We start from the raw sequence: 57,671 nt of genomic DNA on the forward strand, positions 1-57,671 counted from the left end.
ACGTTGTATGTGGATCGGCCTTCGTCGCATGTGGACTGGGACGCGGGGCAGGTCCGTCTGCTGACGGAGTCGCGGGTGTGGCTGCGTGGGGAGCGCGCGCGGCGGGCGGGTGTCTCGGCGTTCGGGATCAGTGGAACCAACGCCCACGTCATCCTCGAAGAAGCCCCGGCTGAAGAAGCCGCGAAGCCCGCATCCGATGCTCAGCTCCCGCTCGTCCCCTGGCTGTTGTCCGGACGTGACGCCGACAGTCTTCGCGCGCAGGCGGGCCGCCTCGCCGCGCACCTGCTCGCGAACCCGGCATCCCCGGCATCCCCGGCCGACCTCGGCCGCTCGCTCGCCACCACCCGTGCCGTGCTGCCCTACCGAGCCGTCGTCCTCGGACCCGGCCTCGACGAGCTGAGCCGAGGCGTCCGTGCCCTGGCGGATGGCGAGCAGCACCCGGCGGTCGTCACCGGGCAGGCCCTCAAGGGGCGTACGGCATGGGCGTTCACCGGGCAGGGCAGCCAGCGCCCGGGCATGGGGCGCGAACTCCACGACCGGTTCCCGGAGTTCCGTCGCGCGCTGGACGAGGTCTGCGACCTCCTGGACGCCGAGCTCGGCGCGGACGAACCCGGCCACCTTCCCCTGCGCGAGATCATGTTCACCGGTGAACCGGAGACCCTGGCCCGCACCGGCCACGCCCAACCCGCCCTGTTCGCCCTGCAAGTGGCCCTCATCGCCCTCCTGCGGTCCTGGGGCATGCGACCGGACTGCGTGCTGGGCCACTCGGTCGGCGAGTTCGCGGCTGCGTATGCGGCCGGGGTCTTCGAACTCCCCGATGCGGTACGGCTGGTGGCGGCTCGGGCGAGGTTGATGCAGGCCCTTCCCGAGGGCGGCGCGATGGCCGCGATCGAGGCCTCCGAGGAGGAAGTCGCCCGGGTGCTGGACGGGGACGTGGCGATCGCCGCCGTGAACGGGCCGCGGTCCGTCGTGGTGTCGGGTGCGGAAAGCGCCGTCGAAGCCGTGCTCGCCACGTTCCACGACCGTGGCTGCCGTACGAAGCGACTGCGGGTCAGCCACGCCTTCCACTCGCCCCTGATGGAACCGATGCTCGCCGAGTACACCACCGTGGCGGCCGGTGTCACCTACCGCACGCCGACCGTGCCCGCCGTCAGCACCCTCACCGGCGCGGTCCTCGGGGACGTGGACTGGACGACTCCGACGTACTGGATCGAACAGGTCCGCCGGCCCGTACGGTTCCACGACGCGCTCACCACCGTCACCGGCCCCCAGGGAGCCGTCCGGCTCCTGGAGATCGGCCCCGACCCCGTCCTCACCGCGCTCGCCCGGGAGGCCGGACACGCCGCGGTGGCCACCCTGCGCGGTGGACAGCCGGAGCCGCAGGCCCTCCTGACCGCCGTCGCCGACCTGTACGTCCGTGGCGCCGACGTCCGTTGGGCCCCGCTCTTCGAGGGCACGGGCGCGCGGCGGGTGGACCTGCCCACCTACGCGTTCAGCCGCGAGCGGTACTGGCTGCCCGACCACGCCGTAGCGGAGAGGGGCACGGAAACCGGCCCCGACGGAGTCGAGGCACGCTTCTGGGATCTCGTGGAGCGGGGCGAGGCCGACGCACTCGCCGAGCGGCTGGGCGTGTCCGGCGACGAAGCCCTCGACACCCTCGTCCCCGCGCTGTCCGCCTGGCGCCGGCAAGGCCGCCGGGACCTGGAACAGGCGGCCCGCCGCTACCGCGTCCGCTGGCGGCCCGCCCGCCTCGACGCCGACCCGGCCGCCCTGCCGGGCCGCTGGCTGGTGGCCACGGCCGACCCGGCCGGTGAGGACATCGCGGCAGCCCTGCGCCAGGCCGGCGCCGAGGCCGACCTGATCAACGTCGCCGCCACCGACACCCGTGCCGACCTCGCGGACCGTATCCGCGCCACCGGACACGAGCCCACCCATGCCCTGGTCCTGGTGCCGTCGCCGGGTGCCGTGCTCGCCCTGTGGCAGGCCCTCTCGGACAGCGCCCCGGCCGCCCGCCTGTGGTGCGCCACTCGGTCCGCGCAGTCGGTGGGCGCGGGAGACACCCCGGCCCGGCCCGACGAGGCCGCCGTCTGGGGCCTGGGCCGCACGCTCGCCCTCGAACAGCCCGACCGCTGGGGCGGCCTGCTCGACCTGTCCGCGCAACCGCACGACGACGAGCCGCAGCGCCTCGCGCGGCTGCTGGCCGCGCCCGGCGACGAGGACCAACTCGCCCTGCGCCCCACCGGAATCCTCGCGGCACGCCTCGTACGCGACACCAGCGCGAGCGGACAGCCCGCCACACCGGGCGGACAACCGCACAGCACCCGCTTCCACGGCACAGCCCTCGTCACCGGAGGCACCGGCGCGCTCGGCCGCCATATCGCCCACTGGCTCGTCGACCAGGGCATCGAGCACGTCGTCCTGGTCTCGCGGCGCGGCGCCGACGCCCCCGGCGCCGGGGAACTGCGTGATGAGCTGAGCGCACGTGACGCCGACGTCACGCTCGCCGCCTGCGACGTGGCCGACCGCACCGCCCTCGCCGGCCTCCTGGACGCCCACCCGCCCACCGTCGTCGTCCACGCCGCGGGCATCCTCGACGACGGCCTCGCCGCCGACCTCACCCCCGAGCGGCTGGCGCGTGTCCTCGCCGCGAAGGCCGGTGCCGCCCGGCACCTGCACGAACTCACTGCCGACCGCGACCTCGACGCCTTCGTCCTGTTCTCGTCCACGGCCGGCGTCACCGGCAACGCGGGCCAGGCCGCCTACGCCGCCGCCAACGCCCACCTCGACGCGCTCGCCCAGCACCGCCGGGCTCTCGGCCTGCCGGCCACGTCCGTCGCCTGGGGCCCCTGGGCGGGCGACGGCATGGCCGCCGACCCCGTTGTCACCACACACCTGGCCCGACTCGGCATCCGCCCGCTCACCCCCGATACCGCCCTCGACGCGCTCGCCCGCATCCTCGACGACGACCGCACCTGCGCCACCGTCCTCGACGCCGACTGGGCCCGCTTCGCCGAGACCACCGCCTACGCCCGCCACGGCTCACTCCTGCGCGAACTCACCGCGCCCGCCCAGCAGAACGCCCGCGCCGCCCAGGGCCCCGAGCACGCCACGGCAGGCGGCGGCGAACTCGCCACCGCCCTGCACGGCCGCGCGCCCGCGGAACGGGAACGGCTCGTCCTCGCCCACGTACGGGCCACCGTCGCCGAGGTCCTCGGGCACAGCTCCGCCGCCGCGATCGCCGCCGACCGCCCCTTCAACGACCTGGGCTTCGACTCCCTCACCTCGGTGGAACTGCGCAATCGCCTCGGCGCCGCGACCAGGCTGCGGCTGCCCGCCACCCTCGTCTACGACCACCCGACCCCCGCCGCCCTCGCGGCCCACCTCCGCGCCCAACTCCCCGGCGACGACGCAGACATCGCGTCGCACGAGACCGCCCCGGGCTCCGACACCGCAGACGCCCTCGACGACGACGCCGTCGCGATTGTGGGGATGGCCTGTCGTTTCCCCGGTGGTGTGTCGTCTCCGGAGGAGCTGTGGGAGATGCTCGCGGCCGGCCGTGACGGTGTGTCCTCGTTTCCCGAGGACCGTGGCTGGGACATCGAGCGCCTTTACCACCCCGACCCCGAGCATTCCGGGACTTCCTATGTGAATGCGGGTGGGTTTGTGTCGGGTGTGGCGGATTTTGATGCGGGGTTGTTTGGTATTTCGCCGCGTGAGGCGTTGGCGATGGATCCGCAGCAGCGGTTGTTGTTGGAGGTGTCGTGGGAGGCGTTGGAGCGGGCTGGTGTGGATCCGGTGTCGGTGCGGGGGTCGGTGTCGGGTGTGTTTGTGGGGACGAATGGTCAGGATTATTTGTTGGCGTCGGGGGGTGGTTTTGGTGGGGTTGAGGGGTTTGTGGGGACGGGGTCTGCGGCGAGTGTGATGTCGGGGCGGGTGGCGTATGCGTTGGGGTTGGAGGGTCCGGCGGTGACGGTGGACACGGCGTGTTCGTCGGCGTTGGTGGCGCTTCATCTGGCGGTGGGTGCGTTGCGTTCGGGTGAGTGTGGGGTGGCGTTGGCGGGTGGGGTGACGGTGATGTCGTCGCCTGCTGCGTTTGTTGAGTTTTCGCGTCAGCGTGGTCTTGCGGTGGATGGTCGGTGCAAGGCGTTCGGTGAGGGTGCGGATGGGACGGTGTGGGGTGAGGGCGCCGGGATTCTGGTTCTGGAGCGGCTTTCCGATGCGCGCCGCAATGGGCATTCGGTGTTGGCGGTGGTGCGGGGTTCGGCCGTCAACCAGGATGGTGCGTCGAATGGGCTGACGGCGCCGAATGGCCCTTCCCAGCAGCGCGTCATCCGCCAGGCATTGAAGACCGCCCGAATCTCCGCCGCCGACGTCGACGTTGTCGAGGCGCACGGCACGGGTACGGCGCTCGGCGACCCGATCGAGGCGCAGGCCTTGCTCGCCACCTACGGTCAGGAACGCACGGACGGGCCGTTGTGGCTGGGGTCGGTGAAGTCGAATCTCGGGCACACGCAGGCTGCGGCCGGTGTTGCCGGGGTGATGAAGATGGTGCTGGCGATGCAGCGGGAGTCCCTGCCCGCCACGCTCCACGTGGACCGGCCTTCCTCGCACGTGGACTGGGACGCGGGGCAGGTCCGTCTGCTGACGGAGTCGCGGGTGTGGCCGCGTGGGGAGCGGCCGAGGCGGGCGGGTGTCTCGGCGTTCGGGATCAGCGGAACCAACGCCCACGTCATCCTCGAAGAAGCCCCTGAGCCGGAGCAGTCGGAGCTGCCCGCATCCGACTCCTCGCTCCGGCCGGTCCCCTGGGTGCTGTCCGCCCACCGACCCGAGTCGCTGACCCAGCAGGCCGCCCGCCTCGCCGCAGCGCTCACCGATGACCACTCGGCACAGGACATCGGCTACTCGCTGGCCACCACCCGTGCCGACCTGACCCACCGAGCCGTTGCCCTCGGCCCCGACACCCGAACGCTGGCCGCCGCCCTCACCTCTTTCAGCGCCGGGACGCCGACCCCGGACATCATCAGCGGCACCGTCACCGAGGGTGGCACGGCGTGGTTGTTCACCGGCCAGGGCAGTCAACGCCCGGGAATGGGAAGGGAGTTGTACGCCCGGTTCCCCGTGTTCGCCAGGACCTTCGACGAGGTGTGCGCGCACCTCGACGGGGAGTTCGACGGTGCCGCCGGCTTCACCACGGGCGTACGGGCCGCGGTCTTCGCGCCGGAGGACTCGACGCAGGCCGCGCTGCTGGACCGTACGGGCTATGCGCAGGCGGCACTCTTCGCCGTACAGGTGTCCCTGGTGGAGCTGCTGCGCTCCTGGGGGACCGAGCCCGACTGCGTCGTCGGCCACTCGGTGGGCGAGTTTGCGGCTGCGTATGCGGCCGGGGTCTTCGAACTCCCTGATGCGGTACGGCTGGTGGCGGCTCGGGCGCGGTTGATGCAGGCCCTTCCCGAGGGTGGCGCGATGGCCGCGATCGAGGCCGCCGAGGAGGAAGTCGCCCCGGTGTTGGGCGGGGAGGTGGCGATCGCCGCCGTGAACGGGCCGCGGTCAGTCGTGGTGTCGGGTGCGGAAAGCGCCGTCGAAGCCGTGCTCGCCACGTTCCACGACCGTGGCTGCCGTACGAAACGGCTCCGCGTCAGCCATGCCTTCCACTCGCCCCTGATGAAGCCGGTCCTGGACGACTTCGCCTCCGTGGCCGACGGCATCGCCTACCGCACGGCGACCGTGCCCGCCGTCAGCACCGTCACCGGGCAGGCGCTGCGGGACGGTGACTGGACCACCGCGCGCTATTGGACGGACCAGATCGTCAAGCCCGTGCGCTTCCATGACGCGATCACCACCGCCACCGCCGGCCAAGGGGTCGGTCGGCTGTTGGAGATCGGCCCGGATCCGGTCCTCAGCGCTCAGGCGCCGGTCGAGGCCACCGTCGCAGTGAGCGTGTTGCGCCGCGACCGGGCGGAGGTCGCAGCGCTGCTCACCGCCCTCGCCGAGATCTTCGTCCACGGCACGGACGTGGACTGGGGGGCCGTGTTCGCCGGGACCGGCGCGCGCCGGGTGGACCTGCCGACGTACGCCTTCCGGCGCCGGCGTTACTGGCTGCCCGACCGTGCCGGTGAGAACGGCGCGATGAGCTTCCTCGGCATCCCTGAGGCCCCGCGGGAGGCGGCCTCGCCCGCCGGTCCCGAGTCCCTGTCCACCTTCGAACCCGAGGCGTCGTCCCTCTCCTCGCCCGCCGACCGCCTCCGCCGGATGCCCCCGGCCGAGCGCGAGAGCGCCGTCCTTGAGCTCGTCCTCGCCCAGGTGGCCCAGGTCCTCGGGCACACCGACACCGATGAGGTCGGCGGGACGCAGCGGTTCCTCGAACTCGGCTTCACATCCCTGTCGCTCGCCGACCTCGGCAACCGTGTCAGCCGCGCCGGCGGTGTGCGGCTGCCGACCTCCGCCCTCTACGAGCACGCCACAGCACGCGCCCTCGCCGCCCACCTCGTGGATGAACTGGCCGTCGGGCAGGGGCAGTCGGCCGTACCCACCGACTCGGTGACCGCGCTGGTGCGGTACGCCTTCGAGCGGGAGCAGTACGACAAGGGGCTGGACGTGCTGCACCTCGCGGCCGCGATGCGGCCGGGGTTCGGCCTGCCGGACACCTCGTCCGGCCGGGCGGTCGGCCCGGACGCGCGGCCCGGCGCGACGGCCCCCGGACCCCGGCCGGTCCGGCTCGCCACCGGCACCGAGGGCGAGGCCCTGCTGTGTCTGCCGTCCCTGGTCGCACCCGCCACCGCGTATCAGTACTCCCGGTTCGCCGCCGCCCTGCACGGCACCCGCGACGTCTGGGTGCTGCCCGCGCCGGGCTACGCGCCCGGCGAGCCCCTGCCCGACAGCCCTGAAGCCGCCGCCGCCCGGCAGGCGGAGGCCGTCCTCGACGCCTTCGGGGACAAGCCGCTCACCCTCGTCGGCTACTCCTCCGGCGGCTGGCAGGCCCACCTCCTGGCCGCAGTGCTGGCCGAGGCGGGCGCGGCGCCGCGGGCCGTGGTGCTGCTCGACTCGCCGGAGACGCCCGACGAGAACCTCGCGCTCGCCATGGTCGCCACCTCCTGCCGGCTCATGCGCGACTTCCCCGACGTCCCGGTCGACGCCGACCAGCTCACCGCGACCGCCCACTACGGCCGCCTGTTCGACCGCTGGCGGCCCGCGCCGGCCGCCGACACGCCGAGCACCCTGTTCGTGGCCGCCGCCGAACACGACCCCGCCCTGCTGCTGGGCGCCGACCGGCCGACCTGGCCGCTGCCGCACGAGGCGGTGGAGGTACCCGGCACCCACGTCAGCCTGCTGGACCGCGACGTCGACACCACGGCTCGCGCCGTGCACGCCTGGCTGCTGGAGCGCTGAACACGCCGAGGGCCGCCACGCGGTGTGCGCGGCGGCCCTCGGCGTTCGACCGGCAGACCCGGGTGTGCCCGGTCAGTCGTCGAGCAGGCGGATCGGGTCCTCCTGCTCGTACCAGCCGAGGAACGGCGGGCACAGGCCCCAGCCCAGCAGCCGCTGGAGCTCCTCGGGATACTCACGGACGATCTCCCGCGGCACGGCCAGATACTGGTTCTCCTCCTGGCGCAGATTGCCGCGCACCAGCGCGAGCGTGAGGCCCGTGCGAGCGTCGTCGGCGAGGTTCGCGCCACCGCCGTGGAACAGACCGCCGACCCAGATCAGGCAGGACCCCGGGTCCATCTCCGCCTGCACGGCCTCCTCCGGGCGCGGCGCACGCTCCGCCTCCCACAGATGGCTGCCCGGGTAGACCATCGTGGCGCCGTTCTCCTCGGTGAACTCGCTCATCGCCAGCATGAGCTGCACCCGGTTCGTCGGGCCGGGGCTGGGCAGCAGGTGCGCGATGTCGTCGCGGTGCGGCGGCTGCGCGGTCTCGCCGGGCCAGATCTGGATCACCTGGGTGATGCTGACCTGGACGTTCGGGGCGAGATCGGTGCGCTGCCGGCCGAACCAGTTCGTCGAGGGACGTTCGATCAGGTCCCGGGCGGTGCCCAGGTACAGCGGGTCGAGCGCGATCCGCTCCATGTGCCGGGAACGGGCGAACAGTGAGCTGAGCCGCTTGGTGCGCTGTCCGGTGAACGAGCTGTCCCCGTAGCCGACGGCGTCGAGCGCGGGACCGAGGTCGCCCCACAGCCCCTTCAGGGTCGTCTCGTCGACGAGGTTCTCGACGATCACACCGCCGTCGCGTTCCAGGACGGCGGTGACGTCGGACACCGGTGCGGAGGCGGGAAGCCGGGTCAGGTCTGCGGGCATGCGGAATCCTGGTTCTGTGGGTTCGGGTCGGCAAAGCGGTGCAGCGGCCGGCCGGTCACCAGCGCACCGGGAGTTCGGCGAGCCCGTACAGCACGCCGTAGTCCTTGTGGCGCAGGTCCTCGACGGCGCAGTCGAGCCGGATGCCGGGCAGCCGCTCGAAGAGGACGCGGTAGGCCAGTTCCATCTCGACGCGCACGAGATGCTGGCCGAGGCACTTGTGCCGGCCGTGCCCGAAGGCGACGTGGCCCTGCGCCGAGCGGCCCGGGTCGAAGGCGTGCGGGCAGGCGAACCTGCCGTCGTCGAAGTTGGCGGCGGCCACCAGCGGTGCCACGCCCTCGCCCGCCCTGATCAGCTGGCCGCCGATCTCCACGTCCGCCACGGCCACCCGCAACGGCACCAGGTCGGCGACGGAGTAGAACCGCAGCAGTTCGTCCACGATGCCCGGGTCGCCGATCCACTCCGGGTGCGTCATGAGGGGTACGGCGCCCAGGGCGATGTTGTTGGCGGTGGTCTCCTGGCCGGCGATGAGCAGCAGCAGGGCGGCTCCGCCGACCTCCATCGGGGCCAGGTCCCCGGAGGCGATCATCGTGCTGATCATGTCCTCACCGGGCCGGTGCCGCTTGATGGTGACCATCCGGCCCAGATAGCGCAGGAGTTCCGTGGTCGCCTGGTCCCGCTCCTCGTCGGTGGCGGACAGGGTGACCAGTACCGAGATACGGGACTCGAAGAACGCCCGGTCGGCATTGGGCACGCCCAGCAGCTCGCAGATCACCAGCGACGGAATCGGCACCGCGTAGTCCGCGACCAGGTCGGCCGGACTGCCCTTGGCGACCAGCGACTCCACGCAGTCCTCGACGACCTTCTCGATGCGGGGGCGCAGTTCCTTCATCCGCCGTGCGGTGAAGTCCTGCATGAGGATCTTGCGGTAGCGGTCGTGCTCGGGCGGGTCGAGGGTGGCGAACCAGCCGGGGATCTGGGTCTGCGCGGGCGGCCCGCCCGTACGTCCTGGGGTGGGGAACCCCTCGTTGCGGGAGTCCGAGCTGAGATGCGGGTGGAGCAGGGCCTCGCGCACGTCCTCGAACCGGGTCAGCAGCCAGACCCGCTGGCCGCCCGGCATCATGGACCACGCCAGCCCGTCGCGCCCCCGCAACTCGGCGTAGCCGGGCGGGGGGAAGGGTTCGCCGGGCCGGCGGAACGGGAAGTCGACCTGCCGTGCGGCGTCGTCCTTCATGTCTGTCGCTGTCACGTGCCGTCCCCTCTCACCGGGCGGTGCACCGGGACTTCGTGACCCCGATGCGAGAGGAAGGATGGGCCGCCCACGGCGGGCAAATCCCTAGTCCTGGCACGGGATCCGAAGTCCCAGGAGGCGGTCCCGGCAGGCGGTGCGGGGTTGTGCCGGGACCGAAGCTCCGGCAGGCGAAACGGGGATGTGCCGGCAACGCCGCGCTACCACCGCACCGGCAGCTCCGCAGGTCCGCCGACGAGGCGCCCGGCACTGGTCATGAGCTCCTCGTGCGCGACCGTCGGACGCAGCCCCGGCATGCGCTCGAACAGTGCGGTGAATGCCTCCGCCAGCTCGATACGGGCCAGTGAGGCGCCGAGGCAGTGCCAGATGCCGTGCCCGAACGACAGATGCGGGTTGGGCGCACGGCGCGGGTCGAACTCCCCGGCCTCCTCGAAGACGCGCTCGTCGTGGTTGGCCAGCGCGAAGTCCAGCAGCACCAGGTCGCCGGCCCGGATGGTCACCCCGGCGATCTCGATGTCGGCGGCGGCGTAGCGGGGCAGGACGGAGCCGGACTGCTTGCCGTTGCGCAGAATCTCCTCCACCAGCGCGGACATCGCCTCCGGGTCGCCGAGCGCCGTCCGCTGCCGCTCGGGGTGGCGGGTGAGCAGTGCGACGCCGAGGGTGATGAAACTCGCCACGCTCTCCAGGCCCGCCATCAGCAGCGTCGCGGCGAGCGCGGCGGCCTGCTCGGTGGGGACGTCGGCGGCGACGAGCCGGGACAGGACGTCGTCCAGCGGTTCGGCCCGCTTGGCCTCGGCGAGCGCGCCGAACAGGGCGAACAGCGGTCCCGGGCCCGGCGCGGCCTGCCCGTCCTTGCCGACCCGGCCGATGTCGGCGAGCAGTTGCGCGGCGCGTTCGCGCTGCTCGGCGGGCACACCGATCAGCTCGTGCAGGATGCTCAGGGAGTACGGCAGGGCGAAGTGCCCGTGCAGATCGGCGGGTTGCTCACGGTCCGCGAAGTCCGCGGCGAGCGCCCGCGCGGCGGCGGCGACGCGGGGCCTCAGCTCCTGCATGCGGCGCGCCGCGAACTGCGGGCCGAGGAGGGCACGGACCTGGCGGTGCATCTCGCGGGCCGTGTCGGCGTCGTCGATGATCAGCATCTCGACGAGCGGGCTGTCGACGTACTTGGGTGCGGTGGCGGGGCTGGGATGGAAACGGCCCAGCCGCTGGTCGTGGAGGAGTGCCTTCGTCTCGGCGTGCCGGGTGACGAGCCAGGCCTCGTCGCCGGCCGGGGTCCGCACGCGGCGGACGGCTGCCTCGTCCCGCAGCGCCCGCAGCGGGCCGGCGGCGAAGACGGGGCGCGAGTCGGTGTCGAGTACGGGTAAGCGGGGTGTGTGCGGCATGGGACCGAGCGTGGCGCCCCCGGACTGATTAATTCCCGAGAGTTCGGGGCGTCGTCCCGCGACACTACTCATGTGTGGTGCGCCACACTCAGATGTGAATCCCGCTCATCTTCCGCGCCGCGGACCTCCACTGAACCGGACCCAGTTGCTCCGGTCCACCCCCTGACCGGCGGCAGGGCGCCCCGGGTCGGTCCTGTGTTGGCGATCGTGAATGAGTGAATGCCGCTGCGGCGGGCGTGCGACCGCATCGCGCACGGGCCAAGAACACCCCTGCTCGTGCGTATGATCGGACGAGAAAAGGGTCGTTCGGTTCGTACTTTCCGCCAACTCCTCTGTGTGGCGGAGCAATACAGGAGACGCGGTGGCTTTAACCTCCGGCCTGAAGGCGGAAGACGAGCCTACGCTCGTCGGTCGAGACCTGGAACTCGCCCTGATCCGCGAGCACTTGCACGGTTCGGGCGACGGACGTGCGGTCCTGCTGCGGGGAGCAGCCGGCATCGGCAAGACCCGGCTCATGCACGCGGCGCTGGCCGAGCCGGACGCCGACGCCCGTGTCCTCACCGTCAAGTGCCAGGAGAGCGGCGGCGCCGCCTACGAGGCGGTGCGCGGACTGTTCGCACCGCTGAGCCTCACCGACGGCGACCCCGCGCGGCATCCGCTGCTCGCCGGAAGTGCCGCGCTGGCGGGCAGCGCCGCGCTCGCCCTGCCCGCCCTCACCGCGGACGGCGCCCCCGACGGCGAGCCCGCCGACATGTACGGCGTCATGCACGGCCTGTACTGGCTCACCGCCTCGCTCGCCGCCGAGCGGCCCCTGGTCCTCGCCGTCGACGACGTTCAGTGGTGCGACGAGGCGTCGCTGCGCTGGCTGGGCTTCCTGCTGCGGCGGGCCGAGGGCCTGCCGGTCGCCCTGCTCCTCACGCTGCGCACCGAGGTCGAGCCCGCGCTGCCCGACGTGCTGGACGAGATGGCCGACGCCGCCTCCTGCCTCACCGTCGACGTCGAGCCGCTCACCGACGACGCCGTACGCGAGATGCTCGCCGCATCCCTCGCCGTCACGCCCGACGCCGCCGTCGTCTCACGCTGCATGGAGCTCACCGGCGGCACCCCGTTCCTGGTCCAGCTCCTCGTCCGCGAGCTGAGGGAACGCGCCCCGGACGCCGGACTCGACGCCGACGCACTCCGCGACGGTCTCGGGCACGGCACCGTGGCCCGCTTCCACCTCGACCGGCTCACCCCCGAACGGCTCGCCGTGGCCAAGGCGCTCGCGGTCCTGGAATCCGACGACGTCGAAACCGTCGCCGCCCTCGCCGGCACCACCCCGGGCCCGGCCGCCCGCGCGGTCGACGCCCTGCGCGCCGCCGGCCTGCTGCGCCCCGACTCCCTCGCCTACCGCCACGACCTCATGCGCCAGGCCGTCCTGGACGAGACGCCGGCCGACGAGCGCCTCGCGCTGCGCGAGCGCGCCGCACGCCTGCTCAACGACTCCGGGCACCCCAGCGACCAGGTCGCCGTCCAGCTGATGCACCTGCCCGAGGTGCCCGAGCCCTGGATGGTCACCGTCCTGCGGTCCGCCGCACTCGGCGCCGAGCAGCGCGGCGCCCCCGCCACCGCCGGCGAGTACCTCTCCCGCGCCCTGCGGCACGACCTCGACGACATCGAGCTGCTGTCCGCCTCGGCCCGGGTCCTCGCCCACTCCGACCACCCCACCGCGCTCAGTCGGCTGGAACACGCGCTGTCCCTCGCCACCGACCCGCGCCTGCGCTGCCGTCTCGTCCTTCAGTACGTCATCACCTCCCTCGGCGCCCAGAACTCGCTGCGGGCCTTCGAACTGGTCGGCGAGACACTGCCCATGGTCGAGTCCGCCCTCGGCGACGCCCCGGACGAACAGGCGCTGCGCACCCTCGTGGAGGCGATGGCGCTGGTCTCCGGGCTCGACGAGGTGTCCACCGTGCGCAGCGTCAGCGAGCGCTTCCGCGACCACACCCTGCCGCCCGGCGAGACCGCCGAGGAGCGCCTGCTGCTCGGCATGCTGTGTGCGCTGGGCACCCTGGAGGGCCGCCCCGCCGCCGAACTGGTCCCGGCCGCCGAGCGGGTCCTGCGGGTCGGGGACGTACTGCTGGGCGGTTGGGGCGCCCTCGGCGCCAGCCTCACCCTGTACCTCGCCGACGAGATCAAGCCCGTCGAGTTCGTGCTCACCACCCTGCTCGAACACGCCCAGAAGCGGGGCCAGGCCTGGAACAGCGCCCTCGTCTCCACCACCCGCGCCCAGGTGCACCTGTGGGCCGGCAACATCGCGCAGGCGCTGGCGGACGCACAGCTCGCCTTCGACCTCGTCCACCGCGACCTGCGGGTGAAGAGGGCTGTCGGACCGCAATGCACCCTCGCGGACGTCCTGGTCCTGCGGGGCGACGCCCGGCGCGCCGAGGAACTCCTCGATCTGGTGCGCAGGCCCCGCCTGGACCAGTTCGCACTGGAGTCGCACACCTACATGATGAGCCGGGCCCGGACGCGTGCCGCGCTCGGCGACCCGGAGGGCGCCCTCGGCCATCTCATGCGGTGCGGTGACAGCCTCGCCGAGGCAGGCATCGGCAACCCCGTCCTGGCCCCCTGGTGGTACGACGCCGCACAACTGCTCGCCGACCTCGGCCGGCACGGTGAGGGACGGGACGTCGTCGAACGCGTGGCGCCGTCCGTGCGGCGCTGGGGCACGCCCCGCGCCCAGGGCATGCTCGCCTTCGCCCGCGGTGTCCTCACCCCCGGCGACACCGGCATCGACGAGCTGACCGAGGCCGCCCGTCTCCTCGACGGCAGCCCGGGCCGCCTGGAGCACGCACGCGCCGAGTATCTGCTGGGCCGACGGCTGCTGGAGCGCGGTGACTTGGAGGGGGCGCGCGAACGGCTGCGGCGGGCCATCGACATCGCCGTGCTGTGCGGGGACCGGCAGCTCCTCGACCAGGCCGTGCCCGCCCTCGGGGCGGCCGGCGGACGGCTGCGGCACGGCACCGAGTCACCGACCGACGCACTGAGCGGAAGCGAACGGCAGGTCGCCGACCGGGCCGCCGCCGGAGCCACCAACCGCGAGATCGCCGAGGCCCTGTTCCTCACCATGCGCACGGTGGAGTTCCACCTCACGAGCGTGTACCGCAAGCTCGGCATCCGAGGCCGGGGCGAACTCGCGGCCGTCCTCGCCGCCGAGCGCAGACCCGTCGGCTGAGCGTGCGGCCGCCGGGCAACGACCCCTCGAACCGGAAGTTTAGGGTTTTGCGGGTGGCGCGCCGCGTTCAATGGGCGGCGACGGCGGGCCGGTTGCCGCTGTCGTACCGACGAAACCTCTGGAAAGGGACGCCCATGTCGCGTATCGCCGACGACGCCACCACGGCGTGGATCCGCCGCTACCACCCCAGTGCGGGCAGCGCCGTACGGCTGGTCTGCTTTCCGCACGCGGGTGGTTCGGCCAGCTTCTTCCACCCGGTGTCGGTGCGCTTCTCGCCGGACGTCGAGGTGGTCGCGCTGCAGTACCCGGGACGCCAGGACCGGCGCACCGAGAGTTGCGTCGAGGACATCGGCAAGCTCGCGGACCTGCTGTGCGAGGAGATCCGCGAGCTGAGCGAGAAGCCCACCGTGTTCTTCGGCCACAGCATGGGCGCCGTCCTGGCCTTCGAGACGGCGCTGCGGCTGGAGGAACTCGGCGCCAATCCGCCGCGCGCCGTCATCGCCTCGGGCCGGCGCGCCCCGTCCTCCCACCGGGACGAGCGGGTGCACCAGCAGGACGACGCGGGGGTGATCACGGAGCTGCGGCTGCTCAACGGCACCGACGCGGCCGTGTTCGGCAACGACGAGCTGCTGCGGATGGCGCTGCCCGCGATCCGGGGCGACTACCGCGCCATCGAGACCTACACCTGTCCGCCCGGACGCCGGATGCGCGGCGCGCTGACCGTCCTCACGGGCGACGCCGACCCGCGCACGACCCTGGCGGAGGCGGAGTCCTGGCGCGACCACACCGAGGGCGCCTTCCGTGTGCGGGTCTTCTCCGGCGGCCACTTCTTCCTCACGGGCCACCTGAACGAGGTGTACGCCGAGATCCTGACGGAGCTCGAAACCGCCCGCACGGCCGGGCCCTGAAACCCCCGAAGGCCCCGCCGGGGGGAAACGGCGGGGCCCTCGAAGCCTGGAAAGAAGGTCGCGGTCAGTCGGACACGAACTCCGGGCGCACCCGCGGCGGCCACTGACCGACGGCGAAGACACCGAGGGAATAGCTCTTCGATATCAGCGCCGGCCGGTTGGTCACCTTCATCTTCCGCAGCAGAGAGGAGACGTGATACTCCACTCCGCCGCGGCTGAGGAAGAGTTTCGTGGCGAGCTGCACCGTCGACTCGCCCGAAGCCACTCCCTCCAGTATGCGGGCATGCATCGGGCTGAACAGTTTGCGCCGGGCGTTGGCGATCTGCGGACCGGTCTCGGACTGCTCCGGGTCGACCAGCACCAGAATTCGGTCCACCCGGCCGATACCGCTCCGCACGGCGATTCCGGTCATCTCACCCCGGAAAACAGCCTCCTTCGCACCCAGCGCGACCAAGTGGTCGGCAAACCGGGGACTTTGACCGTCCGCCAGACGGATCAACTCGTTCTTCAGCTTGCCCTGCACACTGGGATGCAGGAGTTCACAGAAGTCCCTTCCCGTTCCCTGCCCGGGGGTCCAGTCGAATTGGCGGGCGAAGGACCGGTTGGCCTCCATTATCCGGAATTCCAGATCGAGGTTGGCGATGCAGACGAGGGACTGCTCGAAAAGCGCCAAATAATTGTCGCGATACGGTTCCGGAGACCAGTTCCGCGGTGCGTCGGACAGGATCTCTGCGGAGTCTAGGCCGGCGTTTTTCATGGGGGGTGGGCCACTCTCTCTCAGCGCTCATGACCAGTGGTGCATCCCGCAGCGGGGAGTGTTCCTTCACCCATGACATTGCCATCGAATGAAAATACATGTCAAGGCATACAGGGTTCACAGGGCCCTATTCAAGCCTAAGACTGCGGTGCCCGCCGGCGGTGGTTCGGTGCGCATTGCGGTCCCGTATGCGGACGTCTTTTGAGTACCGTTCGGTAACCTGCGAACGCAACGCTCAAGTAACGCTCAAGTGAGGACTTGTGCACGTCAGAGCGATTGTCCGGACATGGGTCATGCCGCCTGAGTTGCAGTAGCGAAGGTGGGGGAAAAGCGACGGCTGTGCGTTCCGTGGATGCCATGAACACAATGAACAAAACTCCGCGCAGGTCGGTGGTATAGATCAAAGCCGTGCCGGGCAGGTTAGCGGGTTTCGTCCATTCCCATGGCGTGGGCCAGTTGTTCCCGGCCGGTAATGCAGAATTTGCGGTACGAGCTCGTGAGGTGTCTTTCCACGGCCCGGAGACTCGTATCGAGTTCCTTCGCGATCTCCCTATTGCTCAGACCGCGTGCCGCGCGTTCCGCCACCCTCGTCTCGGCCGGGGTGAGCCCGGCCGCGAGCGCCTGGGCAGGGCGAACGCTGCCGGGTTCGGCGTCGGACGGCGCGTTGAGCAATTCGGCGGCCAGTCCGCGGCCGCGCCGGAAGAGCCGGTCGCCCTGCGGAGCCGACTGACGTTGCAGACGTCGGCCCAATTCGGTGAGGGCACGGGCCAACTCCAGTCGGCTGCCCTCTGTTTCGACGGTGTCGACGGCCTGCCGCAGCAACTCGATGCCCGCCGCGCCCTCGGTGATGCTGCCGAGCAGGCGCAGCGCCCGGCTCAGCATGGTCGGCGCGCCCCAGTCCAGGGCGCGTTCGTGATGCGTCCGGGCGGCGGCGAAGGCCTCGGCGGTCCGGCCCGCGCGGTGGTGGATCAGGGCGACCCGGATCTGCCAGTGCGCGAACGCCGGGTTCACCCATCCGGCTCGTTCCAGGACCCGCCCGCAGTCCAGATAGTGCGCCAGCGCCTGCGGAAGGTTCCCCCGGTGTTCCGCGAGCATCCCGTAGAGCGCCCCGAACATGGCGACCATCCGTAGGTCGGCGGGCGGTTCGGCGGGATCCAGGAGCCGCGCGCCGAGTTCGGCGTCGCCCAGTTCGAGAGCCACCTGCCCGAGAACCAGAGTGGCGTGCACCCGGTCCCTGTATGTTCCGCCCTCGGCCAGTGCGAGGGCGCGCATCCCGCATTCCCGGGCCGCACCGACCTCGCCCCGCGCCAGCAGGGCCAGACCGTGCACCGCCTCGATCCGGGCCAGGGTGGCGCGGTTGCCCTCCTGCGCGGCGTGCAGACGCGCCGCGTCCAGCCAGGAGGCGGCGACGTGCGGGCTGTCCGTGCAGTAGAGCACCGGCGGCAGCAGTTCGAGTGCGAGGCCGCTCAGGGCGGTGTGCGCCGGCTCCTCCTCCAGGACCTGCCGGGCCATCCGGGCCACGGTGCGGTGGTCGGACTGCCCGCCCATGGCCGCCGAGAACACGAGCACGGTGCGCAGTTCGCGTTCGGCCGCCGAGGCGCCGTGGCGCTGCTCGTCGAGGTCGAGCAGCCGGCGCGCCGCCGATGTCACCAGCCCGGGATCCTCCAGGTCGGCGTACCGTGCCCGGGCCTCCAGCCGCATCGCGAGGTACCCGCCCTGGCGGTCGCCCTCCCGCGGAGTACCGAGGCCGGCGGCCGTCTCCCGGACGAGGGCGGCGACCTCGGGGTCGCTGCGCACGATGTCCAGCGGGGTGCTGGAGACGACCTCGGCGCGGCGTCGCAGCCGGGGCATGAGCCGCGCGGCCTGCACGAAGTGGCGGCCCGCCACCGGGGACCTCAGGTCCAGCTCGGTGACCCCGAGTTCGTACAGCAACTCGGCGCGGACATGGCTGGTGGCGGCTACGTCGACGAGGGCGCGGCCGAGATAGCGCACGGCCGTCTCCGGCGCGCCCCGGCGGCGGGCGGCCGCCGCCGCGGCGCGCAACTGATGGATCTCCCACGGGTCGCCGAGCCGGTCGACGTGCAGCAGTGGCGCCGCGACCTCCTCCGGCCCGGCGCCGCACGCGTCGAGCAGGGCCGACGCCTGCCGGTGGCGGCGTGAGCTCTCCTCGTCCCCCATGGCCCGCAGGACGACGGCGCAGGCGGCGCGCGTGTGGGCGGCCTCGCCCTGGTCGGCGGTGGACGGCCACGCGTGCGTGAGGACCTCACGGGCGTACCCGCACTGCTGCCGGGTCAGCCCCGCGAGCTGTGCGACGAGGTCGTCCGTGGCGTGGTCGGCGAGCACGGCCGTCGCCTTGAGGTAGGCGTCGAGGACGGGTTCGCGCCGCAGCAGCGACAGCAGCCGCTCGCGGCGCAGCGACTCGCCGAGCCCGCGCAGGCGCTGCGTGTGCCAGTGGGGTGCGCCGAGGCGTCGCAGCCGGGCCCGGTCGCACAGCACCTTCAGGTCCTTCGGGCGGCCCCCGGTGACGTCGTGACAGGTCCGGCCGAAGTCCTCGGGGCAGCCGGCCCCGAAGTGGCGGGCCACCAGCGCCGCCGTACCCCGGCGGGTCAGTCCGCGGGCCCGGACGCGGTGGGTGGCGGCCGCGGAGATCTCGCCGACGAGCGGGTCGCGGGTGCCGAGGCCGTCCTTGCGGACCACGGCCAGCAGCATGCGCAGGCCGTCGAGGCGGGCCGTGAGGTGGGCCAGGGCTCCCAGGGAGTCGTCGTCGACCCAGCCCAGGTCGTCGACGGCGAGCACCACGGTCCGCTCGGCGCTGAGGCCGGCGAACAGGATGTGCAGCCAGTGCAGCGTGTCGGCGCGCACGGCGGCGTCGGCCTCGCCGTCCGGGGCGGACGGGCCCATGGCGGGGGCGATGGGCGCCGCCGCGGTGAGCAGGGGCGCGGGCAGGTCGCGTTCGGCGACCAGCGGGAGCACCAGCCGGCGGAGCACACCGAAGGGGACGGTGCGTTCGGCGGGCGTGCCGCCGGAGCGCAGCACCAGGGCGCCGGCTGCGGTCGCCCGCTCGGCCAGCCGGTTCAGCAGGGCCGTCGTGCCGGTGCCGGAGCCGCCCTCGATGACGACGAGCACACCGGTGCCCGCCCGGACGTGGGCCACCGCCTCGTCCAGTACGGCCAGCTCCTGCTCGCGCTCCAGCAGCATGGTTCAGGCGTCCTCCTGCCGGGCTCGCAGGTGGGCGACGAGGGCGGCGCGCCCCTTGACGCCGAGCTTGCGGTAGGTGTTCGTGAGCCGCAGCTCCACGGTGCGGGTGGCCAGGCCCAGTTGGCGGGCGATCTCACGATTGGCCAGACCGGCCACGACGAGGCCGGCCACGTCGCGCTCGGACGGGGTGAGCGGGTCCCGCTCCGGGGCGGTCCCGTCGGGTACCTCGGCGGGCAGATCCGGGGCGGACGGACTGGACGTCCAGGGGACCTCGACGCCGTTGCACGCCAGGGTCTCGTGGGTGCGGGTGCGCAACGCCGTGAACGCGCTCGGCGTCCCCCAGCGCTCGGCGACATCGCGCTCCTTGACGAGCAGGTCCTCCGCGGTGGCAGAGGCGCCGAGGTGATGGTGGGCGACGGCCGCGGCGCTGCGCCACGGTATGAGCATGGGGTTGCGCCAGCGCTTGGCGCGCAGCATGCGGCCGCACTCCTCGAGCAGCAGCAGCGCCCGGGCGGCGTCCCCGTCGATGAGCGCGATCTCGGCGCGGGCGTACAGCAGGAACGCCGTGGTGACGCTGTGGCCCTCGGGCCGGCTCCGGGCACGCTCCGAGACCGCCCGGGCCTCGTCCACGCGGCCGCAGCGGATCAGGGCGAGGATCTCGGCGGCGGCGAGCCGGGGAGCCAGGAGGCTGTGCCACGACGCGGGCGGGAGGGCCCGTGTGGCGGCGGCCAGCTCGCGCAGCGCGTCCTCACCGCGGCCGAGGCGCACCTGTTCCTCGGCGCGGCTGAGCAGGGCCTGGGCGGCCGCCGCGAGGGCGTCGCCCCGGCGGGCGTCCGCCGCGACGGCGTCCAGGCGGTCGAGGCCGGTGGGCACGTCGTCCGCGCACAGCAGGGCCCGGGCCGCGGCGATGCGGCACATGAACGGCACGGACGCGGGCTCCTCCAGCGCCGCACGGGCGAGTTCGAGAACCCGGGCCCGGTCGTCGCCGCGGGTGGCGAGGGTCCAGGCGAGCACGGCGGACTGCGCGGGGTGGCCCAGGCGGTCGGAGTGGATGGGCGGTGGGGCGACGAGCGGCAGGCCTCCCTTCTCTTTGTGGGCGAGCCGGCCGAGGGCACGCAGCGGACGCAGGTCGTCGTCGGGGATCTTGGTCAGCGCCCGCTGGTGCACGTCGGCGATCACCCAGCGGGCGGTCTCGGCGTCGCCGCGGCTGAGCAGCAGGTCGGCGGCGTTGAGCACGTCCGGCCAGGTCTCGCGGCTGAGGTGGCGCAGCATCACCTGCCGCAGCCGTCCGTCCGCGGCCTGCGGGGCGGTGACGGCCTCGGCGGCGGCCAGCCGGATCAGGCGCCGGGCCCGCTCCGTCTCGGTCACCGGCTCGCACAGCGAGTGCCGCAGCGTGGCGGTCGTGAGGTCGGCGGCGTGCCGCGGCCGGGAGGAGGCGACCGCCTCCGACGCCGTCCAGGGGCGCACGAGCGAGGTGACGTCACCGAGCAGCTCGGCGACGGTGCCGAGGCGGGAGCCCTCCTGCCCGTGCAGTGACGCGGCGCGACGGTGCAGCCGGTCGCGTTCGGGCCCGGTCATGCCCGCCAGGACGTCATCGGCGAACCAGGGGTGGCGCAGCCGGGGTATGTCGGTGTCGGCGAGCAGTCCGCAGGCCCGCAGGGCGTCCACGGCGTCGGCGAAGGCGGTGGCGTCGAGCCCGGCGAGGGCCGCGAGCCGGGCCGGCTCCAACTGGTGCCCGCCCGCGGCCGTGGCCCGCAGCAGGGCGACGACGTTCTTGGGCAGGCCGTGCAGGGTGGTGAAGGCACGGGTGGACCAGGCGGTGCGGGCGGCGGCGATGAGCTGCGGTACGGCGTCGGTGTCCAGGGGGCGGCCGAGGGCGGAGATCCGGTCGGCTACGGCGTGCAGGACGGCGGGGGACCAGCCGGCGACGCCGGCCGCCGTCAGTACGGACCGCGGCACGGGGCGGCCGACCCGGGCCTCGACCACACTGCGTGCCTCGGCGGTGGTGAACGCGTCGAGGCGCAGGGTGTGCACCGGGCAGGGCGCCTCGGGGTGGGCACCCGCGGCGTCGAGGACCTGACGGACCGGCACGGGGGAGGTGACGACGCCGAGGATGGCGCCCTGCCGGGCGCGGTGGATCACGTCGACCAGCCGGCGCAGCGAATGGGGGTCGGCGAGATGCAGGTCGTCCACGGCCAGCAGCACGGGCCTGCCGGCCGACAGCGCCAGGAGTGTGTCGCACATCCGGGCGACGGTGTCCGTCGGGCGGCTGGTGGGGCCGATGCCGGAGGCGAGGGCACCGATCCGGGACGGCCGGCACAGCGTGCCGAGCAGCTGGGTGATGGCGCCGTACGGGATCTGGGACTCGCGTGGTGAACAGCGGGCGACGCCGACGGCGAGGCCCGAGGCCCGGGCACGGTCGACCGCCCGTTCGAGGACGGCGCTGCGGCCGGAGCCCACGGGGCCGGAGACGACCGCGATGTCCGAGACACCGTCCTCCAGGCGTCGCACGAGCCCGTCGAGGGCGTCGAGCACGGCCTGGCGGCCGACGAGTTGAGCGGGGACGAAGGCGGGGGTGGTGGTCATGGGCGACCCTGGGGGGTCGCGGCACGGACCAGGTGGGGGGCGGTGGGGGGTCGCATGCGCACCTCTCGTCTGATGACAGCCGGTGACCTGCTCCTTCGAATCGGACATTAGCGAGCCACGCAGCCCCATTACAGGTTTACCCGGGGATCCCTGAGCTTTTTTTGAGGTTACTGAGGAATCAACACGCGTTGATAAGTGAGTGGCACCGGCAGAGGCGCGTTGGTTGAATCCCGCTGCGGCCTCTCGACCGTTCCCTGCTCGTCAACCGGGCTGATCAGGCCGGGTACTTGGATCGGTACCCTCCATCGCCGAGTCATCTGCGGGAAACTGGCCGGTAACTCGGGTGAGCAGTTGATTCCCGTTCAGTGGGCCGCAGTTGGGCATCATCTGTACCCAGCGGAGTAAAAACGAATCCAACCGGATCGACGACGGAATCCTGACTCCCCTTCAGTTGACTTCGATTCCAATTCCCCGGCCGATACGCGAACGGCGCACGGCCGCACCGGCCGACGTCCGGAATGTTGAACAACGGACGTAACGCACCGTGTGCGAAAAGATGCGCGCTTTGTGGCCGTGTGGTGCTCTTGGTTGTGGAGGCTATGGCTGACCCCAGAGGAGATGGTGATATGCCTTCCATCGACAAGGCGATCGAGGAAACGACCGAAGTGCGGACCGACCTCGAAGCGGCACTCGACCCGGCAGAACCTGACGGCGTGTACCGCGACAGCCGCGAGTGCGCAGCGCTGGCGCTGCTCTCCGCGGACACCAAGCTGCTGCTGTCCCCGCCGACCCCTCGCCCGAAGAAGGGCTAGCGGAACCGACGGGAGCATCTGAATGGAGCAGTCAGGCACTTCGGCCCTCTTGCAGGGCTCGGTGCAGGACATTGCGTCCGATGTGGTCTCCGCCCTTCGGGGCGGAGACCACGTGCGCATGTCCGGCACGGGGGCGATGAGCGATGTCGAGGGGAGCCTGGCCCTTGCGGCCGTGCGCGTGGTGGGAGCGGATCTGCTGCTGCCCCACACCCTCTTCCCGACTCCACCCGCCCCGGAGGCACTTGAGGTGTTCCGCCGGACGGTGGAGGCCTTCCCGCCGCGCCCCGACGCGGCACCCACCGTCCTGTGGAGCCACTGGGCCATGCGCCGCACGCTGCGGCGGCTCGACCCACCCCTGACCGGCGCACCCGCCGGCGAGGAGGACACGGAACCCGACGCCGACTGGCTCGACGAGGCGTCCTGGCAACAACTGACCCACCAACTCGCGGTCCTGGCCCCCCTCGCCGTACCCGGCGAGGACTGCGCCGTGGCCCGGGTGGCCCGGGGGCGTCCGGTCGACGTGGCCCGTGGCTTCGTACGGGCGGTGCGCCGCAGGGACTGGCAACAGGCGGCCGGAGCGGGCCGCTGGCTGACCCTGCTCGACGGGGTGCCGGACACGCTGGGTCTCGAAACCGGCCTGGACTTCGTGGAGTTGATGGGCGGCGCCGATCCCCGGGTGGCCCTCCAGGTACAGGCGGCACGGGTGATGCGGGCCGCCGGAGCGCTCGTATGACCACGACCGCCATGGGCGTCAGGGAGATCCGCGAGGTGGGCGCCGCCGCGTTCGCCTGGCTGTCCGCGCACCGCGGCGACTTCGCCCTGGACGAGGACGCGTTCACCGAGGACGGCCACGTCGACGTCACCTGGAAGCCGCTCGGGGAACTGGCCCAGACCTGCCAGAGCGTACGGACGCACCTGCCGCCGTCGGACCCGCTGCACGGGTGCGCGTCGGACCTGCTCCGGTTCGCCTGGCAGCAGACCGGCCGGGGTGAACTCTTCCTCCGCCTCCAGCGGTTGGAGCCCTTCGCGACCTACCCCCTTGAGGTCTACTCCGTGTTCGCCGCGGCCGGGCTGCGGCACCCCGGGTACGAGGCCGCCGCCGCGACGACGGCCCGCACCCGGGGCTGGCGGCTCACCGAACAGGAACCCACCCGCAGGCTCGGCGTGTTGAAGGCCGAGCGGCGCAGCGGCATCGACCGGCCGGACGAGTCCGCGCAGGTGCTGCGGCGCACCTGGCTGGGCGGACTGCCGGAACCCTGGACGTTCGAGCGCTCCTCGGGGTACGCGCTCACCCACGTCGTCTTCCACCTCACCGACTGGGGACGCACCCCCATGGGCGTCCCCGCGGACCTCGCCGCCTACCTGGCCCACTGGCTGCCGTCCTGGCTCGACACCTGCCTGGACGCCGGGATGTGGGACCTGAGCTGCGAACTGCTGGTCGTGGCCGCGAGCCTGCCGCAGCCACCCGACCTCCCGACCTTCCAGGCCGCCTGGACCCGGATCGCGCGGGCGCAGCACGACTGCGGCGCGCTGCCGCAGGAGGACCCCGGGGGCGAGGGCGCGGCGGGTCCGGAGCCGGACTTCCTGCACTGCTACCACTCCACCCTGATGGCCGCCTTCGCGGCGGCGCAGACCGTCAAGCGCCTCACCGGCAAGGGCGACGACGACATCGACGCGGGCGGTGACGGTCACCGATCGCGCGCGGGCCGTACGCAGACCCGCCACGGCGCACAAGGAGTGCCCGGATGACCGACACCCGTCTGATGCACACCGTCGGCGTGCGCGCCCTGGAGTGGCTGTGGGCCCACCGCGACGGATTCCGCCTGGAGCCCGACGTCGATCCCGAGGTGGGCTTCCTGGAACGCTTCAAGCCCGTCGGCGAACTCGCCCTGATCTGCCGGGTGCTGTTCCGCGAGGGCGTCGCCGGATCCCGGCAGGCCGACCTGGCACGCCGGCTCCTGGACCACACCTGGCGCGACACGCTGGACGGCGGTCGGATGCTGGCGCGCGGCCAGCGCATCGAGCCGATGTCACCGATCCCCTTCGAGGTGTACCTCCCCTACAAGGAACTCGGCTACAGCGAGCCCGAGGTGGAGCGCGCCACCGTCCTCTACCACCGGCTCGAAAGCTGGTCGGCCCTCGAACTCGACCCGACCCGGCGCCTGGGACTGGCCGCGTTCCAGCGCCGCTTCGGCCTCACGCCCCGCCCGCCCGAGGCGGCCCTCGTCGCTCCGACCTGGCTGGCCCGCACGCCCGAACCCTGGACGGTCAGCGGGCACATCGCCTACGACGTCACCCACACGGTGTTCCACCTCACCGACTGGGGCGAGCACCCCGAGGCCCTGCCGCCGGACATCGCCGACTACCTCGCCACCTGGCTGCCGGTCTGGATCGACGACTGGCTGGATCTGAAGCGCTGGGACCTGCTCGGCGAACTCCTCGTCGTCGACGCCTGCCTGCCACGCCCCACCCTGGACGAGCGCGCCTGGGAGGGCTTCGCCGCCGCCCAGCAGCCCGACGGCGCCATGCCCGCCGTACGGACGATGCCGGAGGGCGAGCCGGACGAGCTGTTCGACATGATCTACCACCCCACCCTGGTCGCCGCGTTCGCCTCGGTGCTGGCCACCTCCCGAGCCCTCACCGAACTGACCCACGCCACGCCATGACGCTCCGTCTCGCGCCCTGGCCGGGCATCGGCGACGACGAGCAGCGGGCTGCCGGGGATCAGGCCCCTCCGGCGGGTCGCATCCTCCGGGGCGGCGCCCACGGAAGGGGCGAGCCCCAACCGCCGCGCACCGGCGGCCCTCTGGGCAACGCCCGGCCGGACCAGCCCCCTTCGGGTGTCCCCGTCGGCAGCGACGACGACACCCTGCGGGATCGGCTCGCGCGTGCCGTCGAAGCCGTCGACGCACCCGACGTCGTCTTCGCCGTCTCCCGGTTCGGCCGGCGCACCCTGTACTGCGGCGGCACCGCCCCGCACCCTCCCGTTCCGCGACAGGACCTGCGGTACGAGATCGGTTCCGCCTCGAAGGCGTTCACCGGACTGCTGCTGGCCCAGCTCATCCAGCGGGGAGTGCTGACCGGCGGCGAGCCGGCCGCCGCCCTGCTCGACCCGGACCGCCGGGCCGACGCGGCCCCGGTGACACTCGCGCACCTCATCACCCACACGGCCGGCCTGCCCACCCTGCCCGGCGACTTCTACCCCCGCGCGCTGCCCGCCTGGCGCACCAACCCCTACGGCCGCTACCCGGCCGAGCGGGTGACCGAGGCCTTCCTGCGCCACCGCCCACGGCATCGCCCCGGCACCCGGTGGCAGTACTCCAACTTCGGCGTCGCCGTACTCGGCCACGCGCTCGCCACCGCGTCCGGCACGGCGTGGGAGGCACTGCTAGGCGCGCACGTACTGCGTCCGCTCGGGCTGAGCGGCACCGCCCTACGGCCGCAGGACCGCAAGACCGACGCCCTCGGGCACGGCAAGGACGGACGCACACCCACCCTCCCCTTCGACGCCGGAGGATTCGAGGCGGCCGGTGCCGTCCGCGCGACTCCGCACGACCTGCTCACGTTCCTGGAGGCCCACCTCGACCCGGCCGGCCCGCCGGCCGGGGCCCTGCGGGCGGTCCGCACTCCCGTGCTGCGGCGCGGCCTCGGGCGCCGGCACGTGCACACGATGGCGTGGTTCCGGCACCCCACGGACGGCGGACCGATGTACTTCCACAGCGGCGCGACCCTCGGCCAGCAGGCCTTCCTCGGCTTTCGGCCGGACACGGGCACCGCCCTGGCCGCGCTGTGCACCCGCCGTTTCCGCGCCCGCGACGCCTTCATCGCGACCGCGTACGCGTTCCTGGCGGACGAGTGACGGGGCGAGCCCCGCGGAGCGGCTTACGGTGCGGGGCCCGCGCCCCGCACCGTGAGCCGTACGACTCCTGCGTCCGCCTACATCCGTTGCCACAGGGCCGGGGTGGCGCCCGGCGACCACTTGCCCTGCGCCTGGTGGCTCTGCAGGCACTGGTAGCGCAGGCCCGCGTGGTTCACCGTGCTGCCGGCCTCGTAGACGCGGCCCGCGGACCATGTGGTGGCCGTCCCGTTGTCCTTCGGTGCGGGGGAGCCTGCCTGTGCGGTCGCGGTCTTCAGGACGAGGCCGAAGTCGCTGAGGATCGGGTTGATCGGCTGGTAGAAGGTGGTCCCGCCGTCCGTGCAGTCACCCGAGCCGCCGGAGGTCACGCCCTGTGCCTGGGAGCCGGAGATGTACGGGCCGCCGGAGTCACCCGGCTCGGCGCACACGGTGGTCTCGGTGACGCCGTCCACGGTGCCCTCGGAGTAGCTGACACTCGTGTCGTGCTGCTCGATGGTCCCGCAGTGCCAGCCGGTGGTGGAGCCGGAGCGGCAGATCGACGAGCCGACGAGCGCCTGGACCGAGCCGGTGACCTGCGTGCGCTGGCCGCCCTCGCTCTCCACGTCGGCCGTGGCGGTCCAGGTGCTGTTGGTGGATACCCAGGACATGTCCTTGCCGGGGAAGGTGGAGGCCTGGAAAGTGCCCTGCGCGGCCATGTTGGACCCGGTGGTCGAGTCCTTGGCGTTGCCGCAGTGGCCCGCCGAGGCGAAGCCCTGCTGGGTGTCCTTGGTGATGGAGAACCCGATGGAGCAGCGGGCGGAGCCCTCGATGTAATAAGCGTCGCCGCCGACGAGGTCCGCCAGCGGCCGCGGCCGCTGCGCGGACACGGTGACGGCCACGCCCTCGTCCTGGACGCCGGCCGTCTTGATGAACGCGGTGGCGGCCGACTGCTTGACTGCCTGGACGACCACGCGGTTGGTCGGCACGTCGACGTACCAGACCGGTGTGTCGCGCGTGTTGGCGCTGGTCGCGGCCTTGTCCAGCTTGTCCTTGACGGCCTGGAGCTCGGCCAGCGGATGCTTGACGACGATGGCCTTCGCGCCCTGCGCCTGAATGGCGGACACGTCATTGGAGTGCGTGGTCGCGACGGCGAGCTCGGCAGAGGTCGCGCCCCGCAGCCAGGCGCCCGCGAAGCGCTTGCCCAGCGAGTTGCGCAGGCGTCCCGCACGGACCCCCGCCTCCGCCTCGTTGACCAGCCGCTCGGCAGCCTGCCCCGGCTTCAGCTTCAGGTCACGCTCCATGGCACGCACCACCGCGGCCGGCGGCCGGTCGGCACCGAGCGTCTGCGCGGCCGTGGACGCGGGCGCCGGCGGAGGCGGCGCCGCCGTGGCGGCCGTGGTGACGCCGGTGAGGGCGAGGACGCCGAGAGCGGTCAGGGCGGCGCGGCGACCGGCCGCCGTATGTCTGCGGAGCATGCGATGTACCTCCATCGAGTACGCGTGGGATTCCGACCAGATGGAGGCCTTGACACAAAGACATGAGTCAATGTCAGAAAAGATGATTTTTCGCGCTTTGGGGGGCGCCGTTGGCCGCCCTGTACGCCAGCGGGAGGATCACCAGAGTTTCATCATTCGTTTTCTTGAATCGTTCGTGTTTACGGAGGTAGGTTGTCCACATGACCGCATCCCAGACTCCGACCCCCGCCGAGGAGCTCCGCGGTGCCGGCCTGAGGGTGACGGCGGCGCGTGTCGCGCTGCTCGAGTCCGTCCGGGCCGGTGACCATCTCGGTGTCGAGGCCATCGCCTCCGGGGTGCGTGATCGCGTAGGTCATGTCTCCCTTCAAGCCGTGTACGAGGGCCTTCACGCGCTCACCGCGGCGGGACTCATACGTCGTATCGAGCCGGCCGGCAGCCCCGCCCGGTTCGAGGGGCGGGTCGGCGACAACCACCACCACATCGTGTGCCGTTCGTGCGGTGTCGTCGCAGACGTCGACTGCGAGGTCGGCGAGGCGCCCTGCCTGACCGCGTCCGACGACCACGGCTTCTCCATCGACGAGGCCGAGGTCATCTACTGGGGCCTGTGCCCCGACTGTTCCACCGCCAACAGTGCACCCCGAGCACTGTGATCCACCTAGTTCGGAAGGTTTCCCATGGCTGAGAACCCCGATGCGATCGTCACTGACGCGAAGGATGAGGGCACCGGTGGCTGCCCCGTCGCGCACGGTCGCGCCGCGCACCCGACGCAGGGCGGCGGCAACCGTCAGTGGTGGCCGGAGCGGCTCAACCTGAAGATCCTCGCCAAGGACCCGGTCGTCGCGAACCCGCTCGGCGCCGACTTCGACTACGCCGAGGCGTTCCAGGCCCTCGACCTGGCGGCCGTGAAACGGGACATCGCCGAGGTGCTGACCACCTCGCAGGACTGGTGGCCCGCCGACTTCGGCAACTACGGCCCGCTGATGATCCGGATGGCCTGGCACAGCGCCGGCACCTACCGCATCAGCGACGGCCGCGGCGGTGGCGGCCGCGGTCAGCAGCGCTTCGCCCCGCTGAACAGCTGGCCGGACAACGGCAACCTGGACAAGGCCCGCCGTCTGCTGTGGCCGGTCAAGAAGAAGTACGGCCAGTCCATCTCCTGGGCCGACCTCATGATCCTCACCGGCAATGTCGCCCTGGAGACGATGGGCTTTACGACCTTCGGCTTCGGCGGCGGCCGCGCCGACGTCTGGGAGGCCGACGAGGACGTGTACTGGGGTCCCGAGACCACCTGGCTCGACGACCAGCGCTACTCCGGCGACCGTGAGCTGGAGAACCCGCTCGGCGCCGTCCAGATGGGCCTCATCTACGTCAACCCCGAGGGCCCGAACGGCAACCCGGACCCGATCGCCGCGGCCCGCGACATCCGCGAGACGTTCCGCCGCATGGCGATGAACGACGAGGAGACCGTCGCCCTCATCGCCGGTGGTCACACCTTCGGCAAGACCCACGGCGCCGGCCCCGCGGAGAATGTCGGCGACGACCCCGAGGCCGCCTCCATGGAGCAGCAGGGCCTGGGCTGGAAGTCCACCCACGGCACCGGCAAGGGCGGCGACGCCATCACCTCCGGTCTCGAGGTCACCTGGACCACCAAGCCCACCCAGTGGAGCAACGACTTCTTCGACATCCTCTTCGGCTACGAGTGGGAGCTGACCCAGTCCCCGGCCGGCGCCAACCAGTGGGTGGCCAAGGACGCCGCGGAGATCATCCCCGACGCGCACGACGCGTCGAAGAAGAAGCTCCCGACGATGCTCACCACCGACCTCTCGCTGCGCTTCGACCCGATCTACGGCCCGATCTCGAAGCGCTTCCACGAGAACCCGGCCGAGTTCGCGGACGCCTTCGCCCGCGCCTGGTACAAGCTGACCCACCGTGACCTGGGCCCGAAGTCCCTGTACCTCGGCCCGGAGGTCCCGGCGGAGACCCTGCTGTGGCAGGACCCGCTGCCCGCGGCCGAGGGCGAGGCCATCGACGCCGCCGACGTGACGGCGCTCAAGGCCAAGATCCTCGACTCCGGTCTGACCGTCCCGCAGCTGGTCAAGGCCGCGTGGGCGTCCGCCGCCACGCACCGCGCCAGCGACAAGCGCGGCGGTGCCAACGGCGGCCGCATCCGCCTGGAGCCGCAGCGCGGCTGGGAGGTCAACGACCCGGACGAGCTCGCGCAGGTCCTGCGCACCCTGGAGAGCATCCAGGGCGAGTTCAACTCCGGCGCCAAGAAGGTCTCCCTGGCCGACCTGATCGTCCTCGGTGGCTCCGCCGCCGTCGAGAAGGCCGCGGCGGACGCCGGTGTCGCGGTCGAGGTCCCGTTCGCCGCGGGCCGTGTCGACGCGACCGAGGAGCACACCGACCCCGAGTCGTTCGCGGCGCTCGAGCCGTCGTACGACGGGTTCCGCAACTACCTCGGCAAGGGCAACCGCCTGCCGGCCGAGTACCTGCTGCTGGACCGCGCCAACCTGCTCGCGCTGAGCGCCCCCGAGATGACCGCCCTGGTCGGCGGCCTGCGCGTCCTGGGCGCCAACCAGAACGGGTCCAAGCACGGCGTTCTCACCGAGACGCCGGGCAAGCTGACGAACGACTTCTTCGTCAACCTGCTCGACCTGGGCACGACCTGGAAGTCCACCTCCGGGGACCAGACCACGTTCGAGGGCCGTGACGCCTCCGGCGAGGTCAAGTGGACCGGCACCCGTGCCGACCTCGTCTTCGGCTCCAACTCCGAGCTGCGCGCCCTCGCCGAGGTCTACGCGAGCGACGACGCGAAGGAGAAGTTCGTCAAGGACTTCGTCGAGGCGTGGGTCAAGGTCATGAACCTGGACCGGTTCGACCTCGTCTGATCCGTCCGCAGTAAGACGTCCAGGCAGGCCCGCAGGGGTCGGCCTGGACGTTTTCTTTTGCCTACCGGTGCCTCAGGGGCCCCACCTTTCACAGAACGCACACCGAGCCCCATCAATTATTTATGTTTCAAGCGATAGTGTCGCGGAAACAGGGGAGTGGCCAAGGGCGGCCCACCTGCCGCGCCACTCACTCCAGCATCCCCCCACCTGCACAGGAGACTCGGCGTGCTCGACGGCGACGTAGTGGTGATCGGCGGCGGCTATGCCGGCGTCCGTCTGGCAAAGCGACTCGACACGACCGCGAGGGTCACGCTGGTGGACCGCAAGGAGGTCTTCTTCCACCGCATCGCCTCCCTGCGCGCCGGAGTACGGCCGGACTGGTCGCACAGCCCCTTCATCCCCTACGACCGGCTGCTGCGCAACGGCCGCGTGGCCGTGGGCAAGGCGGTCCGCATCGACACCACCGAGCGACAGGTGGTCCTCGGCACGGGCGAGCGGCTCCCGTACGACGTCCTGGTGATCGCCACCGGCGCCGACTACCCCGAGCCGGCCCGCTTCAGCGGCACCACCACCGAGGAGGCGGTGAAGTCCTTCGTCACCCACCAGCAGCACATCGCGACGGCCGAGCACGTCCTCGTCGTCGGCGGCGGCCCCTCCGGCGTCGAGCTCAGCGCCGAGATACGTCTCGTCCGGCCGGACGCCCGGGTCACGCTCGCGCACTCCGGGCCGGAGCTGCTGCATTCCACGGGGAGCGCGCGGGCCGGGCGCAAGGCACGGGAGTGGCTTCAGTCCCATGGAGTGGAGGTGCGGCTGGACGCCTTCATGTCCCCCGGCAACGACTTCGGCACCTACCGCGATGCCCGCGGCAACATCGTCGAGGCCGACCGCTCCTTCTGGGCGACCGGCACCACACCCAACACGCTCTGGCTACGGCTGGCCGGCCACGGGGACTGGCTGAACGGCACGGGGCACGTCAAGGTCGACGAGGCGCTGCGCCTGCGCGGGTGGCTGGAGGTGTTCGCGGTCGGTGACGTGAACGACGCGACCGACCTCAAGATCACCCCGGCCGCGCTCGCCCAGGCCGACCTGGCGGCCCACAACATCCGCGCCTACCTCCACAGCGCCGGAAAGCACCGCAAGCAGCCCCGCTTCTACCGGCCGATCCACCGCACCCCGCTCATCGTCCCGTTCGGCCCGGCCGACGGCGTGACGGTCCTGCCCGTACCGGGCGGCGAGACGGCGGTCCTCGGCAGCCGCACCACGACCGTGGCCAAGGCGAGGAACCTCATGACGCCCTACATGCGGCGCCAGCTCGGCTACACCGCCGCGTGAGCGCTGCCGCGCGGCCTGAGTAGGGTGCGGGCATGATCTCGAGCCCCTACCTGTCCGAACTGTTCTCCCTGGAAGGCCGCGTGGCCGTCGTCACCGGTGGCAGTTCCGGTATCGGACGCGCCATCACCGAGGCCCTCGCCCGAGCGGGAGCCGCTGTCGTGGTCGTGGCGCGCAGGAAGGCCGAGTTGGCCGCGACGGTCGGCGAGTTGGACGCCCACGGCTGCCGGGCGGCCTGGGTGAGCGCGGACCTGGGCACGCGGGACGGTGTGCGCGCGGCGGCCGAGGACGCGGTCGAGGCGTTCGGGGAGCCCGACATCCTCGTCAACTGCGCCGGGATCAATCTGCGGCCGCCCATGGGAGAGCTGGGCGAGGACGTGTGGGACACCACCATGGCCGTGAACCTGGACGCGCCCTACCTGCTGGGGCAGCGATTCGGGCCCGGCATGGCCGAGCGCGGCTTCGGGCGGATCATCCACGTCACCTCGCAGCAGGCACACCGGGCGTTCGTCCAGAGCGGCGCCTACGGCGTCTCCAAGGGGGCGCTGGAATCGCTGGCCCGCTCACAGGCGGAGGCGTGGTCGTCGTACGGCGTCACCTGCAACACGCTGGTGCCCGGGTTCGTCATGACGCCCCTCAACGAGCGCCTCTCCGCCGACCCGGAGAAGGTCGCGGCGCTCGCCGCCCGCACGATGGTCGGGCGCAACGGACTCGCGGAGGACTTCGCCGGCGCGGCGGTGTTCCTCGCGAGCCGCGCATCCGCCTACGTCACCGGACAGTCGATCTTCGTCGATGGAGGATTCTCCGTGCACTGAGCCCTCGCCGACCGGTCCCTCAGCGCAGGTCGAGCCGCATCAGGATCCGGGGATGACCGGACAGCACAGACGTCGTGTCGGCGACATGGACGAACCCCGCGCGCTCGAAGTTCCTACGGAGCCCGGCGTACGCCATCGTCAGGTCGACCCGGGCGTCGCCGTTGTCGAGCGGGTACGCCTCGATCACCGGAGCGCCGCGGTCGCGGGCGAACTCGACCGCTCCGGCGATCAGGGCGTGGCTGATCCCCTGCTTGCGATGGCCCGGGCGGACCCGGATGCACCACAGCGACCACACCGGCAGGTCGTCGACGTGCGGGATCTTGCGGTTGCGGGCGAAGGACGTGGCCGAGCGCGGTGCCACCGCGGCCCAGCCGACCGGTTCGTCACCGTCGTAGGCGAGCACCCCCGGAGGGGGATCGGCGCGGCACAGCTCGGCGACGTACTCACCCCGGGCCGGTCCGCGCAGCTCGTTGTTCAGCTTCGACGGGATGCGGTAGCTCAGGCACCAACAGACGTTCGCCGTCGGCGACTTCGGGCCGAGCACCGCACGGACGTCCTCGAAGACGGATGCCGGGCGGACTTCTATGGCCATGGCACCACGATGTCACGGCGTCCTTCCCGGTGCGGGGTGATCGGCGAGCGGAGGGGCCGCGTCACGCCGTCGCGTGGAATGCGTGCAGCGTCCGCGCGGCCTCGGTGTCGGAGACCTGGCCGAAGTCCTCGTACCACTCGCCGACCACGTGCAGGGTGCGCGGCTGTTCCAGGCACACGAGGTCGTCGCACTCGGGGCGGATGGAGGCGACGGTTCGCGGGTTGCCGACGGGGACCGCCAGGACCAGTCGCGCCGGGCCGTGGCGGCGCAGGAAGCGCAGCGCCGCCCTGGTGGTCAGGCCGGTGGCCAGACCGTCGTCGACGAGGACGACGGTGCGGCCGTCGACGGACGGGAGCGGCCGGCGGCCGCGATAGAGGTACTCAAGACGGTGCAGCTCGTTGCGTTCGCCCACGACGACGTCGCCGAGCCGGTCCTCGGACAGGTGCATCATCGCCAGGCTCCGCCGGTCGTACAGCGGGGGATCGTCCGCGACGACCGCGCCGATCGCCGTCTCCGGCCGGATCGGCGTGCTGATCTCGCGGGCGACCAGCACGTCCAGCGGGGCACGCAGCGCACGGGCCACCTCCGCGGCGACGGGCACGCCGCCCGGCGGCAGGGCCAGCAAGAGCACATCGAGCGGATCGCCGGAGCCGGCCCACTCGACCAGCCGCAGGGCGAGCTCCTGTCCGGCGTGGGTACGGTCGCTGAATGGCATGGCAGTCCTCCCTCCAGGACGGCGCAGCGGCCGAGTGCCCGGCGCCGCGCCCGGCGAAACGGAGCACCCCCCGTCGCGGCCGGTCAAGACACACGCCGGGCTGCGTTCGGGCCGCGCAGAGCGCATGGTGGTGGCATGAGCACGCGTCCCCCCGTGGTGGTGGAGCCGCCGGCGCCGGACGGCGGGCGTCAGGTGACGATCCGTGGCGAGCCGACGGGCACCGCCTACAGCCTGTTCGACGTCATGGACCTGGTGCACCGCGCCGGCCTGCCCGCCGAGGACCGGGCCGTCGACGACCCCGAGCTGATCGAGTGGCGCGGCGGCGGACCGTACGACTGGAACAGCCCGGGCCCGGCCGACAGGGCGAAGGGGTGACGGGCGGGCCCCCACCCTGGTAAGTCCGAGGTTCCCCGAGAAGAGCCGCCGCCGTTCACTGAAGGCGGCAAGTCCGAACGGACCACTACTTCACGGGGACACACATGAACCGCAGGAAGAGCATCGTCGCGGCCGGCCTGACCACCACTCTGTCCGCCCTGGCCCTCACCGTCGGCGGCCTGGCCGCCCCCGCGCAGGCGGCGCCGGGAGCCGTCGCCACCATGGCGGGCACCGTCGACTGCGACGGCTGGGTGCACAACAACAACCCGGACCACGGCATCGCCGGCTGCCAGAACAACACCGACCGCACCATCACCTTCCGCGCCGAGGTCGTCTGCGGCTGGGCCCCGGACGTCTCCGGCCAGTGGGTGACGCTGGCGCCGGGCCAGTACGGGGAGTCCTCGGGCGTCTGTGCGATCTACAGCTCGGGCGTCGGCAGCGTCGGCTGGAGCATCCAGTAGCGGTCTGTCGGCCGTGAGGTGACGGGCGGTTGCGGTGGGGTGTCCGATACCGGTGGGCGGGGTACGCGGCGACGGACGGAAGGGGAGACCCATGCAGTTCCGTGACCGTGCGGAGGCCGGGCGGGAGCTGGCGGAGCAGCTGCGCATCCGGCAGGACAAGGGCGACCTTCCGCATCCCGTCGTCCTCGCCCTGCCACGCGGCGGCGTCGCGGTCGCCCGGGAGATCGCCCGGGCGCTTCAGGCCCCACTGGACGTGCTCGTCGTACGCAAGATCGGGGCGCCGTTCCACGAGGAGTTCGGGGTCGGCGCGCTCGCCGGCGAGGACCCGCCTCTCTTCGACGAGCAGACCCTGTACCGGCTGGGGCTGAGCGAGGCCGACCTGGCGCCGGTCGTGGAGCGGGAGCGGGGGGAGCTGCGGCGACGCGAGGAGCGCTACCGGCAGGGCCGCCCGGCGCCACAACTGGGCGGCCGTACCGCGGTCGTCGTCGACGACGGGGTGGCGACCGGCTCCACCGCACGCGTCGCCCTGCGCGCCGTACGCAACCACTCACCCGAGCGGCTGGTCCTCGCCGTACCCGTCTGCGCTCCGGAGGCGGCCGAGGCACTGCGCCGGGAGGTGGACGACTTCGTCTGCCTGTACGAGCCTCGGCTGTTCAGCGCGGTCGGCGAGTGGTACGAGGACTTCGGTCAGCTCACCGACGACGATGTGCTGGAGGCCCTGCGGGGCGAGTGAGCCTCACCGCAGGATGGCGGGCTTGGTGAGGGCGAGCGCGCCGTCCGGGCCCTGGGTGACATGGACGCCGTAGCCGTTGCGGTCGAGGGTCGTGCGCAGCCAGCCGCGGTCCTCCTCCGGTGCCGGCTCCAGACGCATCCGGCGGGCCAGCAGGGGCTCCATGCGCAGGTCGGCGAGTTCGCCCGTGTCCGCGGTCAGCGTCACGAAGTAGGCGATGCGGAGGTCGTCGCGGTACTGCTCGTAGCCGGGGATGCCTTCGTAGTCGTCGATGAAGTCGCCGCAGCCGTGCAGGATCAGCCGGTCCCGGTAGACCTCGACGGCGCGTGGGTGGTGCGAGGAGTGGCCGTGGACGACGTCGGTGCCGCCGTCCACCAGGGCGTGTGCGAAGCGGCGCTGTTCGCGGGGCACGAGGTAGCCCCAGTTGGAGCCCCAGTGCACGGACACGACCACGAGGTCGCCGGGCCGCTTCACCCGCCGTATGCGCCGCACCGCCGCGGCGGCCGTGGCCGGCGTCAGCTCGGGCACGTAGGCGACACCGGGCAGGTCCTGCGTCGCCGCCCAGCCCGCCGGGATGCCGCTGTCGGCGACGCCCAGGGCGAAGACGAGCACCCGGCCGCCCTGGGGGAGCGGCAGCGCCACGGGCGCGTACGCCTCCTCGGCGCCACGCCCCGCGCCCGCCGTCCGCAGACCCGCCCCGTGCAGGACGTCGAGCGTCTCCTTCAGGCCGGCGCGGCCGAAGTCGGCCACATGGTTGTTGGCCAGGACGCAGACGTCGGGCCGGGCCACCGTGAGGGCGGGCAGGTTGGCCGGATGCATGCGGTAGTGGACCGCCTTGCCGGGCTCGAACGCGGCACTGCGCGTCACGGACGTCTCCAGGTTGACGATCCGCACGTCGGGGCCGTTCGCCTCCAGCAGCCGCAGCGCCTCGCCCCACGGCCAGGACGGATCGACGGGCACCGGGATCGGTCCGCTCACCGACTCCGCCATGCTCACGTAGGCGCGGGCGTCCGTCATGTACCCCTCCCGCAGCACCGGGTCGCCGGGCCGGGCCAGGATCTGGTCGACACCGCGTCCGAGCATCACGTCGCCGCAGACGAACAGCGTCACCTTGCCGCCGCTCATGCCTCCACGGTACGAGCCCCCGTGCCGTACCGAGCGCCGGGCCCCTACGGAGGCGCCACCCGCCCGCCCGTGGGCCTCACATGTCGACGGTCACCGCGCAGGACCACCCGTACGGATCCGGTCCGATCCGCATGCCGTGCCAGGAGACGTCCTTGGGACTGGCGCCGGTGACCTCCACGTCGGCCAGGTCGGCGAGGGCGAGCCGCACGTCGATGTCGCCCTCCGTGGCGTCGGCCTCCAGATCGACCGGCACCCGGCCGTCCACGTCGAGCCGCAGGGCGACCTCGTCGAGGAGCGCGGCCAGCAGCCCCTCGTCGCTGTCCTCGGCGAGCCGCACCCGCTCCACCGAGGTGGGCCGTACCGTGGTGACGTCGGCGAAGCACTCCACCATCCCCAGCGCGGCCTCCACCAGACACCGCTCGCGACTCACCCCCCACGCCTCGATCCGTACGTCGGCCGTGTGCGGCACGGCCCGATGGCCGCTCTCGCCGAGCCGCCGCGCCTGGATGTCATCGTCCGTGTCGCCGACCATCGGCACCACCTGATCCGCGAGTCGTCCCCGAGGACTGCTACACGGACAGGAGTACCCGGGACGGGACACGGCGTACCGCCGAGGCCGAAGGAGCCGACATGCCGGACATGGAGCAGGACGAAGCACGCCGGCGGTTCGCCGCGGCGCCCGTCGTACGGCTGGCGACGGTCGACCCGGAGGGCCGGCCGCATCTGGTGCCGGTCGTGTTCGCGTCGCACGGCGACGAGATCGTGACCGCTGTGGACGCCAAGCCGAAGCGCTCGAAGGGGCTCAAGCGGCTGCACAACATCGCCGTGCGCCCGGCCGTCTGCCTGCTGGCGGACGAGTACGACGCCGACTGGGACCGGCTGTGGTGGGTCAGGGCGGACGGCGGCGCCCGGATCCTGCAGCCCGGCGCGGCGGAGCAGGCCGCGCGCGCCGAGTACGCCGAGGCCGTGGAGTTGCTGCGGCAGAAGTACCCCCAGTACCGGCAGGAGCCCCCGGACGGGGCCGTGATTGTGATCACCGTCCTGCACTGGAGCGGCTGGCGGGCGGTGCCGGGCGCCGAGTGAGCGCACGGGCTCGTTAATCCACGACCGCAGACCCATTGACCTTGACCATCCACGAACATAATCTCCGTCCTCATATGTAGACGACGTCTTCATGTGAGGACCCCATTCAGTGGGGTGAACGTAAGCGGCCGGCGTTCAAAGGAGAACTGACATATGCCGCTCGTGGTGGTCGGGATCAGCGTCCTGGTCCTGCTCGTCCTGATGACCAGGCTCAAACTGAACGGCTTCGCGGCCCTGCTCCTGGTGGCGGTCGGCGTCGCCCTGGTCCAGGGCATCGCACTGGAGAAGATCCCGGACGTCCTCGCCGAGGGCATCGGCGGCCAGATCGGCGACACGATGCTCACCATCGGGCTCGGCGCCATGGTCGGCCGGGTGCTGGGCGACTCCGGCGCCGCCCAGCGAATAGCCGGCCGGCTCCTCAACCTGTGCGGGCCACGCTGGGTGCAGGTCGCCATGGTGCTCACGGCCATGCTCATCGGCGTGACGATGTTCTACGAGGTGGCCTTCGTCATCATCGTCCCCGTAGCGTTCACCCTCGTCCGGGTCACCCGGGCGAACCTGCTGTGGGTGGGGCTGCCCATGTCGATCGCCCTGTCCACCATGCACAGCTTCCTGCCGCCCCACCCCGGCCCCACCGCCGTGGCCGCCACCTTCCACGCGTCCGTCGGACTCACCCTGTTCTACGGCCTGTTCATCGCCGTGCCCATCGGCGCGTTCATAGCCCTGCTGTGGCCGCGCCTGCCGTTCGTGCGGGCCATGAACCCCACCATCCCCAAGGGCCTGGTCAGCGAGCGGGTCTTCGAGGACGACGAGATGCCCGGCACGGGCTGGTCGCTGTCCGTCGCCCTGCTGCCCGTCGTACTGATCGCCGGGGCGGCCGTGGCGGACCTGGCCGGGGCCGACGACAGCGGCCCGATGCACTTCGTGGCCTTCATCGGCTCCGCCCCGATCGCCCTGCTGCTCACCCTGCTCGTGGCGATCTGGGCGTTCGGTCCGCGTATCGGCCGCAGCCTCGCCGAGGTCAGCGCCTCGTGCAAGGAGGCCGCCCAGGCGATGGCGATGATCCTGCTCGTGATCGGCGCGGGCGGGGCGTTCAAGAACGTCCTCGTGGAGGGCGGGATATCCGACTACATCAAGGACGCCACCGACGGCTGGTCCATCTCCCCGATCATCCTGGCCTGGCTGATCGCGGCCATCCTGCGCGTGGCCCTCGGCTCCGCGACCGTAGCCGTCGTCACCGCCTCCGGCGTGGCGCTGCCCCTGCTCGCGGGCAGCGGCGTCCACCCCGAGGTGATGGTGCTCGCCGTCTCCTGCGGCTCGATCGCCCTCTCCCACGTCAACGACCCGGGCTTTTGGATGTTCAAGGAGTACTTCAACCTGTCCGTCCTCGACGCCATCAAGGCGCGCACCACCTACACGACGGTGCTCGCGATCCTCGGCCTCGGTGGCGTACTGGTCCTGGAACAGGTCCTCGACTCCCTCTCCGTCTGACCCACCGCCAGCCCTCACGAGAACGGCACCTCCCGCCATGAGCCAACCCGTCGTCACCCGCTTCTCCGTGTATCCGGTCGCCGGCCGCGACTCCATGCTCCTCAACCTCTCCGGGGCCCACGCCCCGTACTTCACCCGCAACGTCGTCGTCCTGGAGGACTCCGAGGGCCGTACGGGTCTCGGCGAGGTACCCGGCGGGGAGCAGATCACGCGGACCCTGCGGGACGCCGAACCCCTGGTCGTCGGCGCCCGAGTGGGCGACTACAAGAACGTGCTGCGCTCGATCGGGGCCACCTTCGCCGATCGTGACGCGGGCGGGCGCGGCGCGCAGACCTTCGACCTGCGCACGGCGGTGCACGCGGTCACCGCCGTCGAGTCCGCGCTGCTCGACCTGCTCGGGCAGCACCTGGAGGTGCCGGTCGCCGCCCTGCTGGGCGACGGCAAGCAGCGCGACACCGTACGGGTGCTCGGCTACCTCTTCTACGTCGGCGACCGCGACCGCACCGACCTGGACTACGTCCGGGCACCCGACGCGGCCGTCGAGTGGTACCGCGTCCGGCACGAGGAGGCGCTGACCCCCGAGGCGATCGTGCGCCAGGCCGAGGCGACCTACGACCACTACGGCTTCCGTGACTTCAAGCTCAAGGGCGGCGTCCTGCCGGGCGCCGAGGAGGTCAAGGCCGTACGGGCCCTCAAGGACCGCTTCCCCGAGGCGCGGATCACCCTCGACCCCAACGGCGCCTGGTCGCTGCGCGAGGCCGTCGAACTGTGCCGCCCCCTGCTCGGCACCCTCGCCTACGCCGAGGACCCCTGTGGGGCGGAGGGCGGCTACTCGGGCCGGGAGATCCTCGCGGAGTTCCGCCGGGCCACCGGCCTGCCCACGGCGACCAACATGATCGCCACGGACTGGCGTCAGCTGACCCACGCCCTGGCCCTGCAGTCGGTGTCCATCCCGCTCGCCGACCCGCACTTCTGGACCATGCAGGGCTCGGTACGGGTCGCCCAGCTGTGCAACGCCATGGGGCTGACCTGGGGCTGCCACTCGAACAACCACTTCGACATCTCCCTGGCGATGATGGCCCACTGCGGAGCCGCCGCCCCCGGCGAGTACAACGCCCTGGACACGCACTGGATCTGGCAGGAGGGGCTGGAGCGGCTCACCGTCGAGCCGCCGAGGATCACCGGCGGGGAGGTCGCCGTACCGGACACGCCCGGACTCGGGATCCGGGTGGACATGGACCGGCTCCTCGCGGCGCACGAGCTGTACCGCGACAACGCGCTGTCGGGCCGGGACGACGCCGTGGGCATGCGGTATCTGGTCGAGGGCTGGACGTTCGACGCGAAGCGGCCCTGCCTCGTGCGCTGAGTGCCGACTGCGGGCGCGTCAGCGGCCTTCAGAGGGCGAAGACGCGGCGGGCGTTCCCGTGCAGGAACAGCTCCCGCGTCTCCTCGTCCAGGTCGAGCGCGTCCAGGTGCTCCAGCGCCCGACCCGGCGTGATCATGGGGTAGTTGGAGCCGAACAGCACCTTGCCGCGGCCCCGGCCGCGCAGATACTCCACCAGCTCCTGCGGATAGCGGCGGACGGTGTAGGCACTGGTGTCGATGAAGACGTTCGCGTGCTTGTCGGCGACCGCGATCATCTCCGTCGTCCACGGGTAGCCGATGTGCCCGCACACGATCGTCAGCTCGGGGAAGTCCAGCGCCACCTGGTCGATGTACGGGATGGGCCGCCCGGTCTCCGACGGCCGCAGCGGGCCGGTGTGCCCGACCTGGGTGCAGAACGGCACACCGAGGTCGACGCAGGCCGCGTACAGCGGGTAGTACAGCCGGTCGGTGGGCGCCAGCCCCCACAGCCACGGCACCACGCGCAGCGCCACGAAGCCGAGCTCCTCGACGGCACGCCGCAGCTCCCGCACCGCCGCCATGGGCCGGGCGAGATCGGCGCCCGCGACCCCGCGCAGCCGCCCGCCCGACTGTGCGACGAAGGCGGCCACCTCGTCGTTGTCGATCAGCGGGCCCTGCGGGCCGTACCAGGCGGCCGCGAGGCCGATCTCCACGTCCGCGGCCTTGAGCGCCGCCACCGTGACCTCGACGGGCAGCGGCTTGTCGAGCCGCTCCATGCCGGTCCAGCGGAGCAGCGACTCGAACATCTCGTGGTTGGCGTGGCGCGGCGTCGGGTGCTGCATCCAGGCGTCGATGACGGGCATGGGCTCGGCCTCTCCGGGCGCGGTCAGGGAGCGTCGTGCCCGGCGCCCCGGGTGGGTTCGGTGATCGCCATGGTGCCCTGGGCCACGGCGCACAGGGTGGAGGTGCCGTCGGCGTCGACCGTCGTCAGGTCGCAGCGGCACACCGCACGGGTCCGGCCCGCCCGGATCACCCGGGCGTGGGAGCGCAGGGTCTCGCCGAGGGCCGGGCGCAGGAAGTCGATGGTGAAACCGGCGGTCACCAGGCCGACGCCGAGCGCACTGCCCGCGGCGAAGGCCGCCGCGTTCTCGGCCGCGTAGCCGAGGACGCCGCCGTGCACGGAGCCGTTCTGGTTCAGCAGTTCGCCGCGCAGGTCCAGTTCCAGGGTCGCCTCGCCGTCACCGAAGGCCGTCAGTCTGGCACCCAGCAGAACGCTGAAGGGCTGGGCCGCAAGGACCTTGCGGGCGACGGCCAGGTCGAGGGTCTCGGTCACGGCGCGAACACCTCACTTCACTAGTGAAGTGAGCATGGCGCCGCCTCGCGGGGTCTGTCAACATCGGTCCATGTCCGAGCCCGACCAGCGTCTGTACTTCCTGCTCCAGCGCGCGGCGCACCAGCTGCGCACCGCCTCCGACCGGCGCCTGCTGGCCACCGCCGGGATCACCACGGCCCAGCTCGGCGCCCTGTACGCGGTCCGTGACGAGCCGGGCATCACCCAGCAGCGGCTGGCCCACGCCCTGGGGCTGCGCGAATCCGCCGTCACCGGGCTGGTCGGCCGGCTCACCGCGGCCGGTCTGGTCGTGAAGCGGGCGCATCCACGTGAACACCGTGCGGTGGTGCTGGAGTTGACCGACGGCGGGGCCGCCGCGCTCGACGCCGCGCAGCCGGAGGTCGACCGCTTCAACGCCGAGGCGCGGGCGCTGCTCGGCGAGGACGGGTTCACACGGACGGCCGCGGCGATGCGCACACTGGCCCACTGGGAGTCCCCATGAGGCGAGCCCGGCCGCTGTGCCGTGTCCCCGCCCCTATCGTGAACCCATGTACTCGACGCGAGTCTCCGGGCATGTGAACGCCCCACGCGCCGCCGTCTACCGGGCCCTGCTGGACGCGGACGCCGTCGCGCAGTGGCGGGTGCCGGACGGCATGACCGCGCGGGTACACGCGTTCGACGGCCGGGAGGGCGGGGCGTTCCGCGTCTCGCTCACCTATGACCTGCCGACCGGCACCGGCAAGTCGGACGAGCAGACCGACACGTACCACGGTCGATTCGTGCGTCTCGTGGCGGACGAGCAGGTGGTCGAGGAGGTCGAGTTCGAGACCGACGACCCCGCCCTGCGCGGCACGATGACCATGACCACCACCCTCACCGACGCCGACGGCGGCGGCACGGACGTCACGATCGTGCACGAGGGGATCCCCGACGTCGTGCCCGCCGCGGACAACGAGACGGGCACCCGCATGGCCCTGGCCGGCCTCGCCCGGCTCGTCGAGTCCCCGGCCCGCTGACCTTCCGCCGTTACCGCGTGTCGGACATCACCTACACCTGACCCGGCGGTTACGTGATATTTGCCTGGGGTTGGCCGGGCGTACGAAAGCGCTCGCTTCCATGCGGAAGTATGGACACCGAACTGCTGGCAGGGCTGCGCGTCGACTACACCGACCAGGACGACCCCGTACTGATCCGGCCGGACGGCAGCCTGGTGGACACCTTTCGTGAGAACTACCCGTACGACAAACGCATGGAGCGTCCGGAGTACGAGTGGCACAAGCGGCTCCAGCAGATCGAGCTGCTGAAGCTGCAGAGCTGGATCAAGGTGTCCGGCCGGCGTCTGGTCATCGTGTTCGAGGGCCGGGACGCGGCCGGCAAGGGCGGCACGATCAAGCGTTTCACCGAGCACCTGAACCCCCGCGGCGCCCGGGTGGTCGCGCTGGAGAAGCCGACCGAGCGTGAGCGCGGGCAGTGGTACTTCCAGCGGTACGTCGAGCATCTGCCGACCGCCGGCGAGATCGTGCTGTTCGACCGGTCCTGGTACAACCGGGCCGGCGTCGAGCGCGTGATGGACTTCTGCAGCGACGACGAGTACCGGCGCTTCATGCGGCAGGCCCCGGCCTTCGAGCGGATGCTGGTGGACGACGGCGTCGACCTGATCAAGTTCTGGTTCTCGGTGTCCCAGGGCGAACAGCGCACCCGGTTCACCATCCGCCAGGTCGACCCCGTACGGCAGTGGAAGCTCAGCCCCATGGACCTGGCCTCGCTGGACCGCTGGGGGGACTACACCGCCGCCAAGGTCGCGATGTTCCGCGAGACGGACACCGAGCACGCCCCCTGGACGGTGGTGAAGAGCAACGACAAGAAGCGGGCCCGCGTCGAGGCCATGCGCAGCGTGCTCGCCCGCTTCGACTACGACAACAAGGACGAGGAGGTCGTCGGCACCGCCGACCCTCGCATCGTCGGTGCCGCCGCCGGCCTGCTGGAGGCGGGCGAGGACGACTCCGAACTCGAGCGCTGACCGTCGTCCCGGACAGGCCCTAGCCGCGGGGCAGCACCGTGACGCGACGGAAGTTGCACTCGTCCCCTGCCGGGTGCCCGGCAGGGGAGGGGTGGTTCTGATGTGCCTTGAGGGCGGCGCTGACCAGGCTCATCAGCAGATCGACGTCCGTGTCGCAGTCCAGATGGACGGTCACCCAGCCGGAGCCGGGGACCAGCCGGATCGCGGTCGAGTCGCGGAGATCGTCATGGAACCGTCCGATGGCCGGGACCGTCAGGTGCAGGTCCACGTCCCGCTCCGAGTGGAAGTGAACGATCTCGCTGCGGACGGAGCGCAGAGCCCGCCCGACGCCACAACTGGCCCGGCCCGAGCTGAGGTCGGGCCAGGTTTCCAGCTGTTCCATGGCGCGTTGGGCCAGTGTCATGCCTCCATAGTCGCTCGATCACCACGTCGCAACCAGAGGTTGAGCGATTCGTAACCGGGGCGTGAGGAACCTCTCAGCCATTTCGGCCTAGTCGGGAGGCGTCGGGGTGTCGTGCGTCCGGTACATCGCCTGTACGTCGAGCTCCAGCTGGACCGTGGGCCCGACCACCGCGATGCCGCGGGCCAGCATGCTGCGCCAGTTCAGGGTGAAGTCCTCCCGGTGCAGCTCGGCCCTGGCCAGCGCCGCGCACCGCAGCTCCTCGCCGTAGCCGCCGTTCACCGACCCCAGGTAGGTGGTGTCCAGCTCCACCGAGCGGCTGACGCCGTGCATGGTGAGCGAACCGTGCAGCGTCCACTTGGTGCCGCCCCGGTAGGCGAAGCGGGTGCTGGCGAAGTCGATGTACGGGTAGCGCTCGACGTGCAGGAAGTCCGCGGAACGCAAATGGGCGTCCCGGGTGTTGTTGCCCGTCGTGATGCTGGCGGCTTCGATACGCACGGACACCTGCGAATCGGCCATGTCCGGAGCCACCCGGATGCCGCCCGTGAACCGCTCGAAGCGGCCGTGCACATGGGCCATGCCGACGTGCTTGGCGATGAACCGGATCGCCGTGTGCGGCGGGTCGAACAGCCAGGTGCCGGGTACCGGCAGTTCGAGCTGGCGGGCCGACGCCAGCTGGACCCGGACGGCGGGCTGCGGCGGACCGGCGACGACGTCCAGGGGCTCGCGGTGCGGGCTCAGACCCTCGGCCGTGATCATGAGGCTGTAGCGGCCCGGAGGCAGCACGGCGAGGAAGAGGCCGTACGGGTCCGTCGTCCCGGACGCCACGACCTCGTGCGAGTCCAGCGCGGTCACCCTCACCTCGGCGCCGCGCATCGGCAGCCCCATCGGGTCCACGACCTCGCGGCCCACGACGCCGGCGCCGGGCGGCACGGGCAAGGGGACACCCGGGGTTTCTCGGGAGCGCCGCCTCCTGAGCAGACCGAGGGGCATGCTGATCACCTTTTTCTTCCGGTGGGGGGACCTTCGAGCGTGTGGGGGATGGCTGTCAGTGGGCGACCGTGGCCGGCGGGGCGCCTTCGTACGCCGCCCGCAGCAGGGCGAGCACGCCGGCGGCCGTCACCGGGCGGGGGTTGGCGTACGCCTGGCCCGCGGTCTGCGCGGCGGCCACCGCCAGGTCGGCTTCGGCGAGGCCCAGTTCGGCGAGCGAGCGGGGCGCGCCGAGTTGTCCGGCCAGCTCCCACAGGGCCGTCGGCGCGTCGGCCGTGTCCAGGGCGCGGGCCACGGCGGCGGCCGCGTCCGGGGCGGCTGGGGCGTTGTGGGCCAGGACGTACGGCAGCACCACCGTGTGCGTCTCGGCGTGCGGCAGCGAGAAGGTGCCGCCCAGGACATGGCACAGCTTGTGATGCAGGCCCATGGTGGTCGCGCCCAGACAGGACCCGCACAGCCAGGCCCCGTACAGGGCACGCCCGCGGGCCTGCGGCGACGCGGGTTCCGCTGCCACCGCCGGGAGCGCCCGCGCCATCGCCCGTACGCCCTCCTCGGCCATCAGCGCGACCAGCGGCGAGGTGTCGGGGGCGTACAGGGCCTCGACGGCGTGCGCGATCGCGTTGACGCCGCTGGTCACCGACAGCGGTACGGGCAGCGAGAGGGTGAGCCCGGGGTCGTAGACGACGCTGCGGGGCAGCACCTTCGCATCGCGGCCGGTGCGTTTGACGCCGGCTTCGGTCAGTCCCCACACCGGGGTCATCTCCGAGCCGGAGTACGTGGAGGGCACGGCGATCAGCGGCAGGCCGGTGCGCAGCGCGATGGCCTTGCCGAGGCCGATCGACGAGCCGCCGCCCACGGCCACGCACCCGTCGGCGCCCGCCGCGCGTGCCGCCTCGACGGCCGTGCCGGCGACCTCGGCGGGAACGTGCATCCGGGCCCGGTCGTGCAGTCCGACACACGCCGGACCGAGCGCGTCCGCGACCGCCCGCGCGGTGTCCGCGCCCCGCGCCCCGCAGACCACCAGCACCCGCCGCAGCCCGAGCCGCTCCACCTCGCCGGGCGTCGCCGACACCGCGGCGCCGGCCCGGAAGACGACCCGCACGGGCCGGCTCTCGTAGGAGAAGTCGAGGGAGTCCGTCACGACCGCTCCAGGACGAGGTCGAAGCGTGCCTGCCGGAAGGGGTTCGCGACGCCGAACTCCCGTGCCGCGGCCGGATCGTCGACCGGGGCGAAGTCCGTGACCAGGCCCGGCTTCACGGCGAACACCGCGTCCGAGTCCAGGTAGTCACTGCCCGCCACGAAGATGTGCGTGGTCACCGGGGTGTGCCCCGCGGCCGAGGCGATGAAGTGGATGTGCGCGGGCCGGTAGGGGTGCCGTCCAGTGGCCCGCAGCAGAGCGCCGACCGGGCCGTCCGTCGGGATCGGATACGGGCTCGGCACGCACGTACGGAACCAGAACCGCCCCTCGCCGTCCGCGGTGAAGAGCCCGCGGCCGTTGCCCGAAGGCTGTACGTCCGGCTGCTGCACGTCGTAGAAGCCGTTGCCGTCGGCCTGCCACACGTCCACGACCGCGCCCGGCAGCGGCGCGCCGTCCCGGGACAGCACCCGTCCGCTCACCACGCACGGCTCGCCGCCGCCCACCAGGTCGATGCTCGCGCCGAGCTCACGCACCGGCGACCGCGTCATGTGGAACGGGCCCAGGACCGTCGACTCGGTGGCGCCGGGGCCGTGGTGGCCGTTGATCGTCTCCACCAGCATCGACAGGCCGAGCACGTCCGACAGCAGGATGAACTCCTGCCGGGTGTCCGTGCACGTCTGCCCGGTCACTGTCAGGAACCCGATCGCCCGCTCCCACTCCTCCTGCGTCAGCCGCGTCTCGCGCGCGAAGTCGTGCAGATACCGCACCAGCCCGGTGAGCAGCTCCCGCAGCCGCGGGTCGTCCGTGCCCCGCAGACCGGCCACGACCTCGTCGGTGACCGTCGGCTCGTCCGCCATGCCCGCTCCCTCTCCGTCCTCCCGCGCGCCCATCTCGGCCGTGCCCCTCTCAACCGTGCCCGAGGATCCGCCGCAGCGCGTCCGTGAGCAACCGTTCGGCGTCCTCGGCCGCGCCCGCGTGCCGGAACGCCACATACCCGTCGGGCCGTACGAGCAGGGCGCCCGCGTCACGGATCCCGCTGAGGCCCGCCCAGTCGCCGTAAGGGTCCTCGTAGTCCTGGCCCGGTCCGACGACGACCGTGGCGATGTCGAGGGGCTGCGCCTCGGCGGCCCGCAGCCACGCCTCGCCCCCGATGCCGGTGAGCAGCGTGAAACGGCCCTTGCCGACGGTGTCGAGGGTGGACACGGTCCGCGTCCCGGAGGTGATCCAGGCATGCGGGAGCTTGGCGCCCGGGCGGGACGTGGGCTGGTGGTGCAGCTCGGGGTCGCGGGTGAAGCCGGGGTCGGGGGTGCCGTCGGGGACGATCGCGGCAGAGCTTTCGGCGGGATAGCGCTGGTTGAGGTCGACGCCGTGCGCGTTGAACTCGTACACCTTGAAGGCGATGGCCTCACGCAGCGCGGCCCGCTGCTCCGCGGCCGCCTCGGTGGCCTCCTTGCGGGCGGCGATGTTGGCCCACAGCTGCTCGGGCGTCTGCGGCGAGAGACCGTCGAGCGCCTCGAAGATCGGTGCGGTCTCGGCGATGGACTTGTTGGCGCGGGTCACGACCTGCCGGCCGACCGGAGCGCGCTCGGCGTCATAGGTGTCGAGGAGCTTCGCGGAGGCGACGCCGTCCAGGACGAGCTTCAGCTTCCAGGCCAGGTTGTAGGAGTCCTGGATGGAGGTGTTGGATCCGAGCCCGTTGGACGGCGGGTGGCGGTGCACGGCGTCACCGGCGCAGAAGACACGGCCGTTGGCGTATGTCTGCGCGTACATCTCGTTGACCGTCCACGCCGAGGACGACTTGATCGTCACCGGGATCTCGTCGTCGCCGACCAACTGGTGTACGACGGACAGGGCGTACTCCTCGGTGAGGTCGGGGGCGCCCGCGCTCACGTCGTAGCCCCACACGATCAGCCACTCGTTCCAGGGCCGTACGCAGCGCACCAGGCCCGCGCCGATGCCGCCGACGGTGGCGCCGGGCGCGAGCACCCAGTACAGGGTCGAGGGGCGGTGGGCGGTGTACTTGCTCAGGTCCGCGTCGAAGACGATGTTGATGCTGCCCGCGACACCCATCTGACCGCCCATCGGCAGCCCGGCGTCCTCGGCGACCTTGGAGCGGCCGCCGTCGGCGCCGATCAGGTACTGGGCGCGGATGGTGTACTCGTCGCCGCGCAGCCGGTCCTCGACGGTGACCGTGACGCCGGAGTCGTCCTGGACGAAGGACTTGTAGACCGTGCTGAACCGGAAGTCGGTGCCGCGGGCGATCGCCGCGTTCACCAGCACCGGCTCCATCAGGTGCTGCGGCATGTCGCACATGCGGGTGGGGCTGGCGAGTTCGTGCGCGGCCTGCACGAGCGGGTCGTTGCCCCAGGAGCGCACCCGGCCGAGCTCCTCGCCGGCCAGGCTGGTGCAGAACGTCGTGTCGCCCATCAGATGCTGGGGCGTCGCCCGGGCGATCACGTCCTGCTCGACGCCCAGATCGCGCAGCACCTCCATGGTGCGCTGGTTGGTGATGTGCGCGCGGGGCGTGTCGGCGAGGCGCGCGTATCGCGTGACGACCATGTTGCGCACGCCGTAGGTGCTCAGCGCGAGCGCGGCCGACGCGCCCGCCGGGCCGCTGCCCACGATCAGTACATCGGTCTCGACGACGGTGTGCACGACAGAACGCTCCAGGAGATGAGAACAGACCCCGACCCTTCAAGATCATGGAGCGAAGCGGCCTGTCGTGGGTGTCTCATTACGAGACAACCCGCCGGTCACCGACGTGCGGTGAAGCGGGGCAACCCGCCCTCGCCATCCGTGCGACGCCCCGGATACGGTGAGGGACGCCATGACCACCGCGGAACATTCCCCTGCCCTCGCCCCGCTACGCCAGGCCCGCGAAAGGTTCCTGACGGGGCGTCCCCTGCCGGACGGCGTACCGGACGACGTCGTGGCGGCCTGGCGGCGCGCCCGCTTCTTCGGTGTACGGCCCGATCTCGACGGTCCGCTGCGGGAGTCGGCCGACCTCGACGACTCGCCCCTGCTGGAGGCGGCGCGCCCCGCGCTCACCCGGATCGCGCCGGCCCTCGACGCCGGGCGCTCGGCACTCGTGCTCACCGACGAACGGCTGAGGGTGCTGTGGTCGACCGGCAGCGCGCCCGGCGACGACACCTGCGCCGACCTGTCCGAGCGGGAGGTCGGTCACAACAGTGCCGCGCTCGCCCTGCGCACCCGCCGCCGGGCCGAGGTGCACGGCCCCGAGCACTTCCTCGACGTGTGGCAGGACGTCTCGGCGGTCAGCGTGCCGCTGCTCTCCCCGGAGACCGGTCAGGTGCTCGGCACGGTGACGGTGGCCTGCGGCCTGTGGGCGGGCTGCCGGCCGCATCCCGGCGCCGCGCTCGCCGAGGCGGCCGCCGCCGCGGTGGAGGCGGAACTGCGGGCACGCGCGCGTACCGCGGGGCGGGCGCTGCTCGACGCCTACGAGCGGGCCGCGCGGGGACGCGAGCGGGCGGTGGTCGCACTGGACGGCCGCAGCCGCCTGATCAGCGAGGCGGCGGCGGGCCTCGCCTCCCCGCAGGTGCTGGAGGCGCTGGAGCGCGGCGCGCGGGCCTGGGGCGGCAGGGGGAGCGGCGAGTCGTACGACATCCCGCTTCCCGAGGACGCCGGCTGCACCGCCGAGATCACTCCGGTACGGCACGAGGGCCGCGCCCTCGGCCTGGTCGCCGTGCTCGCCCCACGTCCCGTGGAGCCGGCGCCGCCGCCGAGTCCGGCGGGCGCGCTGGTGGGAGGTTCGGTGCCCTGGCGGCACGCGGTCACGCGGGCGTCGCGGCTGTTCCGTACGGCGGGACCCGTGCTGGTGACGGGGGAGCGGGGCACGGGCAAGACCGCCCTGGCCCTCGAACTGCTCGACGGGACGGCCCCGTTGGCCGTGGACGCCGCCGAATCACCCGAACTCGGGCTCAAGGGCGGCGAGCGCAGCGAGATGGGGGCTTCCCCGGCCGGAGGCTGGGGGAGGGCCGGCGACCGCCCCCTGCTGCTGCGGCACGCCGAACGCCTGTCCCAGCCGGATGTGGCCGCACTCAACTCCCTCCTGGAGGAGCGCCCCGACGCCCGCGTGGTCGTCACCTACACACCCGGAACCTCGCCGGGCCCCTGCCTCCAGCGCCTCCTCGACACCCTCGCCGCCCGCTCGGTGACCCTGCCCGCACTGCGGGAACGCCCCGAGGACATCCGGGAGTTGCTGCCCGCCCTCGCCCCCGGGCCCGCCCCAGGCAGCCCGCCGCTGACCTGGACCCTGGACGCGCTGCGGGCGCTGGAGCAGCATCCTTGGCCCGGGAACGTCACGGAACTCGCGCATCTCGTCAGGGCGTTGGCCGGCCAGCGGCGACTCTTCGGGCCGGTGCGGCGCGGCGAACTGCCCGATCCCGTCCGCGAAGGCCCGGCGGGGCGGACCCTCAGCCCGATGGAGCTGGCCGAACGGTCCGCGATCCTGGAGGCGCTGCGCAGCCACGGCGGCAACAAGGCGCGCGCCGCGGCGGCGTTGGGGATCGCCCGCGCCACCCTCTACCGCAAACTGCGGGAGTACCAGGGCCGGGACGCTCTGACCGGGCCCAGGCCCTGAGCGCCCCGGACCTCCGAGGGCCTCAGCGGGCCCCGGTCCAGTTGTGCGCGACGTCGACGACGACACGATCGGCCGCCACCCACACCCGGAACGGCAGCCGTGCCCGCACGCCGAGCCCGATCTGCGTGTCCCCCTCGAAGCTGCCGACGAACCGCGCGTCCCTGAACGTGCGGTACCCCGTGAGGTTCACGCCCGTCAGACGCTGGCCGGCCTTCGCGGGATACGTGGGCTTTCCGGTGGCGGGGTCGTAGGCGGGCGCTGCCACGCGCACCTCGATGACGGCTCCGCCGCCGACGGCGATGTGCCGCCCCGAGCCGTCCTGGTAGAGACGGCTGACGTACCGGACGGAGTAGCCGAGTTCACGGGTGCTCGCGCCGGGGACGTCGACGACCATGCGGTCGAAGCATGCGTGCCGACCGGTCCTGATGTTCGTCACCGAGTCCGACGTGGCCGCGGAGCGGGTCTCGGCCTGGCTGCCCCAGCCGGTGGGGCAGGCCGTGGTGGTTGCGGTGGTGGTTGCGGTGGCTTGGGCCGGGACCGCCGCCACACCCAGCGTGGCGACCATGAGCGCGGCTGCCGACGCCCAGGCGATTCTGTTTCGTCCCATTGTGTCCCCCGAGAGGTGATGTGCCTGATATTAGGGGAGACAACCGTCTTGGCCGAATGGTTGCACGATTGCGGAGCTCGACCGTCCGGAACTTCGCGGCGATCGGCGGCCCGCCCGGGAACCCGGGCCGGACCTGGGACGTTCAACGAAGGACTGCGGCGATCAAGGGCCGCGACGGGCAGACACCGAAGGCCTATCAGGGGGCGATGTGACGCGGTTACTGGTCGTAGGGGGCGGAATCGCCGGCACGGGCGCGGCTCTGGCGCTGCACAAGGCAGGATGCGACGTCGCCGTGTACGAGGCGCACCCCGACTCCGCCGAGGACATCGGCGCGTTCCTCACCCTCGCGAGCAACGGCATGCGCGCCCTGGCGGAGCTCGACGCCTCGGCGGCGGTCACCGCGATCGGCTTCCCGCTGACCTCGATGCGCGTCCTGGACGACACGGGCGCCGAGGTCGCCCAAGTCCCGCTCGGCGAGGCCGGTATCCCGCACCTGCGGTACCGATGCGTGCGGCGCGGCGACCTCAACGCCGCCTTGCAGGGCGAGGTCACCCGCCGGGGCATCGCCATCCGGCACGGCATGCGCCTGGTCTCGGTCGATGACGGCCCCGACGGCGTCACCGCCCACTTCGACGACGGCACCACGGCGACCGGCGACCTCCTGATCGGCGCCGACGGCCTGAACTCCACCGTCCGCCGCCTCACCGCCCCCGACCGGCAGTCGGCCTACGCCGGACAGCAGGTCTTCTACGGCTATACCCGGCAAGCGCCCGAGGCAGCCCCCTCCGACACCATCACCATGGTCCGCGGCAGCGCCGTCGCCTTCGGGTACGCGGTCTCGCCCGAGTCAGAGACGTACTGGTTCGCACGCGTCGCCGCCGAGCCCCTGGCCGCGGAGGACCTCGAACAGGCCACCCCGGCGGGCCTGCGCGACCTGCTGCTGCCGCTGCTGCGCAAGGACACCACCCCGGCCGCGGACCTCGTCGCCGCCACCTCCGACGACCTCATGGTCACCAACGCCACCGAACTCCCCACCGGCACGCCCTGGCGCTCCGGCCAGACCCTGCTCATCGGCGACGCGGCCCACGCGGCGTCCCCCGCCACCGGGCAAGGCGCCTCGATGGCGCTGGAGGACGCCGTCGTACTCGCCAAGTCCCTGCGGGACGCACCGGACACGGACGCCGCGCTGTCCCTCTACGAGCGAGTGCGCCGCCCCCGCGTGGAGCACAACGTGACCGTCAGCGGCAACATCTCCCGAGGCACCCGCACCCCGTCGGGCCCCGGCGGCAGAGGCGCCGGTCCGACCGGGCCCGGCGACGACGAGCTCGTCCGGGACCTGGAGTGGGGCACCGAACTGAGGCGGCCCGCAACATAAATCGATGATCCGGCCAACCGGCGCAACCCCGAGGTGCACAGGCCCCTCATAGAGGTCGAACCACCTCGGGTTCGCGGAGAGGAGCACCTGTTGGCCCGTCAGTTGTCCCGTCGACAGTTCGTGGTCTTTTCGCTCGCGGCGACCACCCTGACCGTCGCGGCACCCCTCGGTTGCGACGGTTCGACCGCCGAGGGCGCCGAGAAGGCCTCGGACGGCGCACGCCGCCCGTCCGACGTCCTGGTCACCGGCACCGACTCGGAGATGCTGGTCCTGGAGGTCACCCCGGCCAACAAGGTCGTCGTCCGGCTGCCGCGCGTCGAGGTCGGCCAGGGCGTCACCACCGCCGTCGCCATGATGATCGCCGAGGAACTGGACGCCCGGCTCGCCGACGTCGAGATCCCGCTCGCGGAGGCCCGCAACCAGGGCAACCAGTACACCGGCGGCTCCAGTTCGATCAGTTCGCTGTACGGCCCGGCCCGGCAGCTGGCCGCCACCGCCCGCGCCAAGCTGGTGACCGCGGCTGCCCGCCGCTGGCACGTCCCCGCGCGGACCCTGCGCACCCGGGGCACCCGGGTCATCGCACCGGACGGCCGCATGGCCACCTTCGGATCGCTGACCAGAAGCGCCGCCCCGATCACCAGACCCACTGTGCCGACCACGCCCAAACCGGCGTCCCAGCACCGGGTGATCGGCCGGCCGACGAACCGCATCGACGCCCGCGACATCGTCACCGGCAAAGCCAGGTACACCGGGGACCTGGCGGTGGCCGGGGCGAAGCCGACGGTCGTGGCCCGGCCGCCGACCCTCGGCGGAAAGGTCGTCTCGGTCGACTCCGCGGCCGCCCGTGCCATGCCCGGGGTGCACGCGGTCGTTCAGTTCGGCGGCGGTGTCGCCGTGGTCGCGGAGACCTTCCACCACGCCTTCCAGGCCCGCGACGCCCTGCGCGTCAAGTGGGCGCCGGGACCGCTGGCGAGCCTGTCCGACCCCCAGATCCGCTCCCGGCTGCGCGCCGCCGTCCCGAAGCTGGGGACCCCGCCGCGCGGATCGGCGCAGACCGAGGCCGAGTTCGAGTTCGCCTTCGTCAGCCACGCTCCGATGGAGGTCCTCACGGCCGTGGCGGACGTCCGGTCACAACGGGCCGAGATCTGGTTCTCCTCCCAGACCCCCACGTCCGCGCGGGAGGACATCGCCGCGACGATCGGCGTACCGGTGTCGAAGGTGCGGGTCCATGTGATGCGCGGCGGCGGCTCGTTCGGGCGGCGGCTGAACCACGACGCCGCGATGGAGGCTGCCGTCATCTCCAAGAAGGCGCGCCTGCCCGTGAAGCTGATGTGGAGCCGGACCGACGACATCCGGCACGGCCGGATGCGCCCCGCCTCCCACCACCGCGTCCGGGCCAGCCATGACCGGGGCAGGGTGGTGGCCTTCGCCCACTGCATGGCCTCGGTCAGCGAGTCCTTCGGCGAGCGCGGCCTCTCCGCACAGGGCGGCGCGCGCTCCGCGGTACGCGCCCCCGCGGCGGCCCCCCTCCCCAGCGAGAGCGGCCTGTACAACTTCGGCCGCCTCTCCGGCGACTCGGGCTCGGTCGAGCTGGCGATACCGCTGGGCGCCTGGCGCTCGGTGGACTCCGGCACCGTGCGCACCGCCGAGGAGATCGTCGTCGACGACGTCGCCCGCGCCCTCGGCCAGGACCCGGTCGCCTTCCGCCGTACGACACTGCGGAGCAAGACCGTCAAGGCCGTACTGGACAAGGTCGCGACCGCCGGACACTGGGGCCGGTCCCTGCCGCGCGGCCACGCCCAGGGCGTCGCCGTGCACGAGGAGTACGGCTCCAGCGTGGCCTGCCTCGTCGAGATCGACGCCGTCGATCCGAAGAACCCCCGGGTGACCAAGGTGGTGATGGCTGCCGACGTCGGTACGGCCGTCAATCCGCGCGGACTGCAGGCCCAGCTCATGGGCACCGCCGTCGACGGCATCTCCACCGTGCTGCGAGCCGGCCTGCACATCGACAAGGGCGCCGTCCGGGAGAGCAGCTTCGCCGACTTCCACTACGCCCGCGGGCGGCACTCCCCGCAGCACTTCGAGGCGCACATCCTGCCCTCCCGGCGCGAGCCCGGCGGAGCCGGTGAACTCGGCGTCCCAGCCGCGGCCGGCGCCGTCGCCAACGCCTACGCCCGGGCGACCGGCACCAAGCCCCGCCGCTTCCCCCTGAACTTCTGAGCCACCCATCGAGAAGGTACCGATGCCCTCCTACTCCTTCACCCTCAACGGGAAGCAGGTCACCGTCGAGGCCCCCGCCGACATGCCCCTGCTGTGGGTGCTGCGCGACCTGCTGAACGTCACCGGCCCCAAATACGGCTGCGGCATCGGCGCCTGCCGCGCCTGCACCAGCCACCTCGACGGCGACGAGATCCAGCCCTGCGTCGTCCCGGTCGCCGACTGCTCCGGCCGCGAGGTCACCACCATCGAGGGCCTCGCCGACGGCGACCGGCTGCACCCCGTGCAACAGGCCTGGCTCGACTGCGACGTCGCCCAGTGCGGCTTCTGCCAGCCGGGCCAGATCATGGCCACCGCCGCCCTGCTGAAGAAGACACCCCGGCCGACGGACGCCGACATCGACGGCATCGAGAACGTCTGCCGGTGCGGGACCTACTCCCGCATCCGCGAGGCGATCAAGAAGGCCGCCGCCAACAGCTGACCGGCGGCTTCGGTGAGGCCCGGGCCGCCGTACGCTGAGGGCCGTGCACAACAGCTTCGAGGGCCCCAGCGCCATGGCGGCATGGTGCACCGGACAGCCGGTGACCGGTGAACGCCGCCTGTCCGGAACGCTCGCCGAAGTCACCCTCGGCGACGGCCGAGTCGTGATGGTCAAGCGCGGCGAGCGTGACCGGGCCACATGGGCCGAGGCGGCCGGACTGCGCTGGCTGGCCGAGGCCGGCACCGTCCATGTCCCGGTCGTGCACGGCCGGAACGCGCGGTGGCTGGTCACCGACCGGGTGGTGACCAGCCGGCCCAGCGCCGGTGCGGCCGAGACGTTCGGCCGTGAGCTGGCGGCCCTGCACGCGTCCGGCGCACGCGCCTTCGGCGCCGGACCGCCAGGCGGCCCCGAGGACGCCTACATCGGGCTCGCCCCGATGCTCAACGCAACCGGCCCCGACTGGCCCCGCTGGTACGCCGAGCACCGGGTGCTGCCGTATCTGCGCCGAGCGGTCGACGACGGCACGGTCCGCGGCACCGAGGCGCCGTTGATCGAGCGGGTCTGCGAGCGGCTCCCCGAACTGGCCGGTCCCGCCGAACCGCCCGCCCGGCTGCACGGCGACCTGTGGAACGGCAACGTCCTGTGGGGCGCCGACGGCCACGCCTGGCTGATCGACCCGGCCGCGCACGGCGGGCACCGCGAGACCGACCTGGCCATGCTGCACCTCTTCGGCTGCCCCCACCTGGACCGGATCCTGGACGCCTACCACGAGGCGGCGCCCCTCGCCGACGGCTGGCCGGACCGGATCGGCCTGCACCAGTTGTTCCCGCTCCTCGTCCACACCGTGCTCTTCGGCCGCGGCTACGCCGAACAAGCCCTGGCGGCGGCCGAGTCGGCCCTGACGGGATGAGCCGTCGGCTGTCCGTAGCGGCGACTGCGCGTCCTCCTCACGGATGTGAAGGTCCTTCAGGACCGGCGACTCATTGCGTGCCGCCTACCGGACGGCCCGTGAACGCGTCCAGCAGGACCCGGTCGCCGAGCGGGCGGTCCAATTCGACCGTCACCTTCTTCGCCATCAGTTGGGCCGTGCAGAAGCCGTCCTTCGTTCCGACCATGTAGCCGGACAGCACCACACTGCCGTCCGTCTCCAGCACGTCCACGGCCGGTCCGTCGTCGCAGGCCCCGTGGTGGGCCCGCACGGTGACGGACCGACCGTCGGCGGCCACCCCGACCACCTGGCCCAGCTCCCACAGCTCGGAGCTGACGGAGCCGACCGGCCCGATCGGCGGCTTCGGCGACTTCGAGGGGCTGAGGGCGACGCGCTTGAGCGGGGTGTCGTAGCCCTCGATCGTGAACAGCCAGGCCGGGACGGTGGCCGGTCCGCGCCCGGTCGCCAGCGTCGTCTCGCCCAGCTTCGCCCCGGTCACCGTGAGGCGCGGCCCGGTGCTGTTGCTGCCGCCCAGCTTGTCGTACGCCGCCCGCGCACCCATGAGGGGGAGGGTGAGCGAGTCACCGTCCCGCCATGTCACCTTCGCGTCCTTGCGCGAGGTCTTGGGGAGGTCGCCGCGCAGGACGAAGTTCTGGGTGAGATACGCCTCCTTGTCGGCGTCGCTGTGGAAGGCGTCGTCGGGCAGTTGCACCGGGTCGCCCAGCGGGTAGTAGCCCGCGCGCCAGGTCTCGGCGGCCGCTGAACCGTCCCAGGCCTTCGCCACCTTGAGCGCACGGGGCCTGGTGTGCGGCGCGGGCTCGGATGCGGCGGCGCCTCCCGTGTCGGCGCTGCCGCATCCGGCGGTGAGCAGGCCGAGGACGACGAGCGAGATGGCGGTGCGGAAAGCGGTCGTACGCATGGATACCCCCGAG

The 57,671-nt window shown here is 72.4% G+C and carries 46 protein-coding genes (1 of these 46 only partly in view); 26 read left to right on the top strand and 20 right to left on the bottom strand.

Features of this window, described 5'->3' with window-relative positions; all coding sequences use genetic code 11:
- Nucleotides 1-7,386: the 3' portion of a type I polyketide synthase gene (locus OG254_RS44565; RefSeq protein WP_405595568.1), read on the top strand. 1,230 nt of this gene lie to the left of the window's left edge; the window shows 7,386 of its 8,616 coding nt (coding positions 1,231-8,616); the start codon falls outside the window, past its left edge; it ends in the stop codon at nt 7,384-7,386.
- Nucleotides 7,387-7,458: 72 nt separating this feature from the next.
- Here the strand turns inward: OG254_RS44565 and OG254_RS44570 are convergent, their stop codons facing one another.
- The 3 genes from OG254_RS44570 to OG254_RS44580 form a co-directional block, all read right to left on the bottom strand.
- Nucleotides 7,459-8,292, bottom strand: coding sequence for a phytanoyl-CoA dioxygenase family protein (locus tag OG254_RS44570; protein WP_405593452.1), 834 nt, complete (start codon nt 8,290-8,292; stop codon nt 7,459-7,461).
- A 55-nt stretch (nt 8,293-8,347) separates the two neighbouring features.
- Complete coding sequence (locus OG254_RS44575) at nt 8,348-9,523, bottom strand: cytochrome P450 (protein WP_405595570.1); 1,176 nt, start codon at nt 9,521-9,523, stop codon at nt 8,348-8,350.
- Between the two features lie 215 nt (nt 9,524-9,738).
- Nucleotides 9,739-10,920, bottom strand: a complete 1,182-nt coding sequence (locus OG254_RS44580; protein ID WP_405593454.1) for a cytochrome P450 — start codon at nt 10,918-10,920, stop codon at nt 9,739-9,741.
- Nucleotides 10,921-11,281: 361 nt separating this feature from the next.
- Between OG254_RS44580 and OG254_RS44585 the strand changes: the two genes are divergently transcribed.
- Both OG254_RS44585 and OG254_RS44590 read left to right on the top strand, forming a co-directional pair.
- Nucleotides 11,282-14,134 carry an AAA family ATPase gene (locus OG254_RS44585; protein ID WP_405593455.1) on the top strand — a complete coding sequence of 951 codons (2,853 nt, stop codon included), beginning with the start codon at nt 11,282-11,284 and terminating at the stop codon, nt 14,132-14,134.
- 134 nt (nt 14,135-14,268) lie between these two features.
- Nucleotides 14,269-15,042 (top strand): thioesterase II family protein, encoded by a 774-nt coding sequence (locus OG254_RS44590; protein ID WP_405593457.1) that lies wholly within the window; start codon nt 14,269-14,271, stop codon nt 15,040-15,042.
- Between the two features lie 64 nt (nt 15,043-15,106).
- Here the strand turns inward: OG254_RS44590 and OG254_RS44595 are convergent, their stop codons facing one another.
- The 3 genes from OG254_RS44595 to OG254_RS44605 form a co-directional block, all read right to left on the bottom strand.
- Nucleotides 15,107-15,799, bottom strand: coding sequence for a LuxR C-terminal-related transcriptional regulator (locus tag OG254_RS44595; RefSeq protein WP_405593459.1), 693 nt, complete (start codon nt 15,797-15,799; stop codon nt 15,107-15,109).
- 420 nt (nt 15,800-16,219) lie between these two features.
- Nucleotides 16,220-18,997: an AAA family ATPase gene (locus OG254_RS44600; RefSeq protein ID WP_405593460.1), complete on the bottom strand. Its 2,778-nt coding sequence runs from the start codon at nt 18,995-18,997 to the stop codon at nt 16,220-16,222.
- Nucleotides 18,998-19,000: 3 nt separating this feature from the next.
- Nucleotides 19,001-21,583, bottom strand: a complete 2,583-nt coding sequence (locus OG254_RS44605) for an AAA family ATPase (protein WP_405593462.1) — start codon at nt 21,581-21,583, stop codon at nt 19,001-19,003.
- A gap of 626 nt (nt 21,584-22,209) precedes the next feature.
- Here OG254_RS44605 and OG254_RS44610 point away from each other — a divergent pair.
- The 5 genes from OG254_RS44610 to OG254_RS44630 are packed head-to-tail and all read left to right on the top strand — an operon-like array spanning nt 22,210 to nt 26,254.
- On the top strand, nt 22,210-22,395 hold the full coding sequence (locus tag OG254_RS44610) for a hypothetical protein (RefSeq protein ID WP_351198641.1): 186 nt from the start codon (nt 22,210-22,212) through the stop codon (nt 22,393-22,395).
- 22 nt (nt 22,396-22,417) lie between these two features.
- Nucleotides 22,418-23,128: a hypothetical protein gene (locus OG254_RS44615; RefSeq protein WP_405593464.1), complete on the top strand. Its 711-nt coding sequence runs from the start codon at nt 22,418-22,420 to the stop codon at nt 23,126-23,128.
- Nucleotides 23,125-24,144, top strand: coding sequence for a DUF6895 family protein (locus OG254_RS44620; protein WP_405593465.1), 1,020 nt, complete (start codon nt 23,125-23,127; stop codon nt 24,142-24,144). The genes OG254_RS44615 and OG254_RS44620 overlap by 4 nt, the downstream gene beginning before the upstream one ends.
- Nucleotides 24,141-25,061: a DUF6895 family protein gene (locus OG254_RS44625; RefSeq protein WP_405593466.1), complete on the top strand. Its 921-nt coding sequence runs from the start codon at nt 24,141-24,143 to the stop codon at nt 25,059-25,061. Before OG254_RS44620 ends, OG254_RS44625 begins: the two co-directional genes overlap by 4 nt.
- Nucleotides 25,058-26,254, top strand: a complete 1,197-nt coding sequence (locus tag OG254_RS44630) for a serine hydrolase domain-containing protein (RefSeq protein ID WP_405593467.1) — start codon at nt 25,058-25,060, stop codon at nt 26,252-26,254. The genes OG254_RS44625 and OG254_RS44630 overlap by 4 nt, the downstream gene beginning before the upstream one ends.
- A 77-nt stretch (nt 26,255-26,331) precedes the next feature.
- Here the strand turns inward: OG254_RS44630 and OG254_RS44635 are convergent, their stop codons facing one another.
- Nucleotides 26,332-27,705, bottom strand: coding sequence for an alpha-lytic protease prodomain-containing protein (locus OG254_RS44635; protein WP_405593468.1), 1,374 nt, complete (start codon nt 27,703-27,705; stop codon nt 26,332-26,334).
- A gap of 200 nt (nt 27,706-27,905) precedes the next feature.
- Between OG254_RS44635 and OG254_RS44640 the strand changes: the two genes are divergently transcribed.
- The 4 genes from OG254_RS44640 (at nt 27,906) to OG254_RS44655 (ending at nt 32,737) form a co-directional block, all read left to right on the top strand.
- Nucleotides 27,906-28,355: a Fur family transcriptional regulator gene (locus OG254_RS44640; protein ID WP_351198629.1), complete on the top strand. Its 450-nt coding sequence runs from the start codon at nt 27,906-27,908 to the stop codon at nt 28,353-28,355.
- 24 nt (nt 28,356-28,379) lie between these two features.
- Nucleotides 28,380-30,593 (top strand): catalase/peroxidase HPI, encoded by a 2,214-nt coding sequence (gene katG / locus OG254_RS44645; RefSeq protein ID WP_405593469.1) that lies wholly within the window; start codon nt 28,380-28,382, stop codon nt 30,591-30,593.
- A 225-nt stretch (nt 30,594-30,818) separates the two neighbouring features.
- Complete coding sequence (locus tag OG254_RS44650; RefSeq protein ID WP_405593470.1) at nt 30,819-31,925, top strand: NAD(P)/FAD-dependent oxidoreductase; 1,107 nt, start codon at nt 30,819-30,821, stop codon at nt 31,923-31,925.
- A gap of 32 nt (nt 31,926-31,957) precedes the next feature.
- Nucleotides 31,958-32,737, top strand: a complete 780-nt coding sequence (locus tag OG254_RS44655) for an SDR family NAD(P)-dependent oxidoreductase (protein ID WP_405593471.1) — start codon at nt 31,958-31,960, stop codon at nt 32,735-32,737.
- Between the two features lie 19 nt (nt 32,738-32,756).
- On the opposite strand, the gene OG254_RS44660 is transcribed toward OG254_RS44655, so the two are convergent.
- A complete protein-coding gene (locus tag OG254_RS44660; RefSeq protein WP_405593472.1) occupies nt 32,757-33,329 on the bottom strand; it encodes a GNAT family N-acetyltransferase in 573 nt (190 codons plus the stop codon).
- A 61-nt stretch (nt 33,330-33,390) separates the two neighbouring features.
- Complete coding sequence (locus tag OG254_RS44665; RefSeq protein ID WP_405593473.1) at nt 33,391-34,044, bottom strand: phosphoribosyltransferase; 654 nt, start codon at nt 34,042-34,044, stop codon at nt 33,391-33,393.
- A 135-nt stretch (nt 34,045-34,179) separates the two neighbouring features.
- Here OG254_RS44665 and OG254_RS44670 point away from each other — a divergent pair, with 135 nt between their 5' ends.
- The 3 genes from OG254_RS44670 (at nt 34,180) to OG254_RS44680 (ending at nt 35,613) form a co-directional block, all read left to right on the top strand.
- Complete coding sequence (locus tag OG254_RS44670; protein ID WP_405593474.1) at nt 34,180-34,419, top strand: hypothetical protein; 240 nt, start codon at nt 34,180-34,182, stop codon at nt 34,417-34,419.
- A gap of 104 nt (nt 34,420-34,523) precedes the next feature.
- Nucleotides 34,524-34,880 (top strand): hypothetical protein, encoded by a 357-nt coding sequence (locus OG254_RS44675; protein WP_405593475.1) that lies wholly within the window; start codon nt 34,524-34,526, stop codon nt 34,878-34,880.
- Nucleotides 34,881-34,971: 91 nt separating this feature from the next.
- Nucleotides 34,972-35,613, top strand: coding sequence for a phosphoribosyltransferase (locus OG254_RS44680; RefSeq protein WP_405593476.1), 642 nt, complete (start codon nt 34,972-34,974; stop codon nt 35,611-35,613).
- Between the two features lie 3 nt (nt 35,614-35,616).
- Here the strand turns inward: OG254_RS44680 and OG254_RS44685 are convergent, their stop codons facing one another.
- Nucleotides 35,617-36,735, bottom strand: coding sequence for a CapA family protein (locus tag OG254_RS44685; protein ID WP_405593477.1), 1,119 nt, complete (start codon nt 36,733-36,735; stop codon nt 35,617-35,619).
- Between the two features lie 76 nt (nt 36,736-36,811).
- Nucleotides 36,812-37,267 carry an archease gene (locus OG254_RS44690; RefSeq protein WP_405593478.1) on the bottom strand — a complete coding sequence of 152 codons (456 nt, stop codon included), beginning with the start codon at nt 37,265-37,267 and terminating at the stop codon, nt 36,812-36,814.
- Nucleotides 37,268-37,365: 98 nt separating this feature from the next.
- On the opposite strand from OG254_RS44690, the gene OG254_RS44695 reads away from it, so the two are divergent.
- From OG254_RS44695 to OG254_RS44705, 3 genes are all read left to right on the top strand, one after another.
- On the top strand, nt 37,366-37,818 hold the full coding sequence (locus tag OG254_RS44695; protein WP_405593479.1) for a TIGR03668 family PPOX class F420-dependent oxidoreductase: 453 nt from the start codon (nt 37,366-37,368) through the stop codon (nt 37,816-37,818).
- A 153-nt stretch (nt 37,819-37,971) separates the two neighbouring features.
- Complete coding sequence (locus OG254_RS44700; protein WP_405593480.1) at nt 37,972-39,309, top strand: gluconate:H+ symporter; 1,338 nt, start codon at nt 37,972-37,974, stop codon at nt 39,307-39,309.
- A 37-nt stretch (nt 39,310-39,346) separates the two neighbouring features.
- Nucleotides 39,347-40,675 (top strand): enolase C-terminal domain-like protein, encoded by a 1,329-nt coding sequence (locus OG254_RS44705; RefSeq protein WP_405593481.1) that lies wholly within the window; start codon nt 39,347-39,349, stop codon nt 40,673-40,675.
- 28 nt (nt 40,676-40,703) lie between these two features.
- On the opposite strand, the gene OG254_RS44710 is transcribed toward OG254_RS44705, so the two are convergent.
- Both OG254_RS44710 and OG254_RS44715 read right to left on the bottom strand, forming a co-directional pair.
- A complete protein-coding gene (locus OG254_RS44710) occupies nt 40,704-41,516 on the bottom strand; it encodes an amidohydrolase family protein (RefSeq protein WP_405593482.1) in 813 nt (270 codons plus the stop codon).
- A gap of 23 nt (nt 41,517-41,539) precedes the next feature.
- Entirely contained in the window at nt 41,540-41,986 is a 447-nt protein-coding gene (locus OG254_RS44715; RefSeq protein WP_405593483.1) for a PaaI family thioesterase, read from the bottom strand.
- A gap of 70 nt (nt 41,987-42,056) precedes the next feature.
- Between OG254_RS44715 and OG254_RS44720 the strand changes: the two genes are divergently transcribed.
- The 3 genes from OG254_RS44720 (at nt 42,057) to ppk2 (ending at nt 44,003) form a co-directional block, all read left to right on the top strand.
- Nucleotides 42,057-42,485 (top strand): MarR family winged helix-turn-helix transcriptional regulator, encoded by a 429-nt coding sequence (locus OG254_RS44720; RefSeq protein WP_351198598.1) that lies wholly within the window; start codon nt 42,057-42,059, stop codon nt 42,483-42,485.
- A gap of 46 nt (nt 42,486-42,531) precedes the next feature.
- On the top strand, nt 42,532-42,999 hold the full coding sequence (locus OG254_RS44725; RefSeq protein WP_405593484.1) for an SRPBCC domain-containing protein: 468 nt from the start codon (nt 42,532-42,534) through the stop codon (nt 42,997-42,999).
- 110 nt (nt 43,000-43,109) lie between these two features.
- The gene (gene ppk2 / locus OG254_RS44730; RefSeq protein ID WP_405593485.1) at nt 43,110-44,003 is read left to right on the top strand and encodes a polyphosphate kinase 2; all 894 of its coding nucleotides are present in this window, start codon (nt 43,110-43,112) and stop codon (nt 44,001-44,003) included.
- Between the two features lie 19 nt (nt 44,004-44,022).
- Here ppk2 and OG254_RS44735 read toward each other — a convergent pair whose 3' ends face one another.
- The 5 genes from OG254_RS44735 to OG254_RS44755 all read right to left on the bottom strand — a co-directional run bounded on the left by OG254_RS44735 (nt 44,023) and on the right by OG254_RS44755 (nt 49,186).
- Nucleotides 44,023-44,406 (bottom strand): luciferase family protein, encoded by a 384-nt coding sequence (locus tag OG254_RS44735; RefSeq protein ID WP_351198593.1) that lies wholly within the window; start codon nt 44,404-44,406, stop codon nt 44,023-44,025.
- A gap of 87 nt (nt 44,407-44,493) precedes the next feature.
- Nucleotides 44,494-45,396 (bottom strand): YceI family protein, encoded by a 903-nt coding sequence (locus OG254_RS44740; protein ID WP_405593486.1) that lies wholly within the window; start codon nt 45,394-45,396, stop codon nt 44,494-44,496.
- Nucleotides 45,397-45,451: 55 nt separating this feature from the next.
- Entirely contained in the window at nt 45,452-46,534 is a 1,083-nt protein-coding gene (locus OG254_RS44745) for a maleylacetate reductase (protein WP_405593487.1), read from the bottom strand.
- On the bottom strand, nt 46,531-47,388 hold the full coding sequence (locus OG254_RS44750) for an intradiol ring-cleavage dioxygenase (RefSeq protein WP_405593488.1): 858 nt from the start codon (nt 47,386-47,388) through the stop codon (nt 46,531-46,533). The genes OG254_RS44745 and OG254_RS44750 overlap by 4 nt, the downstream gene beginning before the upstream one ends.
- A gap of 49 nt (nt 47,389-47,437) precedes the next feature.
- Nucleotides 47,438-49,186: an FAD-dependent oxidoreductase gene (locus OG254_RS44755; protein ID WP_405593489.1), complete on the bottom strand. Its 1,749-nt coding sequence runs from the start codon at nt 49,184-49,186 to the stop codon at nt 47,438-47,440.
- Nucleotides 49,187-49,358: 172 nt separating this feature from the next.
- Here OG254_RS44755 and OG254_RS44760 point away from each other — a divergent pair, with 172 nt between their 5' ends.
- On the top strand, nt 49,359-51,131 hold the full coding sequence (locus tag OG254_RS44760; protein ID WP_405593491.1) for a helix-turn-helix domain-containing protein: 1,773 nt from the start codon (nt 49,359-49,361) through the stop codon (nt 51,129-51,131).
- A 22-nt stretch (nt 51,132-51,153) separates the two neighbouring features.
- Here the strand turns inward: OG254_RS44760 and OG254_RS44765 are convergent, their stop codons facing one another.
- Nucleotides 51,154-51,738 carry a hypothetical protein gene (locus OG254_RS44765; RefSeq protein WP_405593493.1) on the bottom strand — a complete coding sequence of 195 codons (585 nt, stop codon included), beginning with the start codon at nt 51,736-51,738 and terminating at the stop codon, nt 51,154-51,156.
- A 208-nt stretch (nt 51,739-51,946) separates the two neighbouring features.
- Between OG254_RS44765 and OG254_RS44770 the strand changes: the two genes are divergently transcribed.
- The 4 genes from OG254_RS44770 (at nt 51,947) to OG254_RS44785 (ending at nt 56,721) form a co-directional block, all read left to right on the top strand.
- Nucleotides 51,947-53,113 carry an FAD-dependent oxidoreductase gene (locus OG254_RS44770; RefSeq protein WP_405593494.1) on the top strand — a complete coding sequence of 389 codons (1,167 nt, stop codon included), beginning with the start codon at nt 51,947-51,949 and terminating at the stop codon, nt 53,111-53,113.
- A 120-nt stretch (nt 53,114-53,233) separates the two neighbouring features.
- Nucleotides 53,234-55,333: a molybdopterin cofactor-binding domain-containing protein gene (locus OG254_RS44775; RefSeq protein WP_405595573.1), complete on the top strand. Its 2,100-nt coding sequence runs from the start codon at nt 53,234-53,236 to the stop codon at nt 55,331-55,333.
- Between the two features lie 22 nt (nt 55,334-55,355).
- Nucleotides 55,356-55,811, top strand: a complete 456-nt coding sequence (locus OG254_RS44780; RefSeq protein WP_351198577.1) for a (2Fe-2S)-binding protein — start codon at nt 55,356-55,358, stop codon at nt 55,809-55,811.
- A 73-nt stretch (nt 55,812-55,884) separates the two neighbouring features.
- Entirely contained in the window at nt 55,885-56,721 is an 837-nt protein-coding gene (locus OG254_RS44785; protein ID WP_405595575.1) for a fructosamine kinase family protein, read from the top strand.
- Between the two features lie 70 nt (nt 56,722-56,791).
- On the opposite strand, the gene OG254_RS44790 is transcribed toward OG254_RS44785, so the two are convergent.
- A complete protein-coding gene (locus OG254_RS44790; protein ID WP_405593495.1) occupies nt 56,792-57,658 on the bottom strand; it encodes a hypothetical protein in 867 nt (288 codons plus the stop codon).
- Nucleotides 57,659-57,671: the final 13 nt, after the last annotated feature.

It is taken from the genome of Streptomyces sp. NBC_01092 (assembly GCF_045039535.1).
Classification (GTDB): domain Bacteria; phylum Actinomycetota; class Actinomycetes; order Streptomycetales; family Streptomycetaceae; genus Streptomyces.

Coding starts and splice junctions, on each gene's coding strand:
- OG254_RS44685 (WP_405593477.1), bottom strand. CDS start 36,735: ATGAGCGGCGGCAAGGTGACGCTGTTCGTCTGCGGCGACGTGATGCTC.
- OG254_RS44600 (WP_405593460.1), bottom strand. CDS start 18,997: ATGCTGCTGGAGCGCGAGCAGGAGCTGGCCGTACTGGACGAGGCGGTG.
- OG254_RS44630 (WP_405593467.1), top strand. CDS start 25,058: ATGACGCTCCGTCTCGCGCCCTGGCCGGGCATCGGCGACGACGAGCAG.
- OG254_RS44740 (WP_405593486.1), bottom strand. CDS start 45,396: ATGCCCCTCGGTCTGCTCAGGAGGCGGCGCTCCCGAGAAACCCCGGGT.
- OG254_RS44610 (WP_351198641.1), top strand. CDS start 22,210: ATGCCTTCCATCGACAAGGCGATCGAGGAAACGACCGAAGTGCGGACC.
- OG254_RS44635 (WP_405593468.1), bottom strand. CDS start 27,705: ATGCTCCGCAGACATACGGCGGCCGGTCGCCGCGCCGCCCTGACCGCT.
- OG254_RS44760 (WP_405593491.1), top strand. CDS start 49,359: ATGACCACCGCGGAACATTCCCCTGCCCTCGCCCCGCTACGCCAGGCC.
- OG254_RS44695 (WP_405593479.1), top strand. CDS start 37,366: ATGCCGGACATGGAGCAGGACGAAGCACGCCGGCGGTTCGCCGCGGCG.
- OG254_RS44590 (WP_405593457.1), top strand. CDS start 14,269: ATGTCGCGTATCGCCGACGACGCCACCACGGCGTGGATCCGCCGCTAC.
- OG254_RS44575 (WP_405595570.1), bottom strand. CDS start 9,523: ATGAAGGACGACGCCGCACGGCAGGTCGACTTCCCGTTCCGCCGGCCC.
- OG254_RS44725 (WP_405593484.1), top strand. CDS start 42,532: ATGTACTCGACGCGAGTCTCCGGGCATGTGAACGCCCCACGCGCCGCC.
- katG (WP_405593469.1), top strand. CDS start 28,380: ATGGCTGAGAACCCCGATGCGATCGTCACTGACGCGAAGGATGAGGGC.
- OG254_RS44735 (WP_351198593.1), bottom strand. CDS start 44,406: ATGACACTGGCCCAACGCGCCATGGAACAGCTGGAAACCTGGCCCGAC.
- OG254_RS44720 (WP_351198598.1), top strand. CDS start 42,057: ATGTCCGAGCCCGACCAGCGTCTGTACTTCCTGCTCCAGCGCGCGGCG.
- OG254_RS44640 (WP_351198629.1), top strand. CDS start 27,906: ATGACCGCATCCCAGACTCCGACCCCCGCCGAGGAGCTCCGCGGTGCC.
- OG254_RS44675 (WP_405593475.1), top strand. CDS start 34,524: ATGAACCGCAGGAAGAGCATCGTCGCGGCCGGCCTGACCACCACTCTG.
- OG254_RS44615 (WP_405593464.1), top strand. CDS start 22,418: ATGGAGCAGTCAGGCACTTCGGCCCTCTTGCAGGGCTCGGTGCAGGAC.
- OG254_RS44595 (WP_405593459.1), bottom strand. CDS start 15,799: ATGAAAAACGCCGGCCTAGACTCCGCAGAGATCCTGTCCGACGCACCG.
- OG254_RS44710 (WP_405593482.1), bottom strand. CDS start 41,516: ATGCCCGTCATCGACGCCTGGATGCAGCACCCGACGCCGCGCCACGCC.
- OG254_RS44605 (WP_405593462.1), bottom strand. CDS start 21,583: ATGACCACCACCCCCGCCTTCGTCCCCGCTCAACTCGTCGGCCGCCAG.
- OG254_RS44690 (WP_405593478.1), bottom strand. CDS start 37,267: ATGGTCGGCGACACGGACGATGACATCCAGGCGCGGCGGCTCGGCGAG.
- OG254_RS44705 (WP_405593481.1), top strand. CDS start 39,347: ATGAGCCAACCCGTCGTCACCCGCTTCTCCGTGTATCCGGTCGCCGGC.
- OG254_RS44765 (WP_405593493.1), bottom strand. CDS start 51,738: ATGGGACGAAACAGAATCGCCTGGGCGTCGGCAGCCGCGCTCATGGTC.
- OG254_RS44580 (WP_405593454.1), bottom strand. CDS start 10,920: ATGCCGCACACACCCCGCTTACCCGTACTCGACACCGACTCGCGCCCC.
- OG254_RS44570 (WP_405593452.1), bottom strand. CDS start 8,292: ATGCCCGCAGACCTGACCCGGCTTCCCGCCTCCGCACCGGTGTCCGAC.
- OG254_RS44660 (WP_405593472.1), bottom strand. CDS start 33,329: ATGGCCATAGAAGTCCGCCCGGCATCCGTCTTCGAGGACGTCCGTGCG.
- OG254_RS44625 (WP_405593466.1), top strand. CDS start 24,141: ATGACCGACACCCGTCTGATGCACACCGTCGGCGTGCGCGCCCTGGAG.
- OG254_RS44670 (WP_405593474.1), top strand. CDS start 34,180: ATGAGCACGCGTCCCCCCGTGGTGGTGGAGCCGCCGGCGCCGGACGGC.
- OG254_RS44665 (WP_405593473.1), bottom strand. CDS start 34,044: ATGCCATTCAGCGACCGTACCCACGCCGGACAGGAGCTCGCCCTGCGG.
- OG254_RS44780 (WP_351198577.1), top strand. CDS start 55,356: ATGCCCTCCTACTCCTTCACCCTCAACGGGAAGCAGGTCACCGTCGAG.
- ppk2 (WP_405593485.1), top strand. CDS start 43,110: ATGGACACCGAACTGCTGGCAGGGCTGCGCGTCGACTACACCGACCAG.
- OG254_RS44790 (WP_405593495.1), bottom strand. CDS start 57,658: ATGCGTACGACCGCTTTCCGCACCGCCATCTCGCTCGTCGTCCTCGGC.
- OG254_RS44785 (WP_405595575.1), top strand. CDS start 55,885: ATGGCGGCATGGTGCACCGGACAGCCGGTGACCGGTGAACGCCGCCTG.
- OG254_RS44655 (WP_405593471.1), top strand. CDS start 31,958: ATGATCTCGAGCCCCTACCTGTCCGAACTGTTCTCCCTGGAAGGCCGC.
- OG254_RS44750 (WP_405593488.1), bottom strand. CDS start 47,388: ATGGCGGACGAGCCGACGGTCACCGACGAGGTCGTGGCCGGTCTGCGG.
- OG254_RS44700 (WP_405593480.1), top strand. CDS start 37,972: ATGCCGCTCGTGGTGGTCGGGATCAGCGTCCTGGTCCTGCTCGTCCTG.
- OG254_RS44620 (WP_405593465.1), top strand. CDS start 23,125: ATGACCACGACCGCCATGGGCGTCAGGGAGATCCGCGAGGTGGGCGCC.
- OG254_RS44680 (WP_405593476.1), top strand. CDS start 34,972: ATGCAGTTCCGTGACCGTGCGGAGGCCGGGCGGGAGCTGGCGGAGCAG.